Genomic DNA, 57,671 nt, shown 5'->3' with positions numbered 1-57,671 from the left:
TTTGTTCAGAACATAGCGGGACAATGGGGGTTAAGCAGTGTTCATCAAATTTGCGCATTGTTTGTTTATCAAGTAAGCCTGATTCATGAAGGTTTTCAGCAGTTTCATGAATTGCCGCTATGATTTCACTACGGTATTGTTTAGACATCGAAATATCTCGAATATGTAACACTAGGTATTATATACACTAGCGTTGTCTCGTTTGTATTTCAAGTGAGCAAAAATGAAGTTGTTACATAATGAGTTTTGCGAGTTTTATAAAATAAAATAGAGACCTGCTAGGTTTTTAAAACCTAGCAGGTCTGTTGGAACACACGAAAAGGGTTGAAGGACTGGCAGAGGTTACTCTCCTATTTTTCATCGGGATTCACCAGACAAGATTAAAACATTGTCTGAATCAGAATTTTCAGAATTAAAAAGACAAGAAAATTAAAAGAATAAAAAATTATGTTTTTAATTCTGCTAATTCTGAAAATTTTGTGAATTCTGATTCAGACAAGCTGTTGTCCTTTTAAAAGAAACTCGCAAAACTCAGGTTAGGTTAGGCATCTATCATGGTTGTAGAAAAGCTTGTTCTAAACGGTCTTCCCAGTCAGGGGGAACATGGGGAAAAGTTAATTGCACATCAATACGAAAGAAACGCGCTTGTTGAATTTGTGCTTCTTGTTTAATAAGTTGTAATAGTGGTTCAAATTCTTGCAATTCGGGGTGTTCTGATAAAATCCGACTTAAATACAGCATATATTTATATCTTCCTATTATTGCTGATGATTTTCTTTAGGTTGAGGAAGTTTTTTTGCAGATAACTGTTTTTCACGTACATCTATCAATAATTGTTTTAATTGTTCTAGTTCAAAACAGCGAGCGAGTGTCATTAGGTGTCTTAAAAAGGCATTCGCTTCAACATACTTTGTTGCTAAGTCTTCCGCAGTTTCAATAAATCCTTTTACTTTGCCAATATTCGCTAATGCCCATAATTCGTCTAAGCTGGCAATAGGTAAAACATTCATTGTGGCTTCATCATAGTCATGTGATTCCACTTTATTGGAATGTAATGGGTCATAAACCCACTCAAGTTGACAATAGAATTGAATTTTTTCTAGTAGTTGATTGATATTGATTGGTTTTTCTAAAAAGTCGTTACAGCCTGCTGCCATAAACTCTTCTCGTGTTTCTGTAAAGACGGTCGCTGAAATTCCGATAATAATTAAGCCTGCACTTTCAGGCTGTTGGCGCAGTTGCTTGACGCAGTGCACGCCGTCCAAATAAGGCATTTTTAAATCCATCAGGATAATATCAGGGTGATGTGCTTGTACACGTGCTAAGGCTTCAAGACCATCATTTGCTTCAAAAGTGGTAAAACCTAAAGACTGTAACAAACTGACTAATAGTTCACGATTACTGTTTGCATCATCAACGATTAGGATACTGCGTCGTTTGCCTGTATAACCAATGGCTTGTTGTACAAGGGGCGTTAGTTGGTGTAACTGTTTATATTCTTTGACTGTTAATGCAATTTCAAACCAGAATACACTGCCTTGACCAACCACACTTTGTACTTCTAATTGTCCGCCCATCATTTCAACCAGTTGACGGCTGATTGATAATCCTAAGCCTGTTCCTTCAATTTTATGGGTTTTTGCATTATGAATTTGTTCGAAGGGTCTAAAAATGGATTCAATTTTATCCGCAGGAATTCCAATGCCCGTATCTTCTACCTCGAAACGAATATGATTATCGTGATAGACCGTTTTAAAAGAGACGTAGCCGTTAAAGGTAAATTTGGCAGCATTACTTAATAAATTTAATAAAACTTGGCGGAGTCGAGTTTCATCTGCATATACCAACAGGGGGAAAATGTTGGGCTGGGGGGTGTTTTCTAAAGAGCTTGGCGGTGGAATTTGTTGATAAATAAAATTAATCCCTTTTTGTTGTAAATGTTGTGAAAATAACAATACGATTTCATTTAAAAAATCGGTTAAGCAAAAATCACTGGGTACTAACTCTAATTTTCCCGCCTCTATCTTGGATAAATCTAAAACATCACTGACTAAAGTGAGTAAATATTCTCCACTCTTTTGTATGATATGGACAAAATTCTTTTGATTATCAGTTAAGCTATTATCTCGCATTAATAATTGTGCATAACCTAAAATACCATTCAGCGGGGTACGTAGTTCATGACTCATGTTTGCTAAAAAAGCACTTTTTGTATGATTTGCAATTTCAGCGGTTTCTTTCGCTTGTTGTAAGGCTTGTTCAGCTAATTTCCGTTCCGTAATGTCTAAGGCAACTGCACCGATTAAGCATTCTTGTTCCATTTCAATCGGAAATAAGGTCGTAACAAAATAACGTTCATGATTGGAAATAGGCAATGCATCTTCTACGGTAAATGATTCTTTATCCTTGACAACTCGAGTAAGGCGTTCATTGATAACATTGGAGTTGATTAATTCTTGAACCGTATGTTCTAACAAGCGATAAGTTGGTAGTTGCCATAAATCTTCTAATGCTTTATTAACTAATAGGTATTGACCTTGTGCATTTAAAACACCAATCAGCGCGGGACTATGGCGTAAAATCCCTTCTAATTGACGTGTGGTTTTATGTAAGGTCATTTCAATTTGTTTGCGCGTGCTAATATTTTGAAAAGTAATTGTAAATCCATCACTTAATTTCACCGCAATCAGGTGATACCATGCTGGTGTTTGTTGTGCAAATCCGAAGAACCATTCTTTATCTAACGGTGCGCCTGTTTCAGCAACAGCGACATAGTTTGCAAACATCCCTGTTACTAAACTATGGGGAACAATGTTTAAAAAGCGTTTTCCTAATAAATCTGTTTTGCGGGCAGTGACTAAATTAACTGCCATTTCATTGGCTAAAATAATTTCAAAATCAATAACTTCTCCCAAGTCGTTTCTGATACATTGGAATGCCATGATGCCATTCATGGAGCTATTTAAAATCCCTTCTAATAACTGTTCTGCCTGTTTTCGTTGGGTAATATTTTGGGTAACAACCATCCCATTAATAATCTGACCTTCTTCATCACGTAATGGTGTATAAGAAGCAATATAAACAAACTCATTGCAAGGCGTTTCCATCACGATGGATTCCCCTTCTAATACACGTCGATAAATCGGTTCTAATACTTCAGCCAATTGATAAGAAACAACTTCTTTTAACGTTTTCCCCTCCATCTGTATCTGGTCTAAACCAGTTTCGGCTAACCCCATGCCATCCGCTAATACATAACGTAACTCATGATCAAATAATAAAATCGCGCCATTTGGAAAATTCTTCGCAATGGAGCGATAACGGGCTTCACTCAAGCGCAAAGCCAGTTCAGTTTGTTTACGTTGAGTAATATCTTGCAAGCTAAATTGAATTAATTGCCGTCCGTTATGTTGAAAAGACATTAAATGTACTTCAGCTTCCCACAATTCCCCATTAGTACGCTGATGTTGCCATTCAAATACATGATATTGATTAATAATGCATTGTTCTAAATGCGCATAAGCGATTAATGCTGAAGGTGAACCATCTAATTGATACGGTGCAGAGACATCTAAAGGCGTTTTACCTAATACCTCTTCACGCTGTTTAAATCCATAAATGTTGACCGCAGCAGTATTGCAATCAATAAAACATTTTGTATCAGGGTCTAAAACAATCAAAGGAATATAAGAACCTGCAAATAAAATTTTGTTATATGATTCACTCTCACGCAGGGCTAATTCTGTTTGTTTACGCGCAGAAATATCTGTTAGTGTTCCTAACATCCGTATTGCTCGTTTATCAAGCCATTCAATAACTTGCCCGCGCCCCTCAACCCATAACCATGTATCCGCATTGGTTTTCAAGCGAAATGTAATACAAAACGATTCCCCGTTTTTCGCTTTTGCACGCAAAATATCAAGCGTGACAGCTTTATCATCAGGATGTAACAGGTTTTGCCACTGATGAGTATTAATAGGTAATGTATCCGTAGAATATCCCAACATTTCATAACAACGGGCATTCCAAACGACTTGTTTATGAATTAAATCCCAGTCCCAAATCCCATCATTAACTGCCACTAAGGTTAAGCGATACCGTCGTTCACTGGCTAATAATTGTTGTGCTCGATAAGCAACTTCTGTTAATAAGGCATTCGTAGAATGGATTAACTCGCCAATTTCATCTTGCTGATGACTGGGAAAACAGCTTAATTGTGCGTTTGTCTCTGGCAATGTGGCTAAATTGATTTGTTTTAACGCATCAACAATTTTTGTTAATGGCTTAGTTGTCATTTGTCGCGATATCATTAATAAGGCAATCGCTAATAACAAACTTCTCAAAATTCCAAATGATAGCTCTGCTAAAGTACGATGCCAAAAATTATGCCCCGCAACAGACCCTTGTAATATAATCGTTAAATCACCGACGAATTCTTGTTTCTGTGTATGGGGGTTCAGATAATTTAAAGGGATATGAAAAGGAATATGCTCGCCAAACAAGAGCATTAGAAAATAATTATTGCTATCTTGCCCTATTTTGAGACGAGTGCGCTCGGCTAGAATCTCCCCATGCTCTGTTTGTAATTTTGCATACTCAATGGCATGAAATTGCATTAAACCGTCTAAAACTTCTCCCGCTAACGCGGTGTCTATCGTATAACACGCTCGAATGGCAGTACCTTTTATCGCGTTTAACAATTGATGAGCAATATCATCAATAGATTGACGTGTATTAATAAAATCCCAAAAGACCAGCGACACACTGATGATAAACCCTAAAAGAATTGCAACGGACAAAACAAGAACTGATTGCTTAACAGCAAGCTTTTGTTGCAAAAAGAACCCTCGTTTCATTGCACGCCCCAGTTTGTACTAAGCCAACCATTTATCGTGTTTATCATAATTTCATCTAATTTCTGAAAAAATTTTATCTTTATTATCGTTATAAAATAAAACTCATGCAGTTTTAATACCATACGTTAAACCAAATAAAGTTAAATAAAACAAATGATAACTATACATTTAGAAGATAGTTTGACCGATTTAAAAAAATTCGGACAAAATAACCAATGGTTTCTTTAATACACAACGACTTTTCTGCACAATAGCAATATCCATCAGCAACAAAAGACATGGCTTTACTGATTCCTTTTTGTCTTTAAACGAGGCTTATGATGTACATTACCCTACTACGAAAGCTGTATAGTTTATTGTTTTTATTGAGTTATACTTGTTTATCAACAGTCAGCTATGCAGATGATAAACCAGCAAGTTTGAGCCTAGGCTTTCCCTTATCTTACCTATCCGCAACGGATGCCCTGAATAAGTACACACCTTTAACGAACTACCTGACGCAACAAATAGGGATACCGATTAGTATCACAGCAAGTAACTACAGCACCCATTTACAACTTGTCGGAGAAGATAAACTCGATTTAGCCTTTATGAGCGGTAGCTTATACATTGAAATGGTTGATAAATATCAACACACTGTCCCATTACTTGCCCGTTACACCATTAATCATCAACCCGCGTTGTATAGCGTGCTGTTTACCACAACAAAAAACCCAATTCAGAATTTAAATCAATTGGTTGGAAAAAAAATTGCATTTGGGGAAAAAAATTCGAATTTAGGGACAAAAGTCCCTTATTATGTATTGAGTCAAGCAGGAATTACTCTTGATAAATTAAGTGCTTATGATTTTTTAGATAATCATCGAAATGTTATGTATGGCGTACTAATGGGAGAATATGATGCTGGTGCATTACCTGCGGAAGTCTTTGATGAAAATAAAGATAAGGGGTTAAAAATACTAGCGATGTCTCCTGCCGTGTCCTCACATTTACTGGTTAGCCGTCGTGATTTAGATATTCGTTTAATTCAACAATTACAACAAGCACTATATACATTAAATCAATTGCCCGAAGGACAAAAAATTCTGAATGCGATTGGAAAGAATATTACAGGATTTGTTCCTGCAACGGATAGTGATTACGACTCACTGCGTGAAATTTTACAGCAAGCAAAAGCCCTAGATGCGCGATAGGTTTTGAATCTAGCAGGTTTTTTTTTGTCAGAATCAGAATTCACAGAATTTTCAGAATTAGCAGAATTAAAAAGCGTGATTCACCTGACTTTTTGGTTTGAGGGTTTTAAATCCTGCTAATCTTGTTAATCCTGAAAATCCTGATTCAGACAATGTTTTAAATCCTGTGAATCCTGATTCAGACAAAAAAAACCTGCTAGATTTTTTAAAATCTAACAGGTCTGTGTTTAGTAATTTATACCATCACTGAATTAGGAATATAGCTCGGATTTAGATAGATATAAGGATAAGCACGGCTAGTGCTGTCCTCATTCAGCTGTGTTGCAAGCGCGTCGAGTTTTTCACGGTAGTTTTTAACCAAGGTTTGTGCTTTCGCTTCTAGGCGATAGTTGCCCATCTGTCCTAAACGAAAATCAGTTAGGTAGAAAATAAAGGCTTGTGTCATTGAAGGTTGACGCAAGGGTAAGGCATTGAGCAAGTATTCTTGATTGATTAAATCACAATGAATAGTTGTCGGCGCAGGTTCATAGGCGGCAAATGGCATCGCAGGGGTAAAGCCTGAGAATAGATATTGTGGGTAGTGGATGCTGGAATGGTGCGCAGTGGTAATAAAAATGATTTGTCCGACTGCTTGTGCAAGGGCTTCCACAGTTTCAAAACGGCTGGGGAAGCCTTTTATTCGCATACCATCATCATCCGCCATAAAGCGTGCCCATGCTTGAATCTCGTTATCTTCTGCCAGTATTTTGGTATTGGGATAATAAAGATTTAAGTAATCTAACACAAAGGCTTGAGTTAAATCCCAAATTTTCCGCCCTTCAGCCGCATAGGGGTAGAATAATTCAGGTAAATCTACTTCGCGTTTTGCAATATCTAGCGGTAGCGCATTGGCAGTAAAATCATAGGTTTTAAATGCTGTTGACATCAGCTCGACCATTGAGTCGTAATCACCTGCTAATTGCGCCCCAAAATCTCCTGGTACGCCTTTGCTGTTTTTCAAAAACAGATGATGTACGTTTACGCTTAAGGTGTATTCCAAATTTGGCTTAAGCAGTAAGAAAACAGGGTGGGTTTTATACAATTGTTGATGGGTAGCTATCACAAAACTTTCAACTAGATAGTGAATTCGAGTTGCGTGGGTGATAAATTCTTGATAGTTGACATCAGCAACTTGGGCGTAAAGTTTTGCGGCTGTCCATGCTAATCCGTCTAGCGGGGTGAAAACGGGGTTTGTGTCGCTGGGGATTTGGTTTAGTTGTATTGCTAACGGTTGTAAAACTCCAGAGGCTTGGCGGTAGAGGAGGACAAGGGGGGCGGTAACATATTGTTTGCGTCCTGCATATTCGCCTTGGTGGTCGACAAGCCCTTGTAACATGGCGTAGTCAACAAAAAATAGGCGACGATTATCAAATGCGCTGTCGAAGTTGTCGCCTGCGGTGAGTTGGGGAAACAGTTGACGAACGCGGGTTAAATCAAAATTGGTAGGCAGTAAATTAGTTGAGGACGCGCCTTGTAGAGTGACGTGGTTAATGCCGATTGCACGTTGTAACCCAAAATAAGCATCACTTTGAAAGTTATCAATAAAACGAGTATCTGGAAAAGAATCTCGTCCAAAAAATAAGTAGTCTTGATAACCCGTAATTGGACGCTTTAACCATTGTTTGATTTGCGTGCTTAAAATGCGCGGTAAGCTAGGCAATAGGCTCAATAAATTTTTAATCGAGCCATATTGATAAGCACAATCAGGTTTTTCCGCATCGGGTAGCTTTAACACAGTCGCAAATGTATCGTTATAGCTATATTGATACGCATAGACTTCGCGCATTTTTTCTAAATAGGCTTGGCGTTTTGCCGCGTCGGCTTGGCTGGGTAAGGTGGCTACTGTTGACATGTATCGACTGCTCCTTGTTCTTCAACGTAATTATTGGCAACGGTTGCAGGTTCTATCGGAATCGGACATGCCGTTGTTTGTTGCGTTAAATCACGGGATTTTAATGTTTTCAGATACTCGATTAATTCCCAGCGTTCTTGTTCGGTCAATTCTGCCCCTAAAACGCCTTTATAGGGATAGTTTCCATTCCAACCCGCTTGTTCATCTTTGGTTAAAGAACGGAATTCATGCCCTGTGTTGCGATTACCTGTAATGTTGGTATCAAATTTAAAGCCTTTTTTCAGTGGGTCTGTGTTATAGCCAATATATTTTGGGTCAAATTCACGACTGCCTGTGTAGAAGGTTGTCGCCCGTTGTGTTGCAGGGGAAAGGAGTTGATACAGGTTAGGCACTGAGCCGTTGTGTAAGAAAGGCGGTGTTGCCCACACGCCATCTAAAGGACGCGCTTTGTAACATAAAGGGGAACGGACTTTATTTTCACGTTTACCATTATATTCATCACGTTGTTCTTGTGTCAGTTTTAACTCATCATATTTAATATTAACTGCACTTTCTACGGTGAGCGGTAATCCTAATTCGCCTTTAACCACGCCTAAACCGAGTTGTTTAGTCTCAACAAAGCGTTTTGCCCAGTCATATACGACATTACTGTCTGTGCCTAACAGGTCAACATTAACTAACTTCAGTTTTAACAGGCGCACGCCCCATTTATTGGGGGCTGTCCAATATTGCGCATTGCAAATTTCATCGGAATCTACGGGTGGTAAATGGCAGGTCATACATTTTTCACGATATAGGGCTGCCCCTTTTGTCGCTTTTTGTGGGTCTATCGCGCCGAAAATGGCTTCAGGCCAAACAGGGGCTTTTAAACCTTCAAAGGGTTTTTCGCCGCCGATTAGTTTTTCAAACTGATATAGATTTTCTACATTAAGCGTGGACGAGAAAAAGCCTTTTGCGGGGTCTTTTAAATTGATTTCAGCAAATACGCCAAGGGCTTCGCCTGCGTTACGGGTCATCGGTTGCATGACGGAGCCGTTATATTGCACCCAATCAAACCAAGAAATACCCCATAAATAGGGAAACGTAACAGGGGCATCAATCGTGCGATAATTACCTTCATATAATTCAAAACCAAAAACGAAATTGCCAATACGATTTAATGCATCTAAACGTCCGAAACTTTCTACAGTTGCCGCATATTTTGTATCTAATTCGCCCTGTTTAATAATTTTTTCTAACTGAGCATGAAATTTAGTTTTTAGCGTTGCTTTATTATCGCTACTGTAATCAGCACCTAAAACATTTTTAGCAAATCGATCAAAACGGAAAGGGTCGTAATAAGTCAACATCATGGCAAACCCTAATGCATTTTGAAACTGCGTAAAGTTTGCCAAACTTTGCCCGCCTTCTATACGGACACCTGTCCCTTTATAATTTAACTGCCCCGTATGACAAGCCGCACAGCTTAGACCAACAACACTCATTTTCTCTTTGGTTATTGGATCAACATAATTTTTATCAATCGCAAATCCAACGGGTAAACCATCAGGGTTATAAGTTGTTTTCTCATCATCAAATAAAAACCCATAAGCACTTAAATATGCTTTGTCTCTAAATGGCGCAGCAGAGACAAATAAGGTGGGGGTTGGTTGTTCTAATGCCATAAACCAACTGGTTTCTAAAAAGAAGGTACTGCCTTGAGTCGCATAGTGATACCAATCAATCTCTTTTGTTGTCCAACCTTGTTCTAATAAAACAGTTTTTTCAACGGGATGATATTCTGGTACACCGATTTTTGAGTCATACCAAGACTTTACCCAATAAAAACCAATTACTAAAGCCAGCAGAATTAAAAAAATAAACAATCGCCGACATGATAAACGCATATAGCTATCTCCATGATAATACGATTTTTTCACGAAATTGCTTTCAAACAAATAATAAAAAGACACGAATACAGATGCACTGTATCGCAAAGAATGGCTAATCGTTTGGGTGAGGACATTAGAACAACGTATATAAACCACATATTTAATCATCATCATATGCTGATTTTATAAATGTCATCGCGGGTAAAAAATTTCATGATTTTTGATGAATTGAGTATTGTTTTTGCATAAAAAACAGCATTTTTGAAAAAGCTGTTTTCTTAATTTCCTCCGTTGGTCAATGGATGCTTATACAAATCGTCTTTATAGAAATAAGATTGATAAATAATCGTTAATCAATGTACTGCAAATAAAATTTTACATAAATAGTTGTTTATACATATATCCCCTAATTTTATAAATTTAAAAAAAATAAAAAATCTTTTGCAAACATAATTTCTAGTAATTATGATTAGTTTTACTGTCTTGCTTAAAACAGAAAAGATGACACACAAAATAGATTAAGACATTCATAAAAAAACAATAAGTCATCATATAAGATCAGGGACATGGGCTAGTTATTACTCATAACAAATTTGATGTTCAATCAAAAAATCACAACCAAAGCATATTTATTGTTTTATAAGAAAAGGTACTATTTAAAATAAACATGATGGCTACCTTTATTATTCAAATGTTTTTTAGAAATGACAGTTTTCTTTTAGAAAACAGAAAAAGTTTATGTACTTGCTTTACTAAATAATTAATACCGCTACGGTTGCACGTTGGGTTGAGGAATCTATGCTGTCTATAGAACCTATTTGAAGTCTAAGATAAAATGTAAAAGATGAAAAAACAAAACAAAAAGAGTCCTTACACAAGTAGCCTAACAGATGCAGAATGGGCAGTGGTTGAACCCCTCTTAAATGCGTTATTGCCCAAAAAAAAGCTTACCTGTCCGCATAAATGGGGCTATCGCCTGCTATTTGATGCAATGCTTTATCAGCTCAAAAATGGCTGCCATTGGGGCGACCTTCCTAAAGACTTCCCTCCCTATTCAACGGTTTATTGGCATTATAAACAATGGCGGGCTTCGGGAGTTATCGATAAACTGATGATAGGCTTACATGAAAATGCCCGCACGCAATCAAAAAAAACGCTCAATATACAAGCCTAATCATAGTAGATTCCCAAGCGGTGAAAAATACTTGTCTGGCGAGTCGTCAAAGTAAAGGCTTCTGCTTTTACAAAGCTACCAATGGAATTAAAAGACACTTAGCCGTTGATAGTTTAGGCTTGCCCTTGTTTACACGCTGTACAAAAGCCAATATCAATGATGACCTAGGATTGATTGAGCTGTTCAAGGAGAATATCGATTACTTCAGGAACAAACCTTTAGAGATGCCTAAAACGACAATTCTCTTGGATAATGGCTATCATCCTGTGCGTATTCAGGAAGCGTTAGAAAAAATTTATCCTGATATTCTGAGTAAAATCCAGTTTGAGTTATCTCCCAAGCCCAATAAGCAAGAAAAGTTAGCACAAGGTAAGACAGGCTTTGTACCTGTTAAAGCAAGATGGGTAGTAGAACGTTCTAATGCTTGGGTTGAGCGATGTAAGTCCTTAGTTAAGAACTTTGAACGGACTCTTGAGAATGCTAATGCTAAACTGAAACTGTGTTTTATCAGACTCATGATTAAACGAATCGCTTCTTTTTAAACATTTCAAATCGGTTCTATATTGGGTTACACATTACTTGAAAAGTTATCAGATAGTGTTTATACACAAATTTATCGAGGATATCGTAATAGTGATCAATTACCTATTATTTGCAAAGTGTTAAGTAATCCTCATCCATCACCGAAAGAAATTGCGCAATTTCAACGCGAGTATTATTTAACCCGTCGCTTAAACAGTCATGCGGGGTTTATCCGTGCCTATGATTTGCTTGCCTATAAAAATACATGGGTCATGGTACTTGAAGATATTGGCGGTAAAGCCCTGAGCGAGCTTTTAAAGATTTATAAAAATGATATTCATCAATTTTTACGATTTGCCATTCGTCTCACCGAAATTGTAGGAGAATTGCATCAATGTAATATTATTCATAAAGATATTAACCCTTCTAATATTATTATTAATGAAAAAACAGGACAAATACAATTAATTGATTTTGAAATTGCGACAGAATTATCACGCGAAACGCAAGAGATTTGCAGTTTAGATACCCTAGAAGGCAACTTATGCTACATATCCCCTGAACAAACAGGGCGGATGAATCGTAGCGTTGATTATCGAACCGATTTATATTCTCTAGGCATTACATGGTATGAAGTCTTAACAGGACGGTTGCCCTTTGAAGCCCATGACGCAATGGAATGGGTGCATTGTCACATCGCCAAAATTCCCCCCGCGCCCATCGATATTAATCCTAATATTCCCTATGTCTTATCAGCGATTATCATGCGGTTATTGGAAAAAACGGCTGAAAATCGTTATCAAAGTACATACGGTTTACAAGTAGATTTACACAAATGTCTCGTCCAGCAAGAAGAAACGGGGCATATAGAAAATTTTCCCCTTGCCAGTAAAGATGCCTCCAGCTATTTCCAAATCACCGAAAAACTATACGGACGTGAGATGGAAATTGATGTATTGCTGGATAGTTTTGACCGTGTCAGTCAGGGGGGAGCAGAATTAATGCTGGTTGCAGGCTATTCAGGGATAGGGAAGTCCGCATTAGTACACGAGGTACATAAACCCTTTGTAAAAAAACGCGGGTATTTTGTCAGTGGGAAATTTGACCAATTTAAACGCAATATTCCCTATGATTCTATTTTCCAAGCCTTTCGCGGTTTAGTGCGCCAATTATTAACTGAAAGCGACAATCAGTTAATCCTGTGGCGCGAAAAATTAAGCAGTTATTTAGGTCCTAATGGACAAGTTCTTATCGATGTCGTCCCTGAAATTGAGCAAATCATTGGCACGCAACCGCCCGTCCCTGAATTATCCCCCAGTGCGACCCGTAACCGTTTTAATCTCGTTTTACTCAATTTCATCAGTGCTTTTTCAGCAACTCAGCCCCTCGTTATTTTCCTAGACGACTTACAGTGGGCGGATACGGCAACCCTGCAATTATTAGAATTATTAATGGGCGATGAAAAACAGCATCATCTTTTTATTATTGGTGCATATCGTGACAATGAAGTTGATGAATTTCATCCCTTAATGCTTACGCTCAAAAACATTGAGCAGTTAGGCATACAAGTCAATACCATTACCCTTAAACCGCTTGCTTTACCGCATGTGATGCAGTTAATTGCCGATAGTTTGAAATCAACCCCGATAGAAGTTATTCCTGTCGCTCAATTATGCTGGGAAAAAACCTTAGGCAATCCATTCTTTTTAAATCAATTGCTCCATATGTTTCATCATTCAGGAGCAATCTTTTTCGATAAAGTCAATGGAACATGGCAATGGCATTTAGAGCAAATGCAACAAGCCACTATTAGCGATAATGTCATTGATTTAATGGTGAAAAAAATCAAACAACAACCGCCTGAAAGTCAAGTTGTTTTAGAGCTTGCAGCGTGTATTGGTAATCAATTTGATTTAAAAACCCTCTCTATCGTTTATCAAAAATCGTTGACAGAAACAGCAGAAGCATTATGGCAAGCTTTGCGAGAAGAATTAATTTTGCCATTAGGCAATATTTATAAATTTGTTAATAAAATCAGTGATTATAATAATATTGTTACAAAAGAATTAGATTCTGTAGAAATTGATAATCAAATCGGCGCATTAATTCCGCTTTACCGTTTCATCCATGACCGTGTACAACAAGCCGCTTATTCACTTATCGATGAAACGCAAAAAAACGCCACACATCTACAAGTTGGACGATTATTGCTAGAAAACAGCTCAACCGTTGAATTAGAAGAACGCTTATTTGATATTGTCAACCATTTAAACCGCGCTGAAAAACTGATTGAACAAGCCAACGAGCGCAAACGTCTCGCCGAATTAAATTTAATGGCGGGAAAAACCGCAAAAAGCTCCGCAGCTTACGAGCCTGCACTGTCCTACTTACAACATGGCTTATCTTTGCTACCCGCAGATACGTGGACAACAGATTACCCCCTCAGCCTGAATTTATATGTAGAAGCCACTGAAGCCGCTTTTTTAAATGGCGATTATGAACAAATGAATCAGTGGGCAGCATTGGTTTTACAACATTCCCATGATTTATTAGATAAAGTTAGAATTTACGAAATTCAAATTCAGGCATTTATGGCGCAAAATCAGCCATTAAAAGCCATTGAATTGGCATTAGATGTTTTACGTCTGCTAGGTGTTTTCTTTCCTAAAAAAACCAGTATGTTGCATATATTGCGAGATATTTACCGTGCACGCTTTATCTTATTGGGTAAAAATATCGAGCAACTACGTCATTTACCCATCACGACCAAACCGCACGACTTAGCCGTTATGCGGATTATGAATCGTATCTATTCCGCCGCTTATATCGCAGATACGAAACAAATGATTTTAACGTCGATTAAATTGATGAGTTTTTCGGTACAACGGGGAAATAGTCCTATTTCAGCGTTTGCCTACGCGAGTTATGGTCTGATTTTATGCGGCGTTATTGGAGACATCAGCACGGGGCATCGTTTTGGCAAACTCGCGTTACAAGTTTTAGAAGATTTTAACGCCAACGAGTTAAAATGCCGAACCTATTTCATGGTTTACAATTTCGTCTGGCACTGGGAGGCTGCATTAGAAGAAACCTTAGCCCCGCTATTAGAAGCCTATCAAGTCGGTGTCGATACAGGCGAATTAGAATTCGCAGGCTATTCGATTTTCATGTATTGCAATTACAGCTTTTTTGCAGGACACACGCTCGAAGAATTGACGCAAGAAACTGCAAAATATGTCATGGCAATCGACCAAATCCAGCAACAAACACCTTTATATTACAATCAGATTGTTCTACAAACGATTTTAAATTTACGGGGTGCTAATGAACAACAACCGTGGTTATTAGTCGGTGAAGCCTACGACGAAACCAAAATGCTACCGATTCATACCCATGCAAATGACATTACTGCATTAGCATTTTTATACGTACATAAAATTATGTTGTGCTACTGGTTTGAACGGTATGACCTTGTTGTTAACTATGCAGAACAAGTCAACCCGATGGGGATTGCCTCCATGTTTCATAGCACTGTTTTCCACTTTTACAGTGCCTTAGCTCGCCTCGCCTTAATGCAAACAGGCGATAAAAAAGCCCAACAACAATATGCCCGTGCATTACGCGAAAATGTGAGAAATATTAAAACATGGGCAAAACATGCTCCCATGAATAACGCCCACCGTTACGCCCTGATTCAAGCAGAACAAGCGCGTTTAGATAAAAATATTCCTAAAACAATTCAATACTATAAGCAGGCAATGACCTTGGCGAAGAAAAATCATTTTCGTCACGAAGAAGGCTTAATTTGTGAACGCTATGCCCATTTTTGGCAACAACAAGCGGATAGCAATATCAGTGCGACTTATATCAAAGAAGCCTTTTACCTCTATCAACTTTGGGGAGCTACCGCAAAACTAGAAGTATTAAAGCTCCGCTACCCAGAACTAAGCTTAGGAATAGCCGCGAAATCGCTGACGATTTCACAACGCACTCGGACGATTAACACCAGCAATAATAATACTCGTCGCGGTTCTGCATCAGATAGCCTTGATTTAAGTACAATTATCAAAGCCTCGCGCAGTTTATCGGAAGAAATACAATTAGCCCGCTTACTTAAAAAATTAATCAGCATCGTCATGGAAAATGCGGGGGCGCAACATGGGATGCTCTTACTCGAGAAAAATAACCAGTGGTATATCGAAGCGCATAGTAACACGCAAAATTTAGTCATCATGCCTTCGCACCCTGTCAAAAAGACTTCAGAACAAGAAATTTCTGTGTTACCTGTGCCTTTAATTCAACAGGTTATTTATACCCGTCAACCTAAAATTATTGATAATGCACAAGAAGATAATTTATATAACACGGATCGTTATATACAAGCTCAACAAGTTAAATCAATTCTTTGTAGCCCTGTGATTCATCAGGGAAAACTGATTGCTATTATTTATTTAGAAAATAATCTCAGTAATGCTGTTTTTACGGCTGACCGTTTAGAACTCGTACAACTTATTGCAAGTCAACTGGCTATTTCTATAGAGAATGCACGGCTATATGCCAATTTAGAGGAAAAAGTCGAACAGCGGACAGAAAAACTTGCTCAAGCTAATCAATCTATTCAAGAATTAAATCAACGTTTAGAAGAGGAAAATCAAAAACTAGCCGTTGCTCGACAAGTGGCCTTACAAGCAACCGAATCCAAATCTGCATTTTTAGCAAATATGAGCCATGAAATTCGTACTCCCATGAATGCAATTGTCGGAATTACCAATATTTTAGATGAAACACCGCTGAATGAAGAACAAAAAGAATATTTAAATATCATTCGTACCAGTAGCAATACCTTACTGACCTTAATTAATGACATTTTAGATTTTTCAAAAATTGAAGCAAATAAATTAATTTTAGAAAAACGTGAGTTTGATTTACGTGTTTGCGTTGAAGATGCCCTGAATTTAATCAGTAGCCGAGTTGCAGAAAAACAACTTAACATTGTCTATCGGATGGATGCCAACGTAGCACAAAGCATCATTGGCGACAGCATTCGTTTAAAACAGATTTTGATTAACCTTCTCGGTAATGCGGTCAAATTTACCGAACAAGGGGAAATACAACTATATATACAAGCTAAAACTGAAGATAATCAACAACAAATTCAATTCACTGTTAAAGATACAGGCATCGGCATTGCCCCAAACCATCTGGGACATCTATTCCAATCCTTCACCCAAGCCGATGCATCAACAACGCGCAAATACGGCGGTACAGGACTAGGACTTGCGATAAGCAAACGTCTATGTGAACTTATGCAAGGACAAATCTGGGTTGAAAGCGAGTTAGGAATTGGCTCAGCATTTCATTTTACGATTCAAGCAACGATAGCACAAAATCAGCCACAACAAGTTTTATACGATAAACATCCCCGTTTACAAGGTAAAACAGTTTTACTCACCCACTTACTGCCCAGCAATCAAGTCTTACTACAAGAACAAAGCCAATGCTGGGGAATGCATGTGATTACTGACGTTACCACAGCACTACAAACTCCCATCGATTTAGCCCTGATAGACATTACACTGGGCGATATTCCTGAAGCCGTATTGAAACTAACCTGCCCTGTGATTGCGCTCACCAATTTATATGTAAAAACCCAACGTCAATCATTAGCCTTTGCCTGCTTAACGAAACCAATCCGTCCTAGACGTTTACTAGATGTTTACTTACAAGCCTTAGAAGCTGTCTCACCAACCCCCATGAATCAAACACAACCTGTTGCTATTCCTGAACCTGTCACCCTGCCAACGCCTGCCGTTACCAATATTAGCTCTTTAAACATTCTGCTAGTAGATGACAATGCCGTTAATCGCAAAGTTGGATTACTACAACTTAAAAAACTGGGTTATCAAGCAGATACCGCAACAGATGGCTTAGATGCATTAACCGTATTACGTGCAAAAAACTACGACATTGTACTGATGGACATGCAAATGCCAAAAATGGATGGGTTAGAAGCAACACGCATTATTATTGAAACGTGGCAAGAATCAGAGCGACCTTGGATTATTGCCATGACAGCCAATGCCATGAAAGAAGACCGTGAAAAATGTTTCGCTGCGGGTATGCAAGACTACATCACAAAACCTGTACTCGCGGCTGACTTACAACTTGCGATAGAACGAGCCAAAGAAGCACGCCAACAATTAATGATGAATGCCTCTTAATTTTTTCATAAAAAAACATGAAGATAAAAAACGAAACCCCAACAAATCAACTTTGTTGGGGTTCTGTGCGCTAAAACTTCTTAATGCATCAATCAGCCTGCTTATTCTAAATTAGCAACACCTTCAGGCTTCAAGGTTATCTTGGTGTATTTGCACAAATCCAGTTTTTGCCACGCAATCTTATTGCCATTCGCATCTTTAATACCTAAATCCCACAGACAACGATCATCATCATGATCAAAAATGATGCTTGCTGTTGCCCCTTCCGCTAAGGTGTCCTGCCCCAAAATATCAGGTCCCCATTCCGTGGTTTCACTAGCAGCTAAGTACAGTTCATCAATCACCACGCCTGCATCATTGGTAATAGTGTAATCATCTTCAGCAGCGGCAAATTGCGCAAAGAATACAATGGGTAATGCACAAAGTAATGCAAACAAGTTTTGGGTACGCATTTTGTTGATCATCCAAGATAACAAATATAATAACTTCATGGCGTTATTAACAAGCCTGTGTGATAAATAATAGTGTTCACACAGGCATCATCATAAGACGAATGCTATTTTTCAGATATGCGTGTAACGCTGTATTGCTTTTTTTTAATCTAAATTCGATAAAATGAACACTTTTATTTTCAATATATCATGCAAACAACACCGAATTAACAAGGTTTCGAGCAACTTTACGCCTATTAAAAACCTCAAATGAGCTACCTTTTAAAACATTTTGATAAGTCATTATTACGTTTTGAAATGACGATAGACCCCATACAAGGTTTATCAGTCACGATTCAAGATGACTATCCAGAACATAAACAATTCTTACCACTTGATTTAGAAGCGAGTACAACAGGGATATTACAATGGTTAAAACGGCGAGTGATTCCCAAAAATCGCGCGTTTGTGCAACAGTTTCTCAGTAAACAAGGGCTAAGTATTCAAGATACCAAAGGAATTATTGATATTTGCAAAGGTTTATCACTTAATGACTGTTACTCAGTTGTTGATGATGACTTTAAAAAGACTTTTAACGAATACAACCTATATGAGCATAACTTTAGCCAAATTCTTGCCTTAATTGCTTATACAGGCTATGGAGAGAGTGTGCGCAAGGGGTTTGTATCCAGCCCCGAACTAACAACAGACGGCATGTTAGCAAAATGCTGGCGACGCACTAAGGGCAAAATTGTTTTATATAAAGCAGGTTCTACAGGCGCGGCGAATACAGGTAATGAACCCTATTCAGAATATTATGCTGCACAAATTGCACAAACGATGGGATTAGACGCGGTTACTTATAGTTTAAGTTGTTGGAAAGAAAAACTTTGTTCAACCTGTCAACTCTTCACCGATAAAGCACAAGGGTACATCTCTACAGGACGACTCATCACAACAGGCGGATGGGCTGCTGTCTTCGCTTATTACGAACAATTAGGCGCAAATTACTATGATTCCTTACTAGATATGCTGATATTTGATGCCATCATTTGTAATGAAGATAGGCATTTCGGCAATTTTGGTTTGTTAATAGATAATCAAACAAATCAAGTTATTAAACCCGCACCTATTTTTGATAATGGCTTATCACTCTTCAATTACGCAATGGATGACGACTTAGATAATATAGAAACCTACGCAAAAACCCGTTTAATGGCAACTGGACAAAACTTTATAACTTTTGCACAAGCCATTATAACGAAGCAACAAAAAAAGAAATTACGCACACTGATTAACTTCAAATTTAAAAAACATAGTCGTTATAACTTATCGAGTAAACGATTGCGAATTTTAGAGAACTTTATTCAACAACGGGTAAAAATGCTTTTAACATTATAAGTATCATTAAAATAATTGGTCGTGCTAAACACAGGGATATGTCTATGCGCAAAATCCCATAAATTCGGCGTTGAGTATGGGCAAATATCACCGATTGTTTATTACTGCCACACAATTTGTGGATAAAAGCCTAAATTTAACAAGCTGTGTTATACTTTACTGTTTCAGCAATACCAATCAGTCGAGCATACTGAGGATAGTCTAAGTGAGTGATGATATAAACAACGTCAATGTAGTTTCTGAAAAACTACTTATTACCCCTGACGCGCTCAAACAAAAATTACCTTGTACTGCAAAAAGCACAGAAACAGTACGCACAGGGCGCAAAACCTTACAAGCCATTTTAGATCGACAAGACCATCGAATTATGGTCGTCACAGGGCCTTGTTCTATTCATGATATGAAATCGGCGAAAGAATACGCCGAGCGGTTGAAAAAACTGCATGATGAATTACAAGATTCGTTGTTTATTGTCATGCGTGTTTATTTTGAGAAACCAAGAACAACCGTCGGTTGGAAAGGGTTTATTAATGACCCTCGCTTAGATGATTCTTTCCATATTGAGGAAGGTTTAGCCAAAGCGCGTGAATTATTATTGTGGGTTGCTGAATTAGGTCTGCCAGCAGGTACAGAGGCATTAGACCCAATTACACCGCAATATTTATCCGATTTATTCTCTTGGTCTGCGATTGGTGCAAGAACCACAGAATCACAAACACACCGCGAATTAGCCAGCGGTTTATCCATGCCTGTTGGTTTTAAAAATGGTACTGATGGTAATTTAGACGTTGCGATTAATGCCTTACATTCTGCTTCTGCCCCCCATCATTTTTTAGGCATAGACCAAAAAGGGCAAGCAGCCGTCATTAAAACCCGTGGTAATAAATACGGTCATGTGATTTTGCGCGGTGGCAAACAGGTCAATTATGATTCTGTGAATATTGCTTTATGCGAGCAAGGTTTAGTCAAAGCGAAATTACCCCCGAATATTGTTGTTGATTGCAGTCATGGCAATTCTAATAAAAAACCTGAGTTACAGCCATTAGTGGCTGAAAACATTACCAATCAAATTATTGAGGGTAATCAGTCTATTGTTGGGATTATGCTGGAAAGCCATTTACATGCAGGCAATCAAGCGATTGCGAAAGATTTGGCACAATTGAAATATGGGGTTTCTGTAACTGATGCATGTATCGATTGGGAAACCACAGAAAAATTGTTGCGGAATATGAATCAAAAACTACAAGGCGTTTTAGCGAAGCGTTTAAAAGCGGAAACAGTAACTTGTTAGTTTAGTGTGGTTCTAGGACTGGCAGTCCTTCAAGGACTGCCAGTCCTTTCTTTTGTACCTTAAAGTTTTTCCGCTAATGCGGTTTGTTGCGCATCCAGTAAGGCTTTAATGCCTTCATTGCCTAAGGCTAATAACGTTTGTAATTCTTCCGCTCTAAACGCATGACCTTCCGCAGTACCTTGAATTTCAATATAAGCCCCTGCATCGTTCATCACAATATTCATATCTGTTTCTGCTTCTGAATCTTCCAGATATTCCAAATCTAAAATTGGCACACCCTTATAAATCCCGACAGAAACCGCAGCGACTGCGCCATGAATAGGATTCTTTTTTAACGTGCCTTTTTCTCTCAAAGTATTAATGGCATCGACTAAAGCAATATAACTGCCTGTAATTGCGGCTGTACGTGTTCCGCCATCGGCTTGAATCACATCACAATCTAAGGTAATTGTGCGCTCGCCTAGCGCATGTAAATCGACAACAGCACGTAAAGCACGACCGATTAAGCGTTGAATTTCTTGCGTCCGTCCGCCTTGTTTACCCGAACTCGCTTCGCGTTGCATCCGTTGATGCGTAGAACGGGGCAACATCCCATATTCTGCCGTAACCCATCCCTTGCCTTGGTCTTTTAAAAAACGCGGGGTACGTTCTTCTACGCTGGCGTTACAAATCACTTTTGTATGACCAAATTCAATTAAAACAGAGCCTTCAGGATGTTTAATGTAACGGCGAGTAATTTTAATCGGGCGCAATTGCTGCGGAGTTCTACCACTGGGGCGCATTATGTTTCCTTAATTTAATAATGGGTTATAGCGTTTAATTATCAGCAAATTGTGGAATATGCCAATAAAGAAATTATCTATTTTAACGTGAATGAATCGATGTAGAAATGCAATATACAAGTAAGCAATGTATGCTGAAATAGCTCTCTTTTTCAATTAAGGATGATTTCTTGCTCATGCGTAAATTATTAGGTGTATTCTTGGCGTTAGGCTTGGCAATACTCGCATATATAGTAGCAATTCAGTTTTTTACAGAAGAACAAGCACGTTTATTTGCAGTGCTGACACTTTTGTTGACGTTATGGACAAATGAGGCGTTGCCGTTGGGCGTTGTTTCTTTATTTCCAATCATTTTGTTTCCCATGCTGGGTATTTTGGATACGAATCAAACCAGTGCAAATTATTCCAATTCGATTATTTTTCTCTTTATTGGGGGTTTTTTACTCGCAATTGCAACGGAAAAAACGGAATTACATAAAATCATTGCGTATAAAGTCGTGAAAAGTTTTCCAGCAACGCCACGCGGACTGCTCGCTTCTCTGACGATGACGACGGCTTTACTCAGTATGATTCTATCTAATACAACAGCCACTTTATTATTATTACCGATTGCGGTATTTGTTACACAAAATCGTTTATTACAATCGCGCCTTGCCTTAGCCATTGCTTTCGGTTCAAGTATTGGTGGCATTGCGACACCCATCGGAACACCGCCAAATTTAATCTTATTAGGTTTTTTAGAATCTAATCATTTACCGATGATTTCATTTGTACAATGGATGGTACTCACCTTGCCCTTGGTCATTTTTATGTTGCTAGGTATGATTGCGATATTATCTATTGGATTGAAAAAAGAGGAAAATCTTACTATTGAATGGGCGCAACAACAACGTTTAACCATCGCACAATGGCGGTTACTAGGCGTATTAGTTGCGACTGTTGCGTTACTCCTGCTGAATTCCCCCATACAGCCTTATTACAATGGGTTAGGCTTGAATGAAAAAGGAATTTTATTATCTGCTGGCTTATTAACCTTTTTGCCTGTTCTTGGAGTGTTGACATGGGAAGATACAAAAAAGTTACCGTTTGAAGTCGTTTTTTTATTCGGTGCAGGATTTGCAATTGCAGAAGCCTTTCATCAAACAGGCTTTTCTAACCAAATTGCACAATTTTTAACGCATATCATCGCTTTTCCGCACAGTTTAATTATTCTAAGCATGGCATTACTCACGGTTTTTTTTACAACCACAATCACCAGCAACACCGCATTATCAGCCATGATGCTACCGTTAATTTATACTTTCACCACGAAGACGGGATTAAATAGCGATTTATTTCTATTAATTACGACTGTTTGTGCCAGTTTTGCCTTTATTCTGCCCATATCTACCCCGCCGAACGCTATTGCATTTGCTGGGGGTTATGTGACCGTTAAACAAATGCTTGGTTTTGGCAGTTTATTAACCTTATTAGGGGTTTTAATTGTCTTTTTAGTCGCAGAATTTTACTGGGGTTGGATGTTTGCGTTTTTAGCAGATTGAGGGATTAAATTCAGTACTGGCAGTCCTTAAAGGACTGCCAATTCTTAAGATTAACGTTGAATATTCCGCTGTCTATAATTATACGTCACCAGCGTTTTACCTTTGGCAGGAATTTCTACATCAAACGTAATCTCCTGATTATGTTTACGTTCATACGGATGCGAATTTGCCAACATTTCCCATTCTTGAGGCATCGGTTCACGCAAAGTTAAGCGGGCAGGTTGCGCTTTGAAATTTTCAATTTCCACTTGCATATCCGTGTCTAAATCATGCAAAACCACTTGATTATGGTCGTTGCGCTTCTCATTAGTAATCACTTCCTTCATTTTCTTTTGCGTCACGACCACATCACGACTTTGCCCTGTGGTTAAACGCAGAATTTGCCCGACAGGGGTAAAATCGGCATTATCTTCCCCTAAAAATATCGTGCTGTTATGTCCATCATCGCTAAAAACGCGGGCTTTACCATCCCATAATGCATGTTTGCCTAAGCCTTTGTCCGCTGTGTTACTGAGTTCGTAATGCACAGGAATGCCGACATTATCGCCGACCTCTTTGGGATTCCATGGTAAAACATTGGCATCAAAAGTAAAACGCTTTTGAATTGGTAAAGCAGGCGCGTCAAAAAATTGAATTCGCTTGGTTTCCCCCGTTTGGACACTACTTTCAAACGCCGTGCCGTAATCTAATAGAAAACGGGTTGTTTGCAGGTTTTCCCCTGAAAAATTACGCAAAACGAGGAAAGAAGCTAAATTTAACGCAGTTTCTTCTTTATTGACAACGGCTTGATAAGTGACAAGTCGGTCGATATAGTTCAACAAATAGTTAATTCGCACCCGTACCTGTTGCCCTGCGGGGCTGGCAATTTCCCACACTAAAGCAGGTTCGCTCGGTGGATAACTGACACTTAATACTTTAACCGCTTGCGGGGCATCTAACACGGTTAAACGGATAGAATCGGGCTGAATTTCCACGCCTTTCCACGAAAAATCTACTTGATTTGTACCCGCTTGTAGGGTTAATACCCGTTCCTCCGCTAATAGTGTCGCGTAAGGATTATCTAAACGTACAACAGTTGCCTCACGTTCAGGCAAAGCAACTAATTTAATCCGCGCCCAAGCTGTCGGTGCGCTGGCTAAACCGAGCAATAATAAAGTCATGCCGATTTTTTTTGAAACTCTCATACAATTATCCTTTTTACATTAGCGCACTTGACGACGTTCCCCTTCGCGCAAGCTCAGGGTATAAGTGAGGACTTTTTCCGTATTTGCGGGCAGGGTTAAACGATACTTAAATGTATCCACGTCGAATTTTTCATAACTGCTGGCGATGTCCGCAGGGTTCTCAATCGTCCAATAAGCGTGCTCAACGTGGCGGAAAATTTCAATATCGACGGGTAAAGTGCGATTATTTTGCAATTTAATCTGCCACGTTTGCAGTTGGTCATACCCTGACACATTACCTTTACGGTCAAACATATAATTTGCGGTGTGATATTCCATTAACACAGGCTCGACCTTCACTTCACGCGCCGCCCCAAGATTTAACTCAACCTCTTGATTAACAGGAATGTACTGGCTAGTCGTTGCGCCAACATAACTGAGCTGTTGCTGTTCAACTAATTGTTGATAAACAATAAATTGTCCGTCAGGCAAGGGCACATCACCCAATTTATGTGCGGTATCATTTTTGAAAAACAGGAAAGATTGCGTATTTGTACCATATCGATGTTCGTCATACCGATACAACGGTTTAACAGGAATATCAGCGACATCTAAAGACAATAAACGCTTGCCCCAACCAGTATTAATGGTTTCTGTCCCCTCAATGGTGTACAAAAAATATTCAGATAAACCTTCCTTAATAATTTCCTTCGGTGCAACCATTTCAGCAGCAACCATTGCCGAACGGGTTGCTTTACGCACAGGCGCAACTTCATCCTGCATCATCGCATTACCTGCTGCTAACATCGGCGCGGGGGCTGGTGGTGAGAGAGGATAAGGAGAACCATACGGCGGATTACGGCGGGCTAATTCGGCAACGGCTTCTTGTAAATTAATCTGTCCGACAATCACCCGTGTTTGCGCGTTGGCGTAATCCTCGCCACTTTGATTATCCACCCGCACATAATTTTCTAAGCGCATGGTTTTTTCATCAGGTGCGAGGGTTGCCATATAAAATGCCCGCCAAGCAATGCCTGATGTGAAAAAGCTAATTTCGACAGGGACTTCGCCCGCAATCAGTGATTCAATTGTCCAAACGGCAGACCCTGAAACATTAGGCGGATAACTGACTTCTAACAGTCGGACTTTGCCTTGATGTTGTGGAGCGTCTAAATAAACCGACGTTGGGTCTATTAACGTATTTGCCCAACTAAACTCTAATTTATTAACCCCTTGTCTTAAGGTTAATGTCCGTTGCTCACGAACAAGGGTTAAATCTTCGTTATTATAAATAGTTAGCTGAGTTTTATCCCGATTCGGCAACGTGACTAAATCAATTTTTGCCTGAGCATTAACGGATAAAAGCGCGGTAACAATGGCGGTGCATAACGCTTTACGCATGTTATCTCCTCTAAAAGATGCCTGTCATACTGACAGATGAATTTGTTGACTAACTATAGTCATTAAAAGAAAGGCTTGCTATAAGGGGAAAGCAACAGAGGATGTAAAAAAACAAGTTCGACGAGATTCAAAGGCTAAAACAGAGGCTTGCTGTATTTTCAGGTATAAAATAGCTGAAGCTATTTTAATTTAACGCGAGTACGGCGAAAAATGACTTAAATAAAAAGAGGTTGAGAAGGATTTAACAAATTAAAGTGCTCATCAAGTTTAGGATGAATACGAGACATCAAAGAAGGCTTATGGAGCTTCCAAGTGTAAGCAATAAGCCCCGCAACGACATTGACCATAAACCCTAAAACACTGCGATGGCGCGTATGTTCAATCTGAGTGAATGATTTAAGTTGACCGATGACGGTTTCTATTAAGGAACGTTTTTTTAGCATTATCGTATCAAATTCACTGAGCGGCTCTTTTTTCATGTTTTTACGGACACCCGTGATTAATTCAATGCCTTGCGTTTTCAAAGTAGCCTTTAATGCCTTAGAAATATAGCCCTTGTCACCATATAACTTACCTTGAATAAATTGCGTCATCGCCCTTAAGCCCTTGCGGTCATCAAAATTCGCAGCGGTGAGAAAAAAGGAGGTTAATTCCCCTGTATCATCAATGACTAAATGCAATTTAAAGCCAAAATACCCCCCAATAGAGTTCTTCCCCCGCTGTGCAAGGTTTGCAAAGGTTTTATGTTGTGAAATTCGCCGATTGTGGCAAACCTTTAACGGGGTTGAGTCAATGAAGGCAATCCCGCGAGAGTTTACCCGCCGACTGTGCAAGTAGGCACTGAGCGGTATCATCACTGACTGGGATAACTCAACAAACCGTTGATAACTGACCCGACCAGTAAGGTCATCACTTCCGACGGGGACATTGTCCCATCTCGCTGACTTTTCTTGGGATTTCCTTCTTCTAACAATATTTGTTCCCATAAAGGCATAAACCATTTACAAAAGTCGTCGATTGAGCAGAACAGGGTTGTTATCATATCCATGGTTGTACCTTTGGAAAGTGGGGGTGGGCGTTTAGTGATGTTCCATTATTCCTACTTTTCCTTTAGGTACAACTTTTTATTTCTTCCATTCCGCTTTTATTCTGCTTTTATCATTAATCCTCTGTTTTATATCTATTATCTCGCCGTACTCGCGTTATGGTTACTTTATTCGCCTTAGTTTTTGGTTTGAGGGTTTTAAATCCTGTGAATTCTGATTCAGACAAAAAAAGACCTGCTAGGTTTTCAAAACCTAGCAGGTCTTATTTATCGCTTAAGACAAACTTGCGTATTTCTTCGCTTCGATTTGAATTAACACATCGGCTAAAAACTGATATGCCTCTGCCCATCCTTCCAGCACTTCAGGCGTTGCGGCACTGCCGACGACATCTTGAATTGCCTGCAATATTGCATTACCCACTAATGGATAATGTTCTGCTTTCACCTGTGTAGCAACGTGTTTGTTTGTAATTTCTTCAATCGCGGCTGTTAAAACATCTAACTTATCAATATTATTACAGTAAGCGAGAATGGCTTGCGCGAGGATAGCGGGCTGTGTTTTAGGCGCGTTGGCAAATAATTTTTTCAACTCAGGATGTTGCATAAATAATATATCATACATGCGTTGGGCAATTTCTATCCCTTTTTCCTCAATAATAGGCGTTGTGGCTTTGACGATGTTTTTTGCTTTTTCAGATAACATATAATTAAGTTCCTTAAAGTTAAGACACATGCAAATCATCTTCAAATTTTAATTTCATGTTTAATGACTTACTTGTATCAATAAGAATGCGTTAATGCATCACATGAGAGAACACCGCAATGAAACTAAGAGAAAGGACGCTACTTGCAGTCACTTCAACCTTAATTGGTTGCATTACGATTCTCTATTTACTCTCTAGCGAAATTTTACACTCAAACATAGAACAAGCCGAACAAAATGAAACAACACAACAAGTTGATAACTTTTCAGTTTTATTACATTATACGCAAGAAAAACTAGCGCAATCTTTTATTTCTTGGGCAGTTTGGGACGATACTTATCAATTTGTTGAAGATAAAAACCAGACTTATATCCGTTCTAATCTTACCCTGTCCATGTTAGAAACCAGTCATATCGATTTTATGCTGTTTTTTAACAAACAAGGTAATTATGTCTATGGGCTAGGATTTGGTGAAAAAGTCCTCACAGAAACAGATATTGCCAATAAACTCACAAAGCAATTGATTATAAATGGACAATTACAAGCTCCGTGGAATACAGAGGCGAATACATCAGGCATTATCGTCACGCCTGAAAGTCCCTTATGGCTCGCTTCCTTCCCAATTTATCCAACAGAACAAAGCAACAATAGTGTTTTTAACGGCTATTTTGTCGTAGGCAGAATCATTAATTCAGAATATTGGGGGGAAATTTCTCGAGTATTACAAAATACGCTCACAACGTATCCGCTCATCTCTGCAAAACCGCTTCCTATCGATTTTCGTCATGCATTAGAGATGATGTATAAACAACAAGCGGATTATGTAAAAGCCCTTTCTTATGAACATATTGCAGGTTACACCATTATTTATGACATCAATAAAAGTCCTGCCTTAATTGCCCGCATCCTTGTTCCGCGTAAAACCTATCAAGCAGGACAAAAATATTTTAAATATGTCCTTATTTCCATTATTAGTATTGGCATCATTTTATTATTGGTTATTCTGCTTGTTTTTGAAAAAATTGTCTTAAATCGCTTAGGGCGACTGATTAGAGAAGTTGCCGACATTAGCCAAACAGGTCATTTAACTAAACGGGTGAGTGTTATTGGTGATGACGAATTAACAACATTGACGATTCAAATTAACCACTTATTAAGTGCATTAGAAGGCTCGCAAGCGGAAGTGCTTTCGCTCAATGCTAATTTATATTCAGAAAACACCCGCATGGCAAATGAGTTAGAAGTCTCTCACCGTATTCAACGCATGGTTTTACCAAAAAATCATGAATTACAACAATTAGCAGACTTAGAAGTTGCATTAGCAATGCACGCCGCGACAGAGGTTGGGGGAGATTATTGCGATGTGTTTCAACAAAATGGGCATATTATCTGTGGTATTGGGGATGTCACAGGACACGGTTTAGAAAGTGGCGTTATTATGCTGATGGTGCAATCTGCGCTCAGGGCCTTATTTGCAAATGATGCACAACTATCCCCCCAAGCCATTTGGAATGCCTTAAACCACATGGTTTGCCAAAATGTTCGCCGCATGGAACTCGATAAAAACTTAAGTTTACTCCTTGTTGATTACTATAACGGCAAAGCTCGATTAATGGGGCAACATGAAGAAGTGCTGATAATCCGCCAGCATAAGCCGATAGAACGTATTGATACATTCGAGCTTGGTTTTGTAATTGGCTTATCTGAAGAAGACATGTCCGCGTTTGTAAAAGAATATGAAATAACGCTAGAAATTGATGAAGGAATTGTCTTATTTACTGATGGTATTACTGAAGCAGAAAACGAACAGGGAGAGTTTTACGGCATTGAACGTTTATGCAGCTTAATAGAAAGTTATAAACAAGCCTCCGCCTCATTGTTACAACAAGCTATTATGGATGATTTAACCCGCTTTATTGGTAATGCAACCATTTACGATGATATTACGCTGATTGTATTAAAGCGGTGTCGTTAAGTAATCCAAGCTCGGCGAGATTCTTTTAAAAAAGACAAGGGCTTGAATGTTGTAGGGTGGAATAGCGAAGCGTATTCCACCTTGAAATTCTGCAAAAACAGAGCAAGAACAGATTATAAATCGTAGGGTGGAATACGCTTTGCTATTCCACCCTACATTTTTTAGGACTGGCAGACCTTTCTGTTTGTTCCAATAGACCTGCTAGGTTTTAAAAACCTAGCAGGTCTCGGCTTTACTTTTAAAATCTCGCCAAACTCAAATTAATCAATCTGCGTCACAATCTTTCGCAAATGCGGATAACGGACATGTTCCACTAAATCCTGCGTCTTCTTATCAGGTTCTGGGGTTAATAAGCTCACGATAATAATGGTAATAATCCCCGCAGGAATGCCAAATGTACCCGCTGCTGCGTCGCTGATGCCAAACCATGGCGGCATACCATAAAAGCGTACATTGATTAAATAATAAGCCGTTACGCCTAACCCAACTAACATGCCTGAAATTGCACCATATTTATTAGCTCGTTTCCAAAAAATACCTAACATCAGCGCAGGGAAAAATGCCGCACCCGCCAGCGAAAATGCCCACGCGACCATGAATAAAATGCCCGCAGGTTTTAGCGAAGCCACATAAGCGGCAAGCCCCGCAACCAATAATAACAACGCTTTGGAAATGAAAATACGACGGCTGGTAGAAGCATTCGGATTAACCATGTTGTAATACACATCATGGGATAAAGCATTCGCAATCGTGAGCAATAAGCCATCCGCAGTCGATAAAGCGGCAGCTAATCCACCCGCTGCGACTAAGCCTGAAATCACATAAGGTAAGCCTGCAATTTCTGGTGTTGCGAGTACGACAACATCCGCCCCAATGGAAAATTCAGCCAGTTGTAAAATCCCATCTTTATTAATATCCGTAATATGAATGAGATTATCCACCTGACTCCAATTACTCACCCAACTGGGTAAATCCGCAATCATTGTACCAACAAGATTTTGATAAACCTCATATTTTACTAAAACAGCTAATGCAGGCGCGGTAAAATACAGCAGGAAGATGAAGAATAAGGTCCAAAAAACAGAATTTCTCGCCTCTTGTACGTTTGGCGTTGTGTAATAACGCATTAAAATATGTGGTAATGCGGCAGTACCGACCATGAGACAAAAGACGAGCGCGAGAAAGTTAATTTTTGCGGTTTCGCGGGCTTTTTCACTTGTTCCATAAAAAGGCTCTGCGTGGGGACGAATTGGCGTAGCCCCCGCTTTTCCTTCCGTTGCTTGTACTGTCCATAATGCTTTTGCTTCTTCAGGTGATTTTGGATAACTGGCAATAGCGGCGGTTATTTCTTCAATTTGCTTTTCTGTGCCTGCGGGTTGTTTGAGTTCTTCTAAGCGTTTTTCAGCCGTTTGTATGCTTGCGGGTGGTGTATCAGGTTTATTACGCAAAATGCGCAAGCGGTCTTCGGCAACTTGAATATCCATCAGTGTTCCACGAGGATTTTTTAAGCGCACTAATTCCCGTTCTAATCTTTGTTTTGCAGCTTGATAGGAGGCTGGATAGTTTCGCAAATTATTTTCTGCTTCTTCCTGTTGTTTTCTAAATAAACTACGCGCTTCCTTTTCTTTATCATCCGCGATTAATTCCTTCTCACGGGCAGAAACTTTTTCCAAAACACTCCCATAAACTGCCTGAGGAACGGGGATGCCTGTGTGGTTATACGCTAAAATAACGACGGGAATCATGTAAGCAATAATTAAAATAATAAATTGCGCAACTTGCGTCCAAGTCACTGCCCGCATTCCCCCCAAAAATGAGCAAACGAGAATCCCCGCTAAACCCACAAATACACCAATTTCAAAGGTAATTTGTAATAAACGAGTAGTAATCAGCCCTACGCCATAAATTTGTGCAACAACATAGACAAAAGACACTAAAATAGCCGCAAATACGCCCACCGCCCGCGCAAAATTGCCACCATAACGGGCACTGAGAAAGTCAGGCACAGTAAATTGTCCAAATTTGCGTAAATAGGGAGCGAGAAATAAGGCAACCAGTACGTATCCACCTGTCCAGCCTAATAAAAAGGCGTTACCGTCAAACCCTGATAAATACAGCGTGCCCGCCATACCAATAAAAGAAGCGGCACTCATCCAATCTGAAGCGGTTGCCATTCCATTAAAAACCGCAGGCACTTTGCGCCCTGCAACGTAGAATTCCGCTACATTCGCAGTACGGCTCATAATGCCGATACCCGCATACAGTAAAACGGTTGCCCCCATGAAAACATACCCTATATACAGGTTTGATAGTCCTTGCCTTTCTGCAATAGCTAAAGCAATAACAAAGAGGATAAAGCCACCTGTATAAAAGGCATAATAGCGGGTTAATTGAGAGGTAAATGTTGCGTGACTCATCGTATTAATCCACTACATCATATTGATTATCTAGCTTATTCATCTTCCAAGCATAAAAACCGATGATTAGCACATAGAGAAACATAGACCCTTGCGCAGTCATGTAAAAACCAACGGGAAAGCCAAAAAAGGTAAAGCGATTGAGTTCTTTTGCAAAGAAAATAACGATAAAAGTAGCAATAAACCAAAGGGTTAATAAAATGCCTGTCCACAAAAGATTTTTATGCCAATATTCGGCTTGTTTTTCGGTAATGTTCATCTTCATACTCCAAGAAATGCGCAACAGTCACCATACTGTCATCCACCAACAAATAAAATTGTGTGTTGAATATGTTGAATGTTGTTGTGGGAATAGAATTTAAGAGGAAGACACAAAATCCTTAAACAGAACTGTTAAAGGATTGTGTAGCTACTAACATGAAGGGTCTCCTTGGTGCATTTAGGTAGTTTTGCCTGCTTTTCTACGGGAAACAGTGCATTTTTTATAATGGATAACAGACTTTCATTATTATCGTTAACCTACCTTCCGCAAAGCGGATAAATGATAACTTTTTATTATCAATCGTCTTTTTAATGGTCACTTCAAATTTATCATTTAGGCGTATTAATATACGGGAAAAACCAGCGCGATGGAATATCAATAAGCGTTTATAATTTTAGTGATAAATTGTTTTTATAAATTGCTTAAACGTGCTACTAAAATTAATAAAAATCTGGGTTTTTCTTTAGCTTGCGATATAAAGCTACTGCTTCCCAATCAACAATTTTATGTTGATATCCCTTTATTTCTCCTGTAGCGGTTTGACAGGAATAATGATAATAAAAACGATGCCCTAATTTTTCTAATGGTTTTAAATCATTTTTTTGAGAAAAAAGCTCACCTTGTTGCTCTTGAGCTAACAGGTAACTTAATTTAACCAAAAACATCGTTGTTGCCAAAATTTTTGAGTAGAAATAGGTTCACCCTCACATTGAATAGTATCGATATAAATCTGATAGCTTTCTGGGCGATTATCCTACCTAAATAGTAACTAATTATTAGTTTATCCATTATGTCCCTAAAAATACAACCCTTTCCCCTCTTTGATGCAAAACGCTTTCTTGCAACCCTTCCCAATAAATCAGGGGTTTATCGGATGCAGGATGCAACAGGGACGATTATCTATGTTGGTAAAGCCCGCAACTTAAAAAAACGGGTTAGTAGTTACTTTACTCAATCTGACCAATCACCCAAAACTCGTGCACTAGTTGCGCAAATTGCCCAGATAGAAATCACAATTACTCATACTGAATGTGAGGCGTTATTATTAGAACATACGCTGATTAAAACCCATCAACCGCGTTACAACATTCTGCTACGTGATGATAAAAGTTATCCATATATCTATCTCTCTGCCCATCCTTTCCCGCAATTAGGACTACATCGTGGGGCAAAACGGGGTAAAGGAAAATATTTTGGTCCTTATCCCCATGCTAAAGCGGTTTATGAAAGTCTTAACTTGATGCAGAAAATTTTCCCTATTCGTCAATGTGATGATAGTTTTTTCCGCAATCGTTCCCGCCCCTGTTTGCAGTACCAAATTAAACGCTGTAGCGCGCCTTGTGTTGGTTTGATTGATGCGCAAACTTATGCAGAAGATGTAAAACACGCGGTTTTATTCCTAGAAGGTAAAAGTCACGATGTGATAAATACTCTCGTCGATAAAATGAAAACGGCTGCTGAACAATTAGACTATGAAAAAGCAGCGCATTATCGTGACCAAATTAATCATTTGCGTACAATTCAAGCCCAGCAATATGTAAGCACTGATGCAGGAAACGTCGATATTGTTGCTTGTATCGTGGAAAACGGCATTAGCTGTGTGCAAACCCTGACCGTGCGCGATGGGCGACAATTAGGTAGTCGTGCCTATTTTCCTAAACAAGAGATTGGCGAAGACCCTGCCAGCGTTTTAGATGCTTTTCTTCCGCAATATTATCTGAGTAATACGCATGATATTCCTGATGAAATTTTGATTTATCCCACATTAGAGGATATTACGACATTGGCTGAGGCGATTAAGCAACAACGCCAACGCCATACCCGTTTGAGCCAAAATGTGCGCGGTACACGAGCGCGTTGGATAGAGATGGCACTTGAGAATGCTAAACATAGCTTGCAACAGCACAAACCCAGTCATCACCGCGAACGGCTTGCCGCCTTAAGTATTGCCTTACATTTAGAAACCTTACCCCAGCGTTTAGAATGCTTTGATATCAGCCATACGCAAGGCGAGGCAACCGTTGCATCTTGTGTGGTTTTTGATGCGGAAGGGATTTGTAAAAACGCTTATCGACGTTACAACATTACAGGGATTACGGGCGGAGATGATTACGCGGCAATGCAACAGGCATTAACCCGTAGATTTAGTAAAGTACAAGAAGAGGGCATATTACCTGATATACTCTTTATTGACGGTGGCGCGGGACAAGTCAAAATCGCACATGACTTATTGATAAGTTTTAATTTAACTCAGGTTCGTATTGTTGGCGTTGCAAAAGGCATGGGACGTAAAGCAGGACTAGAAAGCCTTATTTTTCCCAATGAAGAAAACCCATTAATCCTGCCAAAAGATTCCCCCGCGTTGCACCTTATCCAACAAATTCGTGATGAAGCTCATCGCTTTGCCATTACAGGACATCGACAACAACGTCACAAAGCCAGACAAAAATCGGTGCTTGAAGACATTGCAGGCATCGGTGCGAAACGACGCAAACAACTCCTTAATCACTTTGGCGGACTACAGGGCGTATCGCGTGCAGGTGTAGAAGAACTTGCACGAGTACCGGGAATTAGTCGACAATTAGCACAGAAAATTTACGAATTCTTTTTAACCACGTGACAACACCAAACGCACTTACTTTATTACGTATCGTCTTAATTCCCCTGTTTATTGGTGCTTACTACTTACCGAGCGCATGGGCTAATGAATTAACCACCTTGATTTTTGCCCTTGCGGCGATAACTGACTGGTTTGACGGCTATCTGGCTAGACGCTGGAATCAACTTTCTGCTTTTGGTGCATTTCTTGACCCTGTAGCAGATAAGCTCATGGTTGCGGTTGCCTTAGTCTTTTTGGTAGAAGCCCACCCTAGCGCGTGGATGTCTATTCCTTCCGCCATTATTATTGGGCGAGAAATCACGATTTCTGCACTGCGCGAGTGGATGGCAGAACTTGGACAACGTGCGACGGTCGCTGTTTCTCATATTGGCAAAGTCAAAACTTCCGCTCAAATGTTGGCAATTACCCTCTTACTCTATCATGAGCCGATATTCACATTACCGACGGATTATATTGGTTTTGTCCTGCTCTACGTGGCAGCAGTCTTAACCATTTGGTCGATGTTTGTATATCTGCGAGCGGCTTTACCACTCCTTTTAAAAGATGGGCTGTAGTTTTTGCCTGAATCAGGATTTATCCATAAAAAAGCCCTTACGGATTTTTAAAAATCTGTAAGGGCTTTATTTCTAAACGAACAAAAAAATTATTTCCCTGCAAATAAACCCTTTGCTTTCTGCATAATATTCACTAATCCACTCGTTGCCGTTTTTTCTGGATAGCCTAATTCAGCGAGTTTTTGCGTTAATGCACTGCGTTGTAAATTATCCCCTGTAACAGTGACCTTACCCTCAGGCACATCTACCGTGATTTGTTGAACCCCTGCTAAAGTTGTTAGCCCTTCCTGTATCGTTTTTGCACATCCACTACATTTGATATTGCTGGCTAAAATCACTTGTTCCATTGTTTTATACCTCTATCATAACAATTTAAAAACAATAATATTTTGATTAAATTTAACATTTAACTAAATATAAAGGCAAACTCAGGTTATCCTAATCTTTTTTTGCTGAGTCATCGCGCCAGTTAGGGTAAATAACCGAGAAAATCTGTGGTAATCAAATTCTGCTTTGCGTAACATTATGCTTGTCTTCAGCGAAAAAGGGTCGCGGGGGTTAAAAAAGATAAGACCCACTGCTTGAAGTCTTCAGCGTCAGAGCGATAGAAATATTTATTTTTTGGAGAACTGTTATGCCAAGACCACAGAAACATGTATTTGTTTGCGCCCAAAGCCGTCCTGCTGGACATCCTCGCGGCTCTTGTACCGAACGTGGCTGTAAACCCGTCATTGATGAATTTTTTCGTCAATGGCAAGCCCGTAACTTATTTGCAACGGTTTCTATTGCCCAATCTAGCTGTTTAGGTCCTTGCCAACTGGGTACAAGCGTTGTTGTGTATCCTGAAGGGGTTATGTATGGCAATGTGACGGTTGACGATGTCAGTGAGATTTTTGAGCAACATTTAATTGGTGATGAAGTTGTTGAACGTTTAGTTGTGCCAAAAGATGTTTGGTAAGGTTTAGTTTTATCTCATCTATGGACAAGGTCAGGGTTTTTTATAAGCCCTGCCCGTTGTGTTATTCAATCTCAATCAGTGATGTTGCAAATAGTTCTCTATGTCTGCAAGTGGTTTAGGACGTGAAAAAAGAAAGCCTTGCACTTGATGACAATGCACACTTTTTAAAAGTGATAATTGCTTTTGTGTTTCTACCCCTTCAGCAACCGTTTTTAAGTTAAATGCCTCACCTAAGGCAATGATAGCTTGTGCAATTTGGTAAGAACGCTTGTCATTGTCTAAATCTCGAATAAAACTTTTATCGATTTTTAGCGCGTCTATGGGAAATTTTTGTAAATAACTCAGTGATGAGTAACCTGTCCCAAAATCGTCAATATAGAGTTGTAACTCTAACTCTTTTAATTCTTTTAAAATTTTCAATGTTTCTTCTGGATTATACATCATCGCACTTTCGGTAATTTCTATGCGACAGTTGCGCGGACTTACGCCTGTTTTTTCTAAAATATCTTGAATATCTCGTACTAAACGCGGTTGTTTAAATTGAATAGCTGAGACGTTGATATTAATTCCCAGTTGCGCGTGTTGCGGGTAGCGTTGTTGCCATTTGCGTAGTTGTTTACAAGCGACCTGAAATACCCAACGTCCAAGTTCTTGAATCATACCTGTTTCTTCTGCAAGTGGAATAAATTCATCGGGCGGAATAAGCCCGCGTTGTGGATGTTGCCAACGGACGAGGGCTTCTAAACCAACCGTATGTTGATTTTCTAGGGAAATAATGGGTTGATAGTAAACTTGTAATTCTTCTCGTTCAAAAGCTTTACGCAAATCAGCTTCCATACGCATTAGGTGTACAACGTGCGTGTGCATTTTGGGTTGAAAAAAGGCGTATTTGCCTAACCCTTGTTTTTTCGCGGCGTACATGGCGGTATCGGCATCACGTAGCACTTCATCGGCACTTAAATAATGTGCTGAAGAGAGGGCGATACCAATGCTTGCAGTCGTTACGAAAGTTTCCCCTTCTAGCTCATAGGGTTGACTGAGTTGTTTCTGAATATTTTCAATGTATTGTTCTAATGTGTTGAGGTTTGATATTTTTTCCATCAGTAAAGCGAATTCGTCGCCCCCAAAACGGGCAATATGAGTATTAGCGTGTTGCGTGCTTGTTAGCAATCGCTTTGCGACGGCTTGTAAGAGTTTATCGCCAACAAGATGTCCCATACTGTCATTGACAATTTTAAAACGGTCTAAGTCGACGAATAAAACGGCAAAGCTAATGATATTACTGATTAAAAAGTGTGCATGTTGTTGTTTGATTAACGTTGTCAGCCGTTCAGTGAACGCGCTACGGTTGTGCAGCCCTGTTAATGTGTCGTGTGAAGCGGCATAGCGGAGTTTTTCTTCTTGTTTTTTTCGCTCGGTGATATTTTCGATAATTCCTTCATAATGCGTTAGTTTTCCGAGTTTGTCATAAACAGCTTTTGTGGTTTCACTCACCCAGATAATTTCTTGATTAGCACAGACTGCTTGATATTCAAAGTCTTTTACTTCGCCATCTCGATTAAGACGGTTTAAATAACTTTGATATTGTTGGGTATTGAGAAATAAATTAATTTTGTTGTTATGGCAGTGAATAGCACAAATTTCTGCCATATTGTGAAAGGCAAACATGCGTACAAAGGCAGGATTCACACGTAAAAAGTGACCGTCAGGGTCACATTGGAAAATCCCTTCTATCGCATTTTCAAAAATAGCGCGGTATTTTTTTTCCGCCGCAATCAAGGCAAGGGTCATTTGCTCACGAGCTTGCATTTCTTCGCTGAGAGTTTGATTAACTTCCAGTAAATTTTGTGTGCGTTGTTGTACCAGTTGTTCAGTTTGTACGCCATTGTTAATAATGACATAGAGATAACGTACTAAGCCTGCTGTGAATAAACAGCCGACAAGTAAAACAATCCATGCATAGTGATATTGTTCCCCTGTGTTTTCTGCCAGATACTGCAATTCTATTTGCCAATGTTGCCCTTCAAAATCCAAAGGAATGCTACGTAGTATATTGTTTTGTAATATTTTTTTATCTGTCGGTTTGTACCATGTTGGGGCGTAAATCAGTTGTTCGGTATTGGCATCACGAATGACTAAAAAGAGGTTTTGACGTTGTTTAGCGGGGCGTAAGAGGGTTTCAATAAACGTATTAATGCGTAAAACAATGGTGAAAAAACCAGCGATATGAGGTTGTGTTATCGGGTCGTAAATTGGCAGAAAGACATGTAGTTGCAGTTCTGTCGGTTGTTGGGGGTTGTTAATCGTAATAAGGCGACTATCGTATGAATGCGAGGGGTAAGGATGTAAGTAGTTTTGACTGAGGTCTAAGCCTTGTAAGTTTTCAACATGGAGTTGTGGTTCTGCCAATAAAACAGGGTAGTACGCGGCGCGTATGGGTGCAGGGCTACGGGGTTGTTGTGCATCAATATCCCAAAATGGGCGAGCAAGTTGTTGTTCTATCGCTTGACGCTGGCTGTCATCAATGCGTGGTAGCCATAAAAATCCATAAATCCAGTCGTTTAATAACTCCTGATTCGTCAATAAGTTAAAGTCATCTGGTTTAACTTGTTGTTGTAGCGTGTATAAACTGCGCAGAGAGTTTAATAAGGTGTTTATCGTCAATGAGGATTGACGAAGTAAACGAATATATTGATTGAGTAAAACCTCTTTTTCTTGGATAAAGGCTTGTGTTTCCCATTGTTTTGTGTAGGTAAAGCTCGTAAAGGAAAGGCTTAATCCGATGAAAGTGACTAATAGTAATGCTAAATAAGGTTTTTTTAACAAAAAATTGGGCATAAGAAATCAATGTATTTTGCAGTCAGGTAGAAAAGAGATAAGCAAGTTCTTTTCCATCACACATTTTTTAGGAATCACACCTATGTCTAATGATGATACGTTACAGAAACAATTGTCTGAGTTAGAGCCAGTAAAGTTAATTTTTTTGATCAATCTTTTAATTAAAAAGCAACCCCATTTAGAGGCGGCTATTCTGGAGCAATTGATACAGTGGCAAGCAGAAGAATCAGGATGTGCTCCTATCATGTCAGAATTACCGATTCATCTTGATACGAAGGCAATTCAGCAATTAGTTAGACATGGCGGGGATATAGAAAGTTTGTTAGCCACAGTACCACAATATTTATCTTTGCAACAAGGACATACCGCACTGATTTTATTAGAGGCAGTCACCGTTGGATTGTTAGAAGTCGCTTTAGCAACCTTTCATAAAATTTCACAAGATAAGGCAAGTCATGCGGATTTTGTGGCACAGGCAAATTATATTCGTTTATTGTCGGATATGAGTGAGTTATGGGCAGATAGTTTTTTAAAAACGGTGTTGTCTCATAAAAGTCGTCAACTTTGGCAACAAAAATTAACCGTATGGCAGGCACAGCTTGCGCATTATATGGTGTATGTTTTTGATACTGCTTTAGATGCATTACAATTTAATTGGGATTATTTGCCTTTACAGCAAATTTTACAGGGGCAAACTCAGCAACCTTTGTGGCAAGAGTCAAATTTACTGGCTGATTGGACGGATGAGCAGGTGGATACAGGTCAGCCTTATGATGCGGATGCGTTAATTAATCGTTATTTGCGCATATTGAAAGAACAAGGACGTTATCAGGAGTATTTATATTTAGCACAAGCCGATGGGCGAGATTATGAAAGTGTGATGATGCTGTTACAGTTAGGACAAGTCACGGAAGCCATAAAACGCTATCGTGAGGGTTTATATGCTGAAACAGAAATTAATCAGTTACGAAGCGCGTTCGCTCAGGTGGGGGAAATGATTTGATATAGCTAAGGTAACCTGAGTTCGGCGAGTTTTTAAAGTAAAACAGAGACCTGCTAGGTTTTCAAAACCTCGCAGGTCTTTTTTTGTCTGAATCAGAATTCACAGAATTTTCAGAATTAGCAGAATTAAAAACATAATTTTTTATTCTTTTAATTTTCTTGTCTTTTTAATTCTGAAAATTCTGATTCAGACAAACTGTTGTCTTTTTAAAAAAACTCGCCGAACTCAGGTTATTTTACTTTCTCACGTTCCCGTTGATATTGGTCATAACTCATTTGTTGTTCTTGGCATTTTTCTAATTTATTGCTGGGGTCATCTAAACAAGTTTGTTGATTGCGCTGTTGTGCCGCGCTATACCATGCTTGTGTTGAACAACTCGCCAGTATAGTGGTAAGGATGAAGATAGAAAATAAAGTGTGTTTTTTCATGATAGTATCGTATTGTCTGAATCAGATAACCTGAGTTCAGGCGTAAAATACAGTAACCTTCGGTTTTAGTTTTTGAATCTCGCAAAGCGGGAGTTAGGTATTAAACTGATTCAAAAAAGCTGTTAATAAAGCACGTACATTAACAATGCCTAAGCTCAGATTTGCTTCAATATCTGCCATAGTAATTTCTTTTAAACCACGTCCCGCCGCAGGATTCACAATCACAGAACAACAGGCGTAACATAGGTTTAATTCGCGTGCTAACGCGGCTTCTGGCATTCCTGTCATACCGACAATATCACAGCCATCACGTTCCATACGGTTAATTTCGGCGGTACTTTCTAGGCGTGGGCCTTGAGTCGCGCCGTAAACGCCTTGATGATGGACTTTTGTCGTTAATGTGTTGCTTGCTATAAGCAGTTGCTGGCGCAATTGTTCGCAATAAGGCTCTGTAAAGTCTATATGAGTGACATGGGCTAAATCATCCGCAAAAAATGTATGTTCTCGTCCGTATGTGTAATCAATCAATTGGTGAGGAATAACAAGGTCAGTTGCTTGCATATCAGGATGAATTCCCCCAACAGCCGCCACGGCAATAACTGCTTCTACCCCTAGTTCTTTGAGTGTCCAAATATTTGCACGATAGTTGATTTTATGAGGGGGAATATTGTGGCGTGCACCGTGACGGGGCAGGAATATAATTTTTTTGCCTGCGTAAACCCCATGAATAATGGGACTAGAGGCTTCACCGTAAGGGGTGGGCAATACTTGTTTGTGGGTAATTTCTAACCCTTCTAATGCGGTCAGACCTGTACCGCCAATGATTGCTAATTGAGTCATAATCCTTTTACCGCGTAAATACCTGCTGCATTGCGTAATTGTTCTTTATAATCCATACCATAGCCAAAAATATAACGGTCTGGGGAAGTGAGTGCAGCAAAATCCGCTTTTTGTAATCCTTGGCGTTGACGTTTTTTATCGATTAATACGGCGGTTAATACACGTTTTGCCCCTGCTTGTTGGCAATAGTCAACTAAGGCAGAGAGCGTCGCACCTTCGTCTAATACGTCATCTATTAATAAAATGATTCTATCTTTTAGAGAACGTTCAGGCGTTTTTAGCCAATGCAAGACTTCGCCCCCTTGTGTTGCACCACGATAACGGGTTGCGTGAATGTAATCCGCTTCTAGTAAAAAATTGAGTTGGGGGAGTAATTGACCACTAAAAATCATACCGCCTAACATGACCGTTAGACATAACGGATATTGGTTGGCAAGCTGTTGATTAATTTGATTAGCAAGATTGCTAATTGCTTGATTAACTTCGGGGGCACTGTAAATTAAATCGGCTTCATCTAAAACTTGTTGAATTTCAGAAAGAGGAATTGTGCTCACGCTGATTGATCCTTACGACGGTTACTTTTTTCAGGCTGAATATCGGGTAAGTTTCCTATGACTTGATGAATTGCTTGTGACAAATATTGACTTTGTCGCTCGATACTTTCGCTAATTTCACTAATTTGTTCATCTAGCAATGATAATTTTTCACGTTGTGAATAAATTTCAGTATGAGCATTTTGATGTTGTTGTGTAATTTGGCGACTTAGTGATTGAATATCCTGAATATGCTTATTCATCTGTTCATCAATTTTACGGCGTTGTGCTTCTAATTGCTCCGTTAAATGATTGAGATGCGATTCAACCAAATGATCATCGTAGTTATTTGCATCGTCAGCCATACGATAATTCCTCCTAATTATCAATACTCAATGATTAACAGTATAAACTATCTAAAAAATTGCGTGCTCAGATTTAGACAGACATTGGTCTATTCCTATCTTTTCTCTTCTTAAACCTTTTTAAGGCTGATATATCGACGCATATAAGCTATTGCCATTAGCGATTTATCACGCTGTTCTACAGGATTAAATAAGAAATTATACCTTTCCCCTTCCCTATTGACTATCTCTCGTCTATAATTTTGAATTTTTCATTAACTTGTAGGCACTATTGCGTACTGCTCTTAAGGTGACAGAATAGCTATGGTTACAATCCGTTTATCCCGTGGTGGCTCTAAAAAACGTCCTTTTTATCATGTTGTTGTGACAGACTCTCGGAGTCGTCGTGATGGCAATTACTTAGAAAGCATCGGTTTCTATAACCCCGTTGCCAATGACAAACAAGAAGGTCTGCGTTTAGACGTTGCCCGTGTTAGCTATTGGTTAAGTGTTGGCGCACAACCCTCTGAAGTGGTCGCCAAATTAATCAAAGATAACGCCAAGAAAACCATTCCTGCGGCTTGCTAAGCATGACAGAACAGACGCGCGTGATGCTAGGACGCATTAACGGTCTGTATGGTGTTAAAGGTTGGGTTAAAGTGTATTCCTACACTGACCCACTAGCCAATATTCTCACCTATAGCCCTTGGCAAATTTGTCAGCAAGGTCAATGGCGTGATGTCATTGTGGAAGATGGTCGAGAACACGGCAAAGGCATTATTGCCAAACTGCAAGGGGTTGATGACCGTGATCAAGCAATACCCTATTTAGGGACTGATATTGCGATTGCAAAAACCCAATTGCACCCCTTAATCGAAGGGGAATATTACTGGTCTGATTTAATTGGTTTAACGGTTATAAACCAAGATGGTGTGTGTTTTGGAACTGTCGATTACCTCTTAGAAACAGGTGCTCATGACGTTTTAGTCGTCAAGGGTGAAGAACAAGAACGCTTGATTCCTTTTGTGTTAACCGTTTTTATCAAAGCCATCGACTTGCAAAATCGCACCATACAGGTGGAATGGGACACAGATTTTTAGTTCCTGCGGTTTAAAGTCATAGGATCTAACGTGCAGATTGGTGTTATCACGCTGTTTCCTGAAATGTTTAATGCACTCACCTGTGGCGGTATCACGGCACGGGCAGTGCAAAATGGTTTGTTACGCCTCAGTTACTGGAATCCGCGTGATTTTGCTGATAACAAACATCGTCATGTTGATGACCGTCCTTATGGGGGCGGGCCTGGTATGGTGATGCAGGTTTATCCCTTACGCACGGCGATTCAAACAGCTAAACAGACACTGGGTGAAAATACGCGGGTTTTATACCTCTCTCCGCAAGGGCGACGCTTAGATCAAACAGGCGTGGCTTATCTTTCACAATTTCCGCACTTATTGCTAGTTGCAGGGCGTTATGAAGGCATTGATGAGCGTGTGATTGAACACGACATCGACGAAGAGTGGTCTATTGGCGATTATGTGCTCAGTGGTGGGGAATTGGCGGCAATGGTTCTGATTGATGCTTTAACCCGTTGGCTACCAGGTGCATTAGGTCATGCAGATTCTGCATCAGAAGATTCTTTTTATGCAGGCTTACTCGATTGTCCACACTATACACGCCCAGAAGTAATTGATGCGCAAAGTGTTCCCGCAGTGCTTTTAAATGGCAATCATGCCGATATTGCACGGTGGCGACATAAACAAGCCTTAGGACGAACTTGGTTAAAACGACCAGATTTACTGATTAACCTCAATTTACAGCCTGAACAACAGGCGTTATTGAATGAATTTATTACTGAGTATGACGGGAAGATAAAATGAATCCAATCATTGCAATGTTAGAACAAGAACAGTTAAAACAAGAAGTTCCTTCTTTTAACGCAGGTGATACAGTTATTGTTCAAGTGAAAGTGAAAGAAGGCGACCGCGAGCGTTTACAAGCCTTTGAAGGTGTTGTAATTGCAAAGCGTAACCGTGGTATGAATTCTGCGTTTACTGTGCGTAAAATTTCCCACGGTGAAGGCGTTGAACGGGTTTTCCAAACCCACAGCCCCTTAGTTGCCAGCATTGAAGTAAAACGTAAAGGCGATGTCCGCCGTGCGAAACTTTACTACATGCGTGATTTACGCGGTAAAGCAGCGCGTATTAAAGAAAAAATTGTGGCAAAACGCGATACGAATACTACCCAAGCGTAATCTAGCGTTACACCATTTTTTATTAAGACTGTCATCTAGTTGGCAGTCTTAACTCATGTGTTCCTCATACATCAATCACATAACACCCGCATTGAATCTGCTAGCCTCTCAGTCATATCAATTCACTAGCCTAGCAATCCCTCTATATTTATTATCTAACTGCTTATATAACCGAATAGGTCAGCAATATGCCCTCCTTTGATATTGTTTCTACCGTCGATAATCATGAGTTAACCAATGCAGTTGACCAAACAAATCGCGAAATTACTGCACGCTTCGACTTTAAAGGGGCTGATGCTAAGGTTGAACTTACCGAAGAATCCTTAATTCTTCATGCAGAAACAGAGTTTCAACTGCAACAAATGGGTGATATTTTACGCATTAAACTTACGAAACGAGGGATTGATCTCTCTGCATTAGACCCCAAAGAGGCAGAAACACAAAACCGTCGCGCCCGTCAAACATGGCTAATTAAGCAAGGTATTCCTAGTGAGCTGGCGAAAAAAATCGTTAAATTAATAAAAGATAGTAAATTGAAAGTACAAGCCGCTATCCAAGGCGATGAAGTGCGTGTCACAGGTAAAAAACGCGACGATTTGCAAGAGGCGATTACCTTGTTAAAAACGCAAAGCCAGCAATTAGAACAACCCTTGCAGTTTACTAATTTTCGTGATTAATCTATTGAGGTATCTTGTTATGTTTATGCGTTTTATGGCAGCATTGCTTGCATTGTCTGCTTACAATAGTTTTGCAAACAATGAATTAGCAACCCCTAATACCACTAGCAATGCAGTGACCGTACAACCCATGCAAGACCCTGTTGTTACCCCCGCAACGCCTGCCGCCCCGACGACGACAAAAAACGTCGAAATTGATAATAATCCTGATATTCCTAATTCACTCCGTGATGTTTTAAAACGCTTAGCGGGTGCAGATAAATTAGATCAAATTAAAATCAAACCCTCCCCCATTAAAGGCTTGTATGAAGTCATGGTCGGCATGGAAGTGGTTTATATGAATGAAGATGGCAGTTATATGCTGGTTGGTGATTTACGTGATACTAAAACAGGGGTTAATGTCACGGAACAAAAACGTAATGGTTTACGTGTCACGGCAATCAATGCCTTAGATCAAAAAGACATGATCATTTTTTCCCCTAAAGAAAAAGCAAAATTTGTGATTAATGTCTTTACTGATATTGATTGTGGTTACTGTAGAAAACTGCATACAGAAGTCCCGAAACTGAATGAATTAGGCATTGAAGTTCGCTATTTAGCATTTCCTCGTGCGGGTGTCGGTTCAGAAACTTATCAAAAAATGGTCAGCATATGGTGTGCAAGTGACCGTAATAACGCATTAACCGTCGCAAAATCAGAAGGAACGGTGAAGCCTGCACAATGTAATAATCCTGTGTCTAAAGAATTCGAATTAGGACAAACTTTAGGCGTGACAGGAACACCTGCATTAGTGTTATCCGATGGGGAGTTATTACCTGGTTATGTGCCTGCTGACCGCTTGCTAGCCTATTTAACTCAAAAATCAGTCCCTCACTTAAGCGAGAAATAATCCCCCACTCGCGATAAAATGGCGTAATTCCCCAATTACGCCATTTTTTTATGTGTCTAATCCTACTCGCTTATCAAACACATCCACGCTATCCGCTCATTATCGCTGCCAATCGAGATGAGTTTCACGCTCGCCCCACCTTAGCCGCTCACTTCTGGTCAGATGCGCCAAATTTGTTGGCAGGACGCGATTTACAAAATGGAGGCACATGGATGGGTATCACGCAACAAGGACAATTTGCCGCACTCACAAATTATCGTGAAGCACAACAAACGCCTTCCCTACCTTCCTATTCTCGTGGCTTGCTCGTCAGCGATTTTTTACGCACATCACAAACATTAACTGCCTATATAACGAATTGCTTACAACAAGCTGATTTATATAAAGGATTTAACTTATTATTAGGCAATCTGCAACAATTATATTACCTTAGCAATCGCAGTGCAGGTTATCAACTTGTGCCTGCAGGTGTGCATGCGCTGAGTAATCATCTTTTAAATACGCCATGGGTCAAAGTACAAGCGGGAAAAAACGCGCTGCAAACGCTTTTAAATCAAGATTTCCCCTTAACTGCTTTATTTGACGTGCTGGCAGATAGAACACCCGTTGCCGATGCACAATTACCTAAAACTGGCGTGAGTTTGGCATGGGAACGCCTGCTTTCTCCACGTTTTATTGTCAGTCCTGAATATGGAACACGCAGTTCTACTGTATTGCGTATTAATACCGTAGGAATTGTCGATTTTTGTGAGCGTAGTTTTAATGCAACAGGGGACTTAGAAAAAGTCGTTAATTACCAATTTACAGTGCAGTAACGTTGTAAAAACGAAGTCAATATTCATCTCATCCACTCAATGCACGTGCTGTCTCAGCTAACAATAATACTTATGGAACTAGAAGTTATAAAACGTTTACCTAAAACGCCTACCCAAAAACCGCCGATTGTTTTTATTCATGGGGCTTTCATTGGCGCAATTTGCTGGGATGTACATTTTCTCCCTTACTTTGCAAAACAGGGCTATCCCGCCTATGCCGTGAGTTTACGCGGACATGGTAAAAGTGGGGGAAATTTGCGTAGTGCAAGCATTCAGGATTATGTAGAAGATATTGCAAGCATTACCCTGAATTTAGAGGAAGCCCCGATTATTGTTGGGCATTCTATGGGGGGAATGGTGGCACAACGCTACATGGAACAATATCCCTGTCAGGCAGTTATTTTAATGAATTCGGTTTCGCCGAATGGGATTAATAGCTCTGCGTTTTACATGTCTTTAACAGACCCGCTACTCTTTCAGCAATTTGGCGTGTTGCAAAGTTTTGGGACACATTTTATTAACCCCGTTGCGATGAAACGCGCGCTTTTTTCTCCTAACATGCCTGATGAAAAGGTTGAAGAGTATTTCACCTATATGCAGAATGAATCCCATCAAGCAGTTTTAGATTTGCTAAATTTAGAAATGCCCCCCCACCGCCCAACCAATATCCCTATGTTAGTCTTAGGGGCTGAAAATGATGTATTTTTTCCGCCTGCTATTGTGTATTGGACAGCGAGCACACACCGCGCAGATATGAAGATTTTCCCAAAAACAGCGCATGGGATGATGTTAGAGTTAAACTGGCAATCCGTTGCAGATTACATACTCAATTGGCTAGATAAACAGAAACTTGCCAAATAGTTTTTTTAAAGAACAGGGTAGAAACGCTACTCTGTTCTTATCCATGCTTTAACAGCACATAGACAGCTCCTGTCCCCCCGTCAACAGGGCGTGCCGAACAAAAAGCCAGCACCTCATCACGTTGACGTAACCAATGGTTCACTTTTACTTTTAAAATAGGCTGTTTTTGCCATGAACCATAGCCCTTGCCGTGAATAATTCGCACACAGCGAATGTTACGACTTTGACAATAACGTAAAAATTCAGCAATGGCTTCCCGCGCAATGGGCACGGTCATACCATGTAAATCTAGCTCAGTTTCAACACTTAACTGCCCACGTCGTAAACGACGGAATAAACTTTGCTGAATACCTGCACGCAGAAATAATAATTCTTCGCCCGTTTCCAACTCAGCAGGGTCGTAAGCATCGGACAACATATCTACTTTGACCTGTTCCGTTTCTAAAAACCGTTGGCGTGGAATAGGGCGGGGACGCGGTGGCATGTCTAACACCCGATTAGCGGGCGGATTTGGAACAACCCCTGATTTCTCCATCATTGCACGAAACAGCACTTGTTCGTCTGCTTCATCCTCTTTATCAACACTAGCCATACCACGCAACGACCCTGAACGATTATTTATCTTAATGCTTCACAACGGACATATTCATTATTTTAAATGGATTCTTGTCCTACTGCCTGCCCTTATACGGGTAAAGGAACATAACACAAGGCTTGAGCTGATGAAAGTAAGCCATTTATGCCTATAGTCAAATAAAAAAAGAACAGATTAAATTATGGTTTAATATATCTTATGACAGGAAAATGAAGCAGGATTTGATAACGTAAGTTACCTAAGTTTGACAAGTTTTTATAAATAACATACGTATGTCTATCACTTTTAATGATAACTAACATACTGTTATACAAACACTATTTAATAAACCTTGAATGATTCAAGTTAGATTTTTAGATTATCCCGCTTTCATCGTTGATTATGATAAGGTAATACATTGCGGTGGATGAATAGATAATAACTGTTTACTCAAGCAATTAAGCCTGATTATCAGCATACTTTTTTAATACGCGAGTTGTAAAAACTTTTATGGCAACCCATGCCCCTACTGCTCATGATTTTTTTAATCACGTTGCTGCATTACTTTGTATCATCGATACAACGGGTACGATTATCCAAGCTAATCCTGCGTGGGAAACACATTTAGGAAAACAAGCGATTGTTAATACTTCCTTATTAACATGGTTGCATCCTGATGAACAAGCCAATATTCAACAACTCTTAGACCTAGCCTCTCAACAACAACAAACTTGTCTGAATTTTATCGCTCGCTGGCGCATCGATAAGGAGCATTATTGCTGGTTGCAATGGTCGCTCAATACGATTGCAGAACATCCCTATTATTATGCCGTTGCAACAGATATTACCGCGCAAAAGCAGGTAGAACAACAATTAAGAGACAGTGAAGAACGTTTTCAACTTGCCATGCAAGGCGCGAATCATGGCATGTGGGACTGGAATTTACTCACCAATCGAGTGCATATCTCTATTCGCTGGAAACAAATGTTAGGCTATGAAGATAATGAAATTCCAGACGAATTAGACGAAATCAGTCGTTTTGTACATCCCGACGATTTTGCACGAATGTGGAATACCCTAGAAGCCTATTTAGATAAAAGGATTACCGATTATGAAGGAATATATCGTTTAAAACATAAAGACCAAAGTTATCGCTGGATATTAATTCGTGCGGCTGCACTGTGGGATGCGCAAGAAGTGCCTTATCGAATTGTCGGCATTTATGTCGATATTTCAGAACATAAACGCATTGAATACGCCTTACAAGAAAGCCAAGCTTTATTAACCACCATTTTTGATGTCAGTAAAATCAGCATTTGTGTGACCGATGAACAAGGATGTTTTGTGCGGGTTAACCCTGCATACTGTCAATTATATGGCTACCAAGCAGATGAACTATTAGGGCATTGTGTTACAGATATTATTCCCGATACAAAACACGCCACATGGCGTAAACGTTACCAAGCATTATTAAGCCAACAACGAGAGACCGAAGGCGAATGGCACATTCAAAATCGTCAAGGTAAAAAATTAGATATCCTGTTTACCAGCTCATGCCTGCCACAAACCAATGGACAACTGCTGGTTTTAACCACATTAATTGATATTACTGAACGCAAACAAGTTGAAGAAGAACGTAGCCGTTTATTTAATTTCTCAGTTGATATGCAATCCATTAGCAATTTTCAGGGACGATTTATCGAACTAAATCCCGCATGGGAACGGGTATTAGGTTGGACAAAAACAGAACTATTAGCCCAACCCATTTTGCATTTTGTACATCCTGACGACCATCATATAACCCGCCAAGTGATGCGTAAAATGATGGAAGGCAACATTATTTTTGATTTTGAAAATCGCTGGCTATGTAAAGATGGACATTACCGATGGGTTTCTTGGACAGCCTACCCGCGTGTCGAACAACAAAGCGTCTATGCCATTACTCGCGATATTACCGCCCGAAAACAAGCAGAACAAGCATTACGCCAAAGTGAAGAACGCTTGCGAGCTGTGATTAATGTTGCACCGATAATCCTAACCGTCATCGATAAATCAGGCACAATTCAATTTTCACAAGGGAAATCCCTGTCACTCTTAGGGCATAAAAGTGATGCATTGGTAGGGCAATCGATTTACAACGTCTTATATCGATTCCCACAAGAATTAAACTGTATTCAACTAGCATTAAACACAGGTAACACCCTCAGTAATCTAACCAAATTATCCGACATCGTCCTAGAAAATAAATACATCCCCCTCATCGACGACACAAAACAAATCACAGGATTAGTTAGCGTTTCTATCGATATTACAGAACGATATCGCCTTGAATCTGAATTGCGTGATACCGTCAGTGAATTAGAAATTATTTTAGAAAACAGCATTATTGGGATTGCTTACGTTAAACAAGGTCAATTTATCCGCGTCAATCGCAAATTAGCCAGTTTATTGGGATATAGCACTGATGAACTGTATCAAATGACTTTCGAACAACTATGCGCTCGTCCTGATAATTACTCCTATATCAGCCAACAAGCCAGTGCCCACTTTGCGCGTGGAGAAAATTTCACCACAGAATATCTGATGCACACAAAGAAACAAAAACCTTTTTGGGCGCGTTTAGTAGGCACAACCGTTGATGCCAATTCGCTCGAAAAAGGCGATATTTGGATGATTGAAGACATCAGTGCACAAAAACAAGCAGAACAAGATTTACAACTGACTGCAACCGTGTTTGAAACCACCGCCGATGGTATTTTTATTACCGATTTAAATCACCAACTACTCCGCGCTAACCCTGCTTTTAGCCGCATCACAGGCTACCCCGTTGCAGAAGTCTTAGGCAAACATACCCACTTTCTTGCCTCAGGACGACATGATAAAGCCTTTTATCAAAAGATTTGGCAAAGCATTGAACAAACAGGACATTGGCAAGGAGAAATTTGGAATCGTAAAAAAAATGGAGAACTTTACGTTGCATGGCTCAGTATTTCACTGATTACCGACGAACAGAAAAAACCCTTGCAATACATGGCGATTCTTAGCGATATATCTCGCCTACAAGAAGATATTGAACACACCCGCTATTTAGCGAATTACGATTCCTTAACAGGATTACCCAATCGTTTATTATTTCACGATAATTTAATACAAGCGCGAGCATGGGCTAATCGTCATCAACGTTTATTTACCCTATTATTTATTGATATTGATGGATTTAAACCCGTTAATGACAACTTAGGTCACGCCGTTGGTGATTTATTACTACAACAAATTGCCGAGCGGTTAAAAGCCAGCGTCCGCGAAACAGATACAGTCGCTCGTTTAGGCGGGGATGAATTCACGGTGATATTAACCGAATTACAACACCCTAAAGATGCAGGATTAATGGCAACACGGATTATTAATACACTACAAGAACCGTTTACACTGAATGCAGAAACCGTACATATATCTGCAAGTATTGGCATCAGCACCTATCCTGATGATGGGCAGGATTTAGAACAATTGGTGAAATTTGCCGACCTAGCGATGTATGACGCAAAAAAAGCAGGACGTGGATGTTATCGCTTTTACAATCAACCTTTAAATCCAAGCAGTGAATGAAAGTAAATTAACGCGAGTACGGCGAAAAATGACTTAAATAAAAATAGGTTGAGAAGGATTTAACAAATTAAAGCCATCATCAAGTTTGGGATTGATACGAGACATCAAAGAAGGCTTAAGGAGCTTCCAAGTATAGGCAATAAGCCCCGCAATGACATTGACCATAAATCCCAAGACACTGTGATGGCGCGTATGTTCAATCTGAGTGAATGATTTAAGTTGACCGATGACGGTTTCTATCAAGGAGCGTTTTTTTAGCATTATCGTATCAAATTCACTGAGCGGCTCTTTTTTCATGTTTTTACGGACACCCGTGATTAATTCAATGCCTTGCGTTTTCAAAGTAGCCTTTAATGCCTTAGAAATACAGCCCTTGTCACCGTATAACTTGCCTTGAATAAATTGCGTCATCGCCCTTAAGCCCTTGCGGTCATCAAAATTCGCAGCGGTGAGAAAAAAGGAGATTAATTCCCCTGTATCATCAATGACTAAATGCAATTTAAAGCCAAAATACCACCCAATAGAGTTCTTCCCCCGTTGTGCGAGGTTTGCAAAGGTTTTATGGTGTGAAATTCGCCGATTGTGGCAAACCTTTAACGGGGTTGAGTCAATGAAGGCAATCCCGCGAGAGTTTACCCGCCGACTGTGCAAGTAAGCACTGAGCGGTATCATCACTGACTGGGATAACTCAACAAACCGTTGATAACTGACCCGACCAGTAAGGTCATCACTTCCGATTACAAAAGTCGTCGATTGAGCAGAACAGGATTGTTATCATATCCATGGTTGTACCTTTGGAAAGTGGGGGTGGGCGTTTAGTGATGTTCCATTATTCTTACTTTTCCTTTAGGTACAACTTTTTATTTCTTCCATTCCGCTTTTATTCTGCTTTTATCATTAATCCTCTGTTTTATATCTATTATCTCGCCGTACTCGCGTTAAATTAACCTGAGTTTTACGAGATAAAATAAAACAGAGACCTGCTAGGTTTTGAAAACTTAGCAGGTCTCTGTTTGTCTGAATCAGAATTCACAGAATTAAAAAGCATGATTCACCTTAATTTTTTAGTTTAAGGGTTTTAAATTCTGCTAATTCTGAAAATTCTGTGAATTCTGATTCAGACAATTGCTTGTCTTTTTTTAAAATCTCGCTGAACTCAGGTTAAATTAAATCTTACTCTGCCACGTGTTTACGCTTCCAAACCACAGATGACCAAATAGCAAGCCCGATTAGGCAAGCACCCGCTAAACCTGTGATGACTTCAGGAATATGTAACAAGCTATCCGTCAACATAATAAAGGCAAGAATGGCGATTGCGTAAAATGCGCCGTGTTCTAAATAACGATATTCTGCCAATGTGCCTTTTTCTACTAACATAATCGTTAAAGAACGCACAAACATTGCCCCGATACCTAAGCCTATCATAATAATAAAGATATTATTGGTTAGCGCAAATGCACCAATGACACCATCAAAGCTGAAACTTGCGTCTAATACTTCTAAATAAACAAACATCGCAGCACTGGCTTTGTGCATACTTTCAATATCTTTTTCATCTATTTCCATCAGCGCGCCAATACCGTCGACAATGATGTAGGTGATTAAACCAAAAATTCCCGCGACTAAAAATTGATGGGCTTCATGTTCGGGTAATTCTGAGGAAACAAGGTACATTAAGAATAAAACTAAACCTAATTCAACCGCTGCAATCCGTCCGACTTTGGTTAATGGCTCTTCAATCAATTTTACCCAATGAATATCTTTTTCTTTATCAAAAAAGTAGCGTAAGGCAACCATTGCCAAAAATGCACCGCCAAAGCCTGAAATTTGAATATGTGCAGCGGTTAAAATTTCGGCATATTTTTCAGGATTAAATATCGCTAAATTTAACGTTGCAATAGGATTTAAATGAGCGGCAACCCCAACAATCAGTAGGGGAAAGATTAAACGCATTCCAAAAACGGCAATCAACATCCCCCATGTGATAAAGCGATGTTTCCAAACGTCGGTCATATTGTTTAATACTTTTGCATTAACAACCGCATTATCAAATGAGAGTGAGACTTCTAAAACTGCGAGAATGGCGACGATGAATAAACTAGACAGTGCGCCTGTGATGGTATTGGTATAAAAATATCCCAAAAGAAGCCCTAGAAATAATCCGATACCTGTAACCCAAAAAGAACTTTTAAAAAAACGTAAATTATCCATAGCCATACACAGTGTGAAAGGTGAAAAAAAGGAACAAAAAAACCTGACATTTCTTAATATGATTTGTCAGGCTTTTGTAGTTTAGAGCGTTAGCAATTTAAAAGTAAGTATCTTATTGACTTAACCCGTCTAACGTTGCAATTGCGCCATAGAGATTAGGACGACGGTCACGGAATAAACCCCATGCGGTGCGAATCTCATTTAATTTATCTAAATCAAACGTTGTCGTTAAAATCGTTTCATCGGTTCGATTTGCCGTGGTAATCATACCGCCATCAGCCCCCGCAATGAAGGAAGAACCATAGAATGTTATCGCACAGGTGTCGCCCTCTTCTTTGCCGATACGGTTAGAGGCAATCACGGGGATGCAATTCGCAGCGGCATGACCTTGCATGGTGCGTTGCCAATGTCCCGCAGAATCAATGCTTGCGTCTTGTGGTTCTGAACCAATCGCGGTTGGATAAAAGAGTAATTCCGCGCCCATTAATGCCATGACTCGCGCGGTTTCAGGAAACCATTGATCCCAGCAAATACCAATCCCAATCGTGCCAAAACGGGTTTGCCAGACTTTAAAACCTGTATCACCCGGTGAGAAATAGTATTTTTCTTGATAACCATGTCCATCAGGAATGTGCGATTTACGGTATAAACCCATAATCGTTCCATCCGCATCAATCACGGCGAGGGAGTTAAAATAAGCTCGATTGGCTCGCTCAAAAAAGCTGATAGGCAGGACGACATTTAATTCTTTCGCTAGCTGGCTTATCCGTGCTAATAACGGATTATCTTGAAATGGTTGCGCTAATTTAAAATGTTTGGGGTCTTGGTCTTTGCAAAAATAGGGGGCTTCAAACAGTTCTTGAATGAGGACAATATTAGCCCCTTGTGCAGCCGCTTGACGAATTAATGTTTCTGCGCGGGCAACATTGCTGTCTAAATCCCAAGTACATGCCATTTGGGTCGCGGCAACAGTGACATTTCTCATAATTATCCTTTAGTAAAAAAGTAAAGCCATGAATCATGAATAAGGCTGTAAAGCCTCATTATTACTTGTTAGATATAGATACGACAGGGTATAACGAAATCATGACGGAACAGTGACGTTATTTAGGACGTTCATACGCTGGAAACTCTTGAAAAACATCACGTAACCGTTTAGAGCGAATGACATAAATGAGGAGCATGATATCAATATATAAAACGCCTAAAATAACGCCGTCAAATTGTCTAAGCCCCAACAGTAAAAAAGCAAGAATCAGGAATATATCAATACTAAAGCTGCTGATTAATAAAGTCCGTCCTTTTGTCCAAATTTTTCGCATCCATGAGTTTTCAGGCGTACTCGGTGCGCGTTTGAACATGGGAATAAAGACCAGTAACGCGAGAATGGAAGGAGTCAGAAACGTTAAATTTTCAGGTTTATGTGCAAATTTAGTAATGTAAGGAATAACCAACTTGCCTGCATCACTCATTGCGGGCAGAAAGTTAAATAAAATCGGTAAAATGAATAAAATCAGTACATATTTAAGCGCGTAAACCGTCGTAACGACTAAATTGAACGGAACTTTTAAAACTTGGTGTTCATTATAATCATGCAAAGAATACTGAATTGTCATAGCTAACCTATTGTAAGAATAAATGGTATGCGGGGTTATTAACTTCAGCCCAAGAAGGATAAGCGAGTTTTTGTAAAAATGCGTTAAACTCGGTTAATTCCGCCTCAGCAACCTGAATGCCAACTAATACCCGACCTTCTGCCGCCCCATGATTGCGATAGTGAAATAAGCTGATATTCCAGCGGTGTCCCATGGTGGTTAAAAAGTGTAATAATGCGCCTGGTCTTTCTGGAAATTCAAAGCGATATAAACGTTCATCTGTAACACCTTGCCCATGTCCACCGACTAAGTGACGAATATGTAATTTTGCCATTTCATTATCCGTCATATCGACTACGGCATAGCCTTGTTGGGCTAATTGTGCGAGCAATTGCTGTTTTTCTGATTGCCCTTGTGTCAAGCGTAGCCCTACGAAAACATGCGCATCATGGGCATCTGCATAGCGATAATTGAATTCAGTAATGGCGCGTAAACCAATGGTATGGCAAAACTCGCGGAAACTGCCGCGCCGTTCAGGAATGGTAACGGCTAATAAAACCTCCCGTTTTTCCCCGATTTCTGTGCGTTCTGTCACATAGCCTAAACGGTCAAAATTCATATTTGCACCGCTGGCAATGGTGACTAAATGCTGACTTTTACAATTATTTTCTTGTACATAGCGTTTTAATCCTGCTAATGCCAACGCGCCAGCGGGTTCAGTCACCGTGCGTGTATCTTCAAAAATATCTTTAATTGCCGCACAAATTTCATCCGTTGAGACTAATAAAATATCGTCCACATAATGCCGTGCTAATTCAAACGGTAATCGTCCCGCTTGTTTCACTGCCACGCCATCGGCAAATAAGCCCACTTGGGCAAGCGTCACCCGCTCGCCTGCACGTAAGGCTTGATACATACATGCAGATTCTTCAGGCTCGACACCAATCATTTTAATTTCTGGGCGACAATACTTAACATAAGCCGCAATTCCTGCAATCAGACCACCGCCCCCAATGGGGACAAAAATCGCGCTGATAGGTTCGCTATGTTGCTGTAAAATCTCCATGCCAATTGTGCCTTGCCCTGCAATCACGTCTAAATCGTCATAAGGCGGGATGAAGGTTAAAGCACGTTCTTGCATTAACTGCTGAGTGTGTTGGTAGGCTTCGTCAAAAGTAGTGCCATGTAAAACGACTTCAACCCCATAATTGCGAACTGAGCGCACTTTAATCTCTGGCGTAGTGGTTGGCATGACGATAACCGCTGGAATTTTTAAGCGCGTTGCGGATAAAGCAACCCCTTGTGCATGATTGCCTGCTGAAACGGCAATAACGCCTTTTGCTAATAAATCGGCGGGTAAATTTGCAATTTTGTTATAAGCACCCCGAATTTTAAAAGAAAACACGGGTTGCATATCTTCACGCTTAATCCAAATGTGATTATGCAAACGGTTCGATAAATTTTTCGCGTAATCAAGGCGGGTTTTTTCTGCCACGTCATACACACGCGATTGCAGAATTTTTTTAATATACGGGGTCAACATGAAAGGCTACAAATCCTTAACGGCGGGTCAGTAGAGAAAGCGGATGGGCAATGCGACTATACATATAAGATGATTTTATAATAAAACACTGTTTTGATGATATGCGGTATTTTTTAGCAAAATAATGGTAGTAACGCTGAAAAAATCCCCTTTTATCATTTTTTACTGAGATAAAAGGGGATAGATGCAAAGGCGTTATAAAACTATGCCTCTTCTGCAAACGAGAAAAAGTTGACATACTCTTTTAATTTTTGTGCTTGTAAACGCATTGATTCACTCGCACTGGCAGATTCTTCTACTAATGCCGCATTCTGTTGAGTCATTTCATCCATTTGTGTGATGGCTTTATTCACTTGATGAATGCCCGCTGATTGTTCCTGTGTTGCG

The 57,671-nt window shown here is 39.7% G+C and carries 47 protein-coding genes and 1 pseudogene (2 of these 48 running past the window's edge); 21 read left to right on the top strand and 27 right to left on the bottom strand.

Features of this window, described 5'->3' with window-relative positions:
* The 3 genes from BEGALDRAFT_RS06295 to BEGALDRAFT_RS18010 all read right to left on the bottom strand — a co-directional run.
* A protein-coding gene (locus tag BEGALDRAFT_RS06295; RefSeq protein ID WP_002684873.1) for a helix-turn-helix domain-containing protein crosses the window boundary here: on the bottom strand, positions 1-148 show its 5' end (the start). It extends 170 nt beyond the left edge of the window; the window shows 148 of its 318 coding nt (coding positions 1-148); the start codon lies at positions 146-148; its stop codon lies off the left edge, out of view.
* Between the two features lie 404 nt (positions 149-552).
* Entirely contained in the window at positions 553-741 is a 189-nt protein-coding gene (locus BEGALDRAFT_RS06290; RefSeq protein WP_002684871.1) for a hypothetical protein, read from the bottom strand.
* A 17-nt stretch (positions 742-758) separates the two neighbouring features.
* Complete coding sequence (locus BEGALDRAFT_RS18010) at positions 759-4,856, bottom strand: PAS domain S-box protein (protein WP_002684869.1); 4,098 nt, start codon at positions 4,854-4,856, stop codon at positions 759-761.
* Between the two features lie 317 nt (positions 4,857-5,173).
* Between BEGALDRAFT_RS18010 and BEGALDRAFT_RS06280 the strand changes: the two genes are divergently transcribed.
* Positions 5,174-6,049, top strand: a complete 876-nt coding sequence (locus BEGALDRAFT_RS06280; RefSeq protein ID WP_081484144.1) for a PhnD/SsuA/transferrin family substrate-binding protein — start codon at positions 5,174-5,176, stop codon at positions 6,047-6,049.
* A gap of 235 nt (positions 6,050-6,284) precedes the next feature.
* On the opposite strand, the gene BEGALDRAFT_RS06275 is transcribed toward BEGALDRAFT_RS06280, so the two are convergent.
* Positions 6,285-7,940 (bottom strand): lipoxygenase family protein, encoded by a 1,656-nt coding sequence (locus BEGALDRAFT_RS06275; protein WP_002684867.1) that lies wholly within the window; start codon positions 7,938-7,940, stop codon positions 6,285-6,287.
* Positions 7,928-9,826 (bottom strand): di-heme-cytochrome C peroxidase, encoded by a 1,899-nt coding sequence (locus BEGALDRAFT_RS06270; protein ID WP_002684865.1) that lies wholly within the window; start codon positions 9,824-9,826, stop codon positions 7,928-7,930. Before BEGALDRAFT_RS06270 ends, BEGALDRAFT_RS06275 begins: the two co-directional genes overlap by 13 nt.
* Positions 9,827-10,655: 829 nt before the next feature.
* Between BEGALDRAFT_RS06270 and BEGALDRAFT_RS06265 the strand changes: the two genes are divergently transcribed.
* Genes BEGALDRAFT_RS06265 through BEGALDRAFT_RS06255 form a run of 3 tightly spaced genes read left to right on the top strand, consistent with a single transcriptional unit; the run spans position 10,656 to position 17,728 of the window.
* On the top strand, positions 10,656-10,985 hold the full coding sequence (locus BEGALDRAFT_RS06265) for a transposase (RefSeq protein WP_040294833.1): 330 nt from the start codon (positions 10,656-10,658) through the stop codon (positions 10,983-10,985).
* A gap of 20 nt (positions 10,986-11,005) precedes the next feature.
* Positions 11,006-11,527 carry a transposase gene (locus BEGALDRAFT_RS06260; RefSeq protein ID WP_198284588.1) on the top strand — a complete coding sequence of 174 codons (522 nt, stop codon included), beginning with the start codon at positions 11,006-11,008 and terminating at the stop codon, positions 11,525-11,527.
* Between the two features lie 21 nt (positions 11,528-11,548).
* Complete coding sequence (locus BEGALDRAFT_RS06255; RefSeq protein ID WP_002684860.1) at positions 11,549-17,728, top strand: AAA family ATPase; 6,180 nt, start codon at positions 11,549-11,551, stop codon at positions 17,726-17,728.
* A 101-nt stretch (positions 17,729-17,829) separates the two neighbouring features.
* On the opposite strand, the gene BEGALDRAFT_RS06250 is transcribed toward BEGALDRAFT_RS06255, so the two are convergent.
* The gene (locus tag BEGALDRAFT_RS06250; protein WP_002684859.1) at positions 17,830-18,180 is read right to left on the bottom strand and encodes a hypothetical protein; all 351 of its coding nucleotides are present in this window, start codon (positions 18,178-18,180) and stop codon (positions 17,830-17,832) included.
* Between the two features lie 249 nt (positions 18,181-18,429).
* Here BEGALDRAFT_RS06250 and BEGALDRAFT_RS06245 point away from each other — a divergent pair, with 249 nt between their 5' ends.
* Both BEGALDRAFT_RS06245 and BEGALDRAFT_RS06240 read left to right on the top strand, forming a co-directional pair.
* Positions 18,430-19,560 (top strand): HipA domain-containing protein, encoded by a 1,131-nt coding sequence (locus BEGALDRAFT_RS06245; RefSeq protein WP_002684858.1) that lies wholly within the window; start codon positions 18,430-18,432, stop codon positions 19,558-19,560.
* Between the two features lie 205 nt (positions 19,561-19,765).
* Complete coding sequence (locus BEGALDRAFT_RS06240; protein ID WP_002684857.1) at positions 19,766-20,851, top strand: 3-deoxy-7-phosphoheptulonate synthase; 1,086 nt, start codon at positions 19,766-19,768, stop codon at positions 20,849-20,851.
* Between the two features lie 59 nt (positions 20,852-20,910).
* Here the strand turns inward: BEGALDRAFT_RS06240 and rph are convergent, their stop codons facing one another.
* On the bottom strand, positions 20,911-21,633 hold the full coding sequence (rph, locus tag BEGALDRAFT_RS06235) for a ribonuclease PH (RefSeq protein ID WP_002684855.1): 723 nt from the start codon (positions 21,631-21,633) through the stop codon (positions 20,911-20,913).
* 176 nt (positions 21,634-21,809) lie between these two features.
* On the opposite strand from rph, the gene BEGALDRAFT_RS06230 reads away from it, so the two are divergent.
* Complete coding sequence (locus BEGALDRAFT_RS06230) at positions 21,810-23,174, top strand: SLC13 family permease (RefSeq protein WP_002684848.1); 1,365 nt, start codon at positions 21,810-21,812, stop codon at positions 23,172-23,174.
* Positions 23,175-23,224: 50 nt separating this feature from the next.
* Here the strand turns inward: BEGALDRAFT_RS06230 and BEGALDRAFT_RS06225 are convergent, their stop codons facing one another.
* The 4 genes and pseudogenes from BEGALDRAFT_RS06225 to BEGALDRAFT_RS06210 form a co-directional block, all read right to left on the bottom strand.
* Positions 23,225-24,358 carry a hypothetical protein gene (locus tag BEGALDRAFT_RS06225; RefSeq protein WP_002684847.1) on the bottom strand — a complete coding sequence of 378 codons (1,134 nt, stop codon included), beginning with the start codon at positions 24,356-24,358 and terminating at the stop codon, positions 23,225-23,227.
* 18 nt (positions 24,359-24,376) lie between these two features.
* Positions 24,377-25,738: a DUF4139 domain-containing protein gene (locus BEGALDRAFT_RS06220; RefSeq protein WP_002684844.1), complete on the bottom strand. Its 1,362-nt coding sequence runs from the start codon at positions 25,736-25,738 to the stop codon at positions 24,377-24,379.
* A gap of 215 nt (positions 25,739-25,953) precedes the next feature.
* Positions 25,954-26,786 (bottom strand): annotated as a pseudogene (locus tag BEGALDRAFT_RS06215) (IS982 family transposase).
* 271 nt (positions 26,787-27,057) lie between these two features.
* On the bottom strand, positions 27,058-27,486 hold the full coding sequence (locus tag BEGALDRAFT_RS06210; RefSeq protein WP_002684843.1) for a globin domain-containing protein: 429 nt from the start codon (positions 27,484-27,486) through the stop codon (positions 27,058-27,060).
* Between the two features lie 119 nt (positions 27,487-27,605).
* On the opposite strand from BEGALDRAFT_RS06210, the gene BEGALDRAFT_RS18005 reads away from it, so the two are divergent.
* Positions 27,606-29,462, top strand: a complete 1,857-nt coding sequence (locus tag BEGALDRAFT_RS18005; RefSeq protein ID WP_002684824.1) for a SpoIIE family protein phosphatase — start codon at positions 27,606-27,608, stop codon at positions 29,460-29,462.
* A 260-nt stretch (positions 29,463-29,722) separates the two neighbouring features.
* Here BEGALDRAFT_RS18005 and BEGALDRAFT_RS06200 read toward each other — a convergent pair whose 3' ends face one another.
* The 3 genes from BEGALDRAFT_RS06200 to BEGALDRAFT_RS06190 all read right to left on the bottom strand — a co-directional run bounded on the left by BEGALDRAFT_RS06200 (position 29,723) and on the right by BEGALDRAFT_RS06190 (position 32,818).
* A complete protein-coding gene (locus tag BEGALDRAFT_RS06200; protein WP_002684819.1) occupies positions 29,723-31,879 on the bottom strand; it encodes a sodium:solute symporter family protein in 2,157 nt (718 codons plus the stop codon).
* 4 nt (positions 31,880-31,883) lie between these two features.
* Positions 31,884-32,138 (bottom strand): DUF4212 domain-containing protein, encoded by a 255-nt coding sequence (locus BEGALDRAFT_RS06195; RefSeq protein WP_002684817.1) that lies wholly within the window; start codon positions 32,136-32,138, stop codon positions 31,884-31,886.
* Positions 32,139-32,581: 443 nt separating this feature from the next.
* On the bottom strand, positions 32,582-32,818 hold the full coding sequence (locus tag BEGALDRAFT_RS06190) for a hypothetical protein (protein WP_157237553.1): 237 nt from the start codon (positions 32,816-32,818) through the stop codon (positions 32,582-32,584).
* Positions 32,819-32,931: 113 nt separating this feature from the next.
* Here BEGALDRAFT_RS06190 and uvrC point away from each other — a divergent pair, with 113 nt between their 5' ends.
* Together uvrC and pgsA are read left to right on the top strand one after the other, a co-directional pair.
* Positions 32,932-34,761, top strand: a complete 1,830-nt coding sequence (uvrC, locus tag BEGALDRAFT_RS06185) for an excinuclease ABC subunit UvrC (RefSeq protein WP_002684815.1) — start codon at positions 32,932-32,934, stop codon at positions 34,759-34,761.
* Positions 34,758-35,315, top strand: a complete 558-nt coding sequence (gene pgsA, locus BEGALDRAFT_RS06180) for a CDP-diacylglycerol--glycerol-3-phosphate 3-phosphatidyltransferase (protein ID WP_002684813.1) — start codon at positions 34,758-34,760, stop codon at positions 35,313-35,315. Before uvrC ends, pgsA begins: the two co-directional genes overlap by 4 nt.
* Before the next feature lie 89 nt (positions 35,316-35,404).
* Here pgsA and BEGALDRAFT_RS06175 read toward each other — a convergent pair whose 3' ends face one another.
* Positions 35,405-35,662 carry a heavy-metal-associated domain-containing protein gene (locus BEGALDRAFT_RS06175; RefSeq protein ID WP_002684812.1) on the bottom strand — a complete coding sequence of 86 codons (258 nt, stop codon included), beginning with the start codon at positions 35,660-35,662 and terminating at the stop codon, positions 35,405-35,407.
* A 287-nt stretch (positions 35,663-35,949) separates the two neighbouring features.
* Here BEGALDRAFT_RS06175 and BEGALDRAFT_RS06170 point away from each other — a divergent pair, with 287 nt between their 5' ends.
* Complete coding sequence (locus BEGALDRAFT_RS06170) at positions 35,950-36,273, top strand: (2Fe-2S) ferredoxin domain-containing protein (RefSeq protein WP_002684811.1); 324 nt, start codon at positions 35,950-35,952, stop codon at positions 36,271-36,273.
* Positions 36,274-36,348: 75 nt separating this feature from the next.
* Here the strand turns inward: BEGALDRAFT_RS06170 and BEGALDRAFT_RS18000 are convergent, their stop codons facing one another.
* Positions 36,349-39,111, bottom strand: a complete 2,763-nt coding sequence (locus BEGALDRAFT_RS18000) for an EAL domain-containing protein (protein WP_002684810.1) — start codon at positions 39,109-39,111, stop codon at positions 36,349-36,351.
* A gap of 82 nt (positions 39,112-39,193) precedes the next feature.
* Here BEGALDRAFT_RS18000 and BEGALDRAFT_RS06160 point away from each other — a divergent pair, with 82 nt between their 5' ends.
* Positions 39,194-40,114, top strand: a complete 921-nt coding sequence (locus tag BEGALDRAFT_RS06160) for a hypothetical protein (RefSeq protein ID WP_002684809.1) — start codon at positions 39,194-39,196, stop codon at positions 40,112-40,114.
* Positions 40,115-40,344: 230 nt separating this feature from the next.
* Here the strand turns inward: BEGALDRAFT_RS06160 and BEGALDRAFT_RS06155 are convergent, their stop codons facing one another.
* From BEGALDRAFT_RS06155 to BEGALDRAFT_RS06140, 4 genes are all read right to left on the bottom strand, one after another.
* On the bottom strand, positions 40,345-40,542 hold the full coding sequence (locus BEGALDRAFT_RS06155) for a hypothetical protein (RefSeq protein WP_002684808.1): 198 nt from the start codon (positions 40,540-40,542) through the stop codon (positions 40,345-40,347).
* Between the two features lie 93 nt (positions 40,543-40,635).
* Entirely contained in the window at positions 40,636-41,382 is a 747-nt protein-coding gene (locus tag BEGALDRAFT_RS06150; protein ID WP_002684807.1) for an S-methyl-5'-thioinosine phosphorylase, read from the bottom strand.
* Positions 41,379-41,936, bottom strand: coding sequence for a hypoxanthine-guanine phosphoribosyltransferase (locus BEGALDRAFT_RS06145; RefSeq protein ID WP_002684806.1), 558 nt, complete (start codon positions 41,934-41,936; stop codon positions 41,379-41,381). The genes BEGALDRAFT_RS06150 and BEGALDRAFT_RS06145 overlap by 4 nt, the downstream gene beginning before the upstream one ends.
* Positions 41,933-42,280 carry a hypothetical protein gene (locus BEGALDRAFT_RS06140; RefSeq protein WP_002684805.1) on the bottom strand — a complete coding sequence of 116 codons (348 nt, stop codon included), beginning with the start codon at positions 42,278-42,280 and terminating at the stop codon, positions 41,933-41,935. Before BEGALDRAFT_RS06140 ends, BEGALDRAFT_RS06145 begins: the two co-directional genes overlap by 4 nt.
* 303 nt (positions 42,281-42,583) lie before the next feature.
* Here BEGALDRAFT_RS06140 and rpsP point away from each other — a divergent pair, with 303 nt between their 5' ends.
* The 8 genes from rpsP (at position 42,584) to BEGALDRAFT_RS06100 (ending at position 47,755) form a co-directional block, all read left to right on the top strand.
* Complete coding sequence (gene rpsP, locus BEGALDRAFT_RS06135) at positions 42,584-42,847, top strand: 30S ribosomal protein S16 (protein ID WP_002684804.1); 264 nt, start codon at positions 42,584-42,586, stop codon at positions 42,845-42,847.
* A gap of 2 nt (positions 42,848-42,849) precedes the next feature.
* A complete protein-coding gene (rimM, locus tag BEGALDRAFT_RS06130; protein ID WP_002684803.1) occupies positions 42,850-43,359 on the top strand; it encodes a ribosome maturation factor RimM in 510 nt (169 codons plus the stop codon).
* A gap of 30 nt (positions 43,360-43,389) precedes the next feature.
* On the top strand, positions 43,390-44,139 hold the full coding sequence (gene trmD, locus BEGALDRAFT_RS06125; RefSeq protein ID WP_002684802.1) for a tRNA (guanosine(37)-N1)-methyltransferase TrmD: 750 nt from the start codon (positions 43,390-43,392) through the stop codon (positions 44,137-44,139).
* Positions 44,136-44,513: a 50S ribosomal protein L19 gene (rplS, locus tag BEGALDRAFT_RS06120; RefSeq protein ID WP_002684801.1), complete on the top strand. Its 378-nt coding sequence runs from the start codon at positions 44,136-44,138 to the stop codon at positions 44,511-44,513. Before trmD ends, rplS begins: the two co-directional genes overlap by 4 nt.
* A gap of 188 nt (positions 44,514-44,701) precedes the next feature.
* Positions 44,702-45,190 (top strand): YajQ family cyclic di-GMP-binding protein, encoded by a 489-nt coding sequence (locus BEGALDRAFT_RS06115; protein ID WP_002684799.1) that lies wholly within the window; start codon positions 44,702-44,704, stop codon positions 45,188-45,190.
* 19 nt (positions 45,191-45,209) lie between these two features.
* The gene (locus BEGALDRAFT_RS06110; protein ID WP_002684797.1) at positions 45,210-46,079 is read left to right on the top strand and encodes a thioredoxin fold domain-containing protein; all 870 of its coding nucleotides are present in this window, start codon (positions 45,210-45,212) and stop codon (positions 46,077-46,079) included.
* A 50-nt stretch (positions 46,080-46,129) separates the two neighbouring features.
* The gene (locus BEGALDRAFT_RS06105) at positions 46,130-46,894 is read left to right on the top strand and encodes an NRDE family protein (protein ID WP_002684795.1); all 765 of its coding nucleotides are present in this window, start codon (positions 46,130-46,132) and stop codon (positions 46,892-46,894) included.
* A gap of 72 nt (positions 46,895-46,966) precedes the next feature.
* Positions 46,967-47,755: an alpha/beta hydrolase gene (locus tag BEGALDRAFT_RS06100; protein ID WP_002684792.1), complete on the top strand. Its 789-nt coding sequence runs from the start codon at positions 46,967-46,969 to the stop codon at positions 47,753-47,755.
* Positions 47,756-47,792: 37 nt separating this feature from the next.
* Here the strand turns inward: BEGALDRAFT_RS06100 and BEGALDRAFT_RS06095 are convergent, their stop codons facing one another.
* The gene (locus BEGALDRAFT_RS06095; protein WP_002684790.1) at positions 47,793-48,347 is read right to left on the bottom strand and encodes a Smr/MutS family protein; all 555 of its coding nucleotides are present in this window, start codon (positions 48,345-48,347) and stop codon (positions 47,793-47,795) included.
* Positions 48,348-48,839: 492 nt separating this feature from the next.
* On the opposite strand from BEGALDRAFT_RS06095, the gene BEGALDRAFT_RS17995 reads away from it, so the two are divergent.
* Complete coding sequence (locus BEGALDRAFT_RS17995; RefSeq protein ID WP_002684788.1) at positions 48,840-51,935, top strand: PAS domain S-box protein; 3,096 nt, start codon at positions 48,840-48,842, stop codon at positions 51,933-51,935.
* Positions 51,936-51,968: 33 nt separating this feature from the next.
* On the opposite strand, the gene BEGALDRAFT_RS06080 is transcribed toward BEGALDRAFT_RS17995, so the two are convergent.
* The 6 genes from BEGALDRAFT_RS06080 to BEGALDRAFT_RS06055 form a co-directional block, all read right to left on the bottom strand.
* Entirely contained in the window at positions 51,969-52,673 is a 705-nt protein-coding gene (locus BEGALDRAFT_RS06080; protein WP_456297502.1) for an IS982 family transposase, read from the bottom strand.
* 435 nt (positions 52,674-53,108) lie between these two features.
* Positions 53,109-54,146 carry a DUF475 domain-containing protein gene (locus BEGALDRAFT_RS06075; RefSeq protein WP_002684786.1) on the bottom strand — a complete coding sequence of 346 codons (1,038 nt, stop codon included), beginning with the start codon at positions 54,144-54,146 and terminating at the stop codon, positions 53,109-53,111.
* Between the two features lie 112 nt (positions 54,147-54,258).
* Entirely contained in the window at positions 54,259-55,131 is an 873-nt protein-coding gene (aguB, locus tag BEGALDRAFT_RS06070) for an N-carbamoylputrescine amidase (RefSeq protein WP_002684783.1), read from the bottom strand.
* 118 nt (positions 55,132-55,249) lie between these two features.
* Positions 55,250-55,762 carry a DUF2919 family protein gene (locus tag BEGALDRAFT_RS06065; protein WP_002684777.1) on the bottom strand — a complete coding sequence of 171 codons (513 nt, stop codon included), beginning with the start codon at positions 55,760-55,762 and terminating at the stop codon, positions 55,250-55,252.
* Positions 55,763-55,769: 7 nt separating this feature from the next.
* Positions 55,770-57,284: a threonine ammonia-lyase, biosynthetic gene (gene ilvA / locus BEGALDRAFT_RS06060; protein ID WP_002684776.1), complete on the bottom strand. Its 1,515-nt coding sequence runs from the start codon at positions 57,282-57,284 to the stop codon at positions 55,770-55,772.
* A 203-nt stretch (positions 57,285-57,487) separates the two neighbouring features.
* On the bottom strand, positions 57,488-57,671 hold the end of the coding sequence (locus tag BEGALDRAFT_RS06055) for a methyl-accepting chemotaxis protein (RefSeq protein WP_198284611.1). Its footprint extends 2,012 nt past the window's final position; 184 of the gene's 2,196 nt are visible here — the last part of the coding sequence; its start codon lies beyond the right edge, outside the window — the gene reads right to left on this strand; it ends in the stop codon at positions 57,488-57,490.

Source organism: Beggiatoa alba B18LD (genome assembly GCF_000245015.1).
Classification (GTDB): Bacteria; Pseudomonadota; Gammaproteobacteria; order Beggiatoales; family Beggiatoaceae; genus Beggiatoa; species Beggiatoa alba.
Note: the sequence above shows the minus strand (reverse complement) of the source record. Positions and strands in the feature narration are given on the sequence as shown.

Bases quoted from the DNA above. Each gene is read 5' to 3' on its own strand.
- BEGALDRAFT_RS06290 (WP_002684871.1), bottom strand. From the start codon at position 741: ATGCTGTATTTAAGTCGGATTTTATCAGAACACCCCGAATTGCAAGAA.
- BEGALDRAFT_RS18010 (WP_002684869.1), bottom strand. From the start codon at position 4,856: ATGAAACGAGGGTTCTTTTTGCAACAAAAGCTTGCTGTTAAGCAATCA.
- BEGALDRAFT_RS06280 (WP_081484144.1), top strand. From the start codon at position 5,174: ATGATGTACATTACCCTACTACGAAAGCTGTATAGTTTATTGTTTTTA.
- BEGALDRAFT_RS06275 (WP_002684867.1), bottom strand. From the start codon at position 7,940: ATGTCAACAGTAGCCACCTTACCCAGCCAAGCCGACGCGGCAAAACGC.
- BEGALDRAFT_RS06270 (WP_002684865.1), bottom strand. From the start codon at position 9,826: ATGCGTTTATCATGTCGGCGATTGTTTATTTTTTTAATTCTGCTGGCT.
- BEGALDRAFT_RS06265 (WP_040294833.1), top strand. From the start codon at position 10,656: ATGAAAAAACAAAACAAAAAGAGTCCTTACACAAGTAGCCTAACAGAT.
- BEGALDRAFT_RS06250 (WP_002684859.1), bottom strand. From the start codon at position 18,180: ATGCGTACCCAAAACTTGTTTGCATTACTTTGTGCATTACCCATTGTA.
- BEGALDRAFT_RS06245 (WP_002684858.1), top strand. From the start codon at position 18,430: ATGAGCTACCTTTTAAAACATTTTGATAAGTCATTATTACGTTTTGAA.
- rph (WP_002684855.1), bottom strand. From the start codon at position 21,633: ATGCGCCCCAGTGGTAGAACTCCGCAGCAATTGCGCCCGATTAAAATT.
- BEGALDRAFT_RS06230 (WP_002684848.1), top strand. From the start codon at position 21,810: ATGCGTAAATTATTAGGTGTATTCTTGGCGTTAGGCTTGGCAATACTC.
- BEGALDRAFT_RS06225 (WP_002684847.1), bottom strand. From the start codon at position 24,358: ATGAGAGTTTCAAAAAAAATCGGCATGACTTTATTATTGCTCGGTTTA.
- BEGALDRAFT_RS06220 (WP_002684844.1), bottom strand. From the start codon at position 25,738: ATGCGTAAAGCGTTATGCACCGCCATTGTTACCGCGCTTTTATCCGTT.
- BEGALDRAFT_RS06210 (WP_002684843.1), bottom strand. From the start codon at position 27,486: ATGTTATCTGAAAAAGCAAAAAACATCGTCAAAGCCACAACGCCTATT.
- BEGALDRAFT_RS18005 (WP_002684824.1), top strand. From the start codon at position 27,606: ATGAAACTAAGAGAAAGGACGCTACTTGCAGTCACTTCAACCTTAATT.
- BEGALDRAFT_RS06200 (WP_002684819.1), bottom strand. From the start codon at position 31,879: ATGAGTCACGCAACATTTACCTCTCAATTAACCCGCTATTATGCCTTT.
- BEGALDRAFT_RS06195 (WP_002684817.1), bottom strand. From the start codon at position 32,138: ATGAACATTACCGAAAAACAAGCCGAATATTGGCATAAAAATCTTTTG.
- uvrC (WP_002684815.1), top strand. From the start codon at position 32,932: ATGTCCCTAAAAATACAACCCTTTCCCCTCTTTGATGCAAAACGCTTT.
- BEGALDRAFT_RS06175 (WP_002684812.1), bottom strand. From the start codon at position 35,662: ATGGAACAAGTGATTTTAGCCAGCAATATCAAATGTAGTGGATGTGCA.
- BEGALDRAFT_RS06170 (WP_002684811.1), top strand. From the start codon at position 35,950: ATGCCAAGACCACAGAAACATGTATTTGTTTGCGCCCAAAGCCGTCCT.
- BEGALDRAFT_RS18000 (WP_002684810.1), bottom strand. From the start codon at position 39,111: ATGCCCAATTTTTTGTTAAAAAAACCTTATTTAGCATTACTATTAGTC.
- BEGALDRAFT_RS06160 (WP_002684809.1), top strand. From the start codon at position 39,194: ATGTCTAATGATGATACGTTACAGAAACAATTGTCTGAGTTAGAGCCA.
- BEGALDRAFT_RS06155 (WP_002684808.1), bottom strand. From the start codon at position 40,542: ATGAAAAAACACACTTTATTTTCTATCTTCATCCTTACCACTATACTG.
- BEGALDRAFT_RS06150 (WP_002684807.1), bottom strand. From the start codon at position 41,382: ATGACTCAATTAGCAATCATTGGCGGTACAGGTCTGACCGCATTAGAA.
- BEGALDRAFT_RS06140 (WP_002684805.1), bottom strand. From the start codon at position 42,280: ATGGCTGACGATGCAAATAACTACGATGATCATTTGGTTGAATCGCAT.
- rpsP (WP_002684804.1), top strand. From the start codon at position 42,584: ATGGTTACAATCCGTTTATCCCGTGGTGGCTCTAAAAAACGTCCTTTT.
- rimM (WP_002684803.1), top strand. From the start codon at position 42,850: ATGACAGAACAGACGCGCGTGATGCTAGGACGCATTAACGGTCTGTAT.
- rplS (WP_002684801.1), top strand. From the start codon at position 44,136: ATGAATCCAATCATTGCAATGTTAGAACAAGAACAGTTAAAACAAGAA.
- BEGALDRAFT_RS06115 (WP_002684799.1), top strand. From the start codon at position 44,702: ATGCCCTCCTTTGATATTGTTTCTACCGTCGATAATCATGAGTTAACC.
- BEGALDRAFT_RS06110 (WP_002684797.1), top strand. From the start codon at position 45,210: ATGTTTATGCGTTTTATGGCAGCATTGCTTGCATTGTCTGCTTACAAT.
- BEGALDRAFT_RS06105 (WP_002684795.1), top strand. From the start codon at position 46,130: ATGTGTCTAATCCTACTCGCTTATCAAACACATCCACGCTATCCGCTC.
- BEGALDRAFT_RS06100 (WP_002684792.1), top strand. From the start codon at position 46,967: ATGGAACTAGAAGTTATAAAACGTTTACCTAAAACGCCTACCCAAAAA.
- BEGALDRAFT_RS06095 (WP_002684790.1), bottom strand. From the start codon at position 48,347: ATGGCTAGTGTTGATAAAGAGGATGAAGCAGACGAACAAGTGCTGTTT.
- BEGALDRAFT_RS17995 (WP_002684788.1), top strand. From the start codon at position 48,840: ATGGCAACCCATGCCCCTACTGCTCATGATTTTTTTAATCACGTTGCT.
- BEGALDRAFT_RS06075 (WP_002684786.1), bottom strand. From the start codon at position 54,146: ATGGATAATTTACGTTTTTTTAAAAGTTCTTTTTGGGTTACAGGTATC.
- aguB (WP_002684783.1), bottom strand. From the start codon at position 55,131: ATGAGAAATGTCACTGTTGCCGCGACCCAAATGGCATGTACTTGGGAT.
- BEGALDRAFT_RS06065 (WP_002684777.1), bottom strand. From the start codon at position 55,762: ATGACAATTCAGTATTCTTTGCATGATTATAATGAACACCAAGTTTTA.
- ilvA (WP_002684776.1), bottom strand. From the start codon at position 57,284: ATGTTGACCCCGTATATTAAAAAAATTCTGCAATCGCGTGTGTATGAC.